The following is a 56,968-nucleotide window of genomic DNA, read 5'->3' on the forward strand; positions in this document are numbered from 1 at the left end:
CCGCAGCTGGCGGTGACTGACATTCGCGCGATCGCAGATCTGGCCCACCAGGCCAACGCCTACCTGGCCTGCGACAACACGATCGCCTCCCCGGTGCTGCAAACCCCGCTGGCGCTGGGGGCCGACTTTGTTATTCATGCCACCACCAAGTACCTGGCGGGCCACGGCGATGTGATTGGCGGCGCGGTGGTCACCCGCGAGCTAAACCCACTGTTTGAGCAGCTGCGGCTGGTGCAGACCATTGGCGGCGTGGTGCCCTCGCCCTTCGATTGCTGGCTCACCCTGCGCGGTCTGCAAACTCTGCCGCTGCGGGTGCGTGCCCAGACCCAGGCCGCTCAGACCATCGCTACCTGGCTGGTTCAGCACCCCGCCGTCGAACAGGTGCTCTACCCTGGGCTGCCGGGTCACCCCGGCCACGCCATTGCCCAGCAGCAAATGCAGGGGTTTGGGGGGTTGCTGTCGTTTTTGGTCAAGGGCGACCAGGAAACCGCCATGGCCGTGGCCGCCAAAACTCACCTGATTGCCCGCGCCACCAGCTTTGGCAGCCCCCACAGCACCATAGAACACCGCGCCTCGATTGAAAAAGGCACTCAAACCGCCCCCAACCTGCTGCGCCTCTCCATCGGCCTAGAGCAGGTGGACAATCTGATCGCCGACCTCGACCAGGCTCTTCAGGGTTAAACCTATCCACCGGCAACCAGCATAATTTTTCCGTCAGCCGCAGGCCAGAACTGGAAACTGGACGACGGCCATTAGCCCTGGACTGAGCCGAGGCTACAGTCGGTAGCATCACGCTTTTGGAGCCAGGGATATGGTCAATCGAGTTCGGCGGCAGTTTCGTCGCTTTTTTAGGCAAGCTCGCACCGTCAACAATGAACCCGTTAACCGGGCCAGTTTGGCGGTGATCATTCTGATTGACCTGTTCATTCTCTTCAACGTGTTTAGCGGCCTCAGCGACATCAGCCGCTGGCCCCTCAGCCCCTACCAGGCCCACCCCTGCCACGAGCCCTGGGCGGGCTACCGCGCCCAAACCCAGGGGAACCGCAACTACGACATTCTGCGCAGCAGCATTCGGTTTGAAAGCGAGCCAGAGTTTAGCTGGGCCACCAACTACCGCAATTTGGCCGAGGGCCACCTGGGCGAGGTGTCTCCGGTTTGTCTCGACTATGCCGCCACCGCCGACGGCCTCGACACCACCGAAAATCGCCAGATTTTGGCCAGCCTCGCTCAGGTGCAAGAGTCTATCGCCGCCCTAGAGCAGGAAAACCAGACCATTCGCAGCCAGTACGACTCGACCCTGCTAGAGCAAATTGCTGGGCAGCCGCCCGAGCAGTCGATCAACCAGGTGGAAGCCAGGCAGGCCCGCGCCATTCTCGATCGCAACAACGCTAGCCTGGCGCAGTTGAAGCAGCAGCAGAGTGACCTGCAAACCCAGCTCACCCAGACCCAGGCCAGCCAGCAGTTTCTCACCCTGCTCAACAACGACGCGCAGTTTCAACCGCTCGATCGCCAGTATCAGCGGGCCTCGTTTTGGTACCCCACGGTGCAACTGCTGTTTCAGAGCTTGTTTTTGCTGCCCCTAGTGGGGTTGGCCTGGGCCGTCTACCGCTTTGCCGAGCGGCGCGGCTATGGGCTGGTGGCGTTGCAGAGCTGGCACCTGCTGGTGATCTTCTGCATTCCTTTGGTGATTAAGCTGTTTGAGGTGCTGCAGTTTGGGGCGCTGTTTAGCTGGCTGTCTCAGGTGGTGGTGGCGCTGCTGGGGGGTCTGCTGTTTCTAATTAACTACCTGTATATTTTGCTGGTGCCGCTAATCGGCTACGGCATTATCAAATTCTTTCAAAAGGTGGTGCTCAACCCCCGGCTGCAGGTGGCGGGGCGGGTGCAAAACCACAAGTGCATTCGCTGCGCCAAAAAGCTGCGCCGGGGCGACGCCCACTGCCCCCACTGCGGCTACCACCAGGATGTGGAGTGCCACCACTGCCACCAAGCCACCTACAAATATTTGCCCTACTGCCGCCACTGCGGCACGGCTCAAGAGCTGGAGGTTTGAGGGCGACCCACCCCTAGAACGCCGTACAGAAGCCCGGTTTCTGGCCCAAAAAGCTAGTCATGCCGTTAGAGCAGCGACGAAGAAACCGGGTTTTTAGCCACACTGTACCAATACTCTAGCCCGACTAATTTTAGGCCTCGGGCCGGTGGCAAACCGCCTCAATGTTGTGGCCATCTGGCCCAATTACAAAAGCACCGTAGTAGTGGGGGTGGTACTGCTCGCGAATACCGGGCGCACCGTTGTCTTGGCCACCAGCGGCGATCGCAGCGGCGTAAAACTGCCGCACCTGGTCGCGATTTTCGGCGGCAAAGGCGAGATGAATGGGGCCAGGACTTTGACCAAAGGAGCCAAACCAAAACTGGCCTTTGCCGTCTTTGCCAAGCATGGCCTAGCCTTCGCCTTCGGCAACAACGCCAATGCCCAGGGGCGCGAGGGCCTGTAGGTAGAATGCTTTGCTGGCCTCAAAGTCGCTGACATAGAAGCCCACGTGGTCAAAGATCATGACGCGCTTCCTGGCAATAGCGAGAGGATTATATCGTGAGAGCTAAGGGCGATCGCGGGTGGCATCTAGCAGAGGGAGACATCACCCGCGATCGCAAGTTAACTGAGCAGCCATACCATCTATCGCTTTTGAGTCAACGGATTTTAAGAGTGCTGTCGGGGCAACAGCGCTAACTCTAGGTAGCATCAATACTCAAAGCCGAATCAAGCTGAAACACCTGCCTATTAGCTATAGCAGGGCATATAGGTGCTGGCGCAAAGCTTCAATCTCAGCCTTCAAACGCTGCTGTATGGGATGTTCGTCCACGTACTTGCTTTGGTTGGCTGTGTATAGCAACTCAGTCTCAGCGAGTTTGGATTCTATAACACTAGCGGTAGCTGCATCGAGTAAGTCTTGATCGTTTGGATACAGTTCTGCAAAGCGAGCCTCAAGACCTTGTTGCCGCTGATTGAGTTGTTCAACTATAGGATGATCTTGGGTGAACCTCACTCCTAAAAGAACCCGCTCTACCGCCAATTGGGCGATTTCTTGAGCCAGATTATCTCTAGAAGTGGCTTGTACTGCAGAATCAACCCACTCGGCGCGGTCTACGGCAAGGGTAGGGTCTGTTGAAGCCGCTTGGGCATTGGCCACTGTACCTATCGATACCGTAGCAAGACCCAGCATCACGGACACCAGATGCTTCAGAGCCATGAATCATCCCCCGATAAAATGGCATTGAGAACTAAGCAAGCCAGACTTTGAACTAGAAAAGAAAGTTCCCCTTCTTTGTCGTTTTGGCAGTTACTCTATTATCTACTTGGAACTGCTGTTTTATTGAAATTATTACGCTTTTTGGATTGAGAGGACGAGAAGACGCCAGATGAGCCTTATTGAAGCACTGGTCTAATCGACAAACTGAGCGGCATAATGTTGCCATCACCCGCCGAGGTAGACTTTGTATCGCAGACGAAAGCTCTCGGTGGTGGGTTATACATGGACGTTATTAGACTGCCTGTTACCTGTAAGTAGTGATTGCTTAGTGCCGGGTAAAGCTATGGGCGTTGGGTTGTTGCCTGTTCGCTGCAACCTAGTAGTTAGACACGACTACCGTATCACTACTCCCTTGATTACTGCTGCAATCATTCTCCGGAGTGATGCAGAAACTATGAATTTAACCCAGCATGTTCTAGTAAAGCGAACCTGTGAGATGGCATGACAACAGCCTTGATTACCGGAGCCTCTGCTGGCATTGGTGCAGCATTTGCCCAACAATTAGCAGCGCGACGAACCGATCTTGTGCTAGTTGCTCGCTCAGAGGACAAGTTACAGGCCCTTGCCGATTCACTCCGTCATCAGTACCAAACTCAAGTAGACATTATTGCCCAAGATTTGACGGCAGCCGACGCTACAGAAACACTGTTTCAAACGGTGCAGCAGCTTGGGCGGGCGATTGACTTATTGGTAAACAATGTTGGTATTGGAGATTACGGTGATTTTGCCGAAAGCGATCGCGATCTTCAGCTTAAAATGGTGCAGCTCAACATCGCAACCACTGTAGATCTAACCCATCGCTTTTTACCCGGAATGCGGCAGCGCCGAACTGGAGGGGTAATTAATTTATCTTCGGTGGCAGCGTTTCAGTCTATGCCCTACTTCTCGATCTACGCGGCAACAAAGGCATTTACTCTTAGCTTTAGCGAAGCGTTGTGGGCAGAGAATCGCAGCTACGGAGTGCATGTGCTAGCCGTTTGCCCAGGACCAGCTGGCAATAAGTTTTTTGAGGATGCCGGTTTCCCGGCGTTTTTGGTTGATGTGGCTGCAAAAGTTGATACGCCGGTTGAGACAGTTGTACGAGATGCCCTAACAGCATTTGACAAACGAGAGTCAATAGTAATTCCTGGCGGCCTGATTAATCCCATTCTTGCTACGCTGCCTCGGCTTCTACCAAGAGAGGCGGTATCTAGCTTCTGGAAGCTGGTGCTAGGCCGTGACACTGGCAAACAATTTTGAGACTTTTGCGACTACTGATAGTGGTCGTTAGTGTTCGATTGCACCGCGCCCGACTCTTTTTCATCTCACTATCGATTAATCTTTTATGTCTATGAAAGCTGAGTTCTCTAGCAAATTTGTTCGATTAATGTGTTCTAGCCTGACCGTTGCGATGCTGGCCACACTGGTGGGACAACTTCCGGCGCAAGCGCAAGCTACTTTTTCAGATGTACCGCCAGACTATTGGGCAGCACAGTTCATTCAAGCACTTGCCGATCGCGGTGTGATTCGAGGCTTTGTCGACGGTAGCTTTCGTCCCAATGATCCAGTTACCCGCGCTCAGTTTGCGGTTCTAGTGGCTCAAGCATTCGATCGCCCGACCGTTCGCAGTGCCGTTCGTTTTGGTGATGTGCCCAGCAGCTATTGGGCCGCAGATGCCATCCAAGCTGCTTACACTGAAGGCTTTCTTAGGGGCTATCCTGGCGGTGTTTTTAACCCATCGCAACCCATGCCCCGCGCTCAGGTTTTAGTTGCTCTGGCAAGCGGTTTACAATTTGAGCCGAGTGGAACCAATGCCAGCGTGACGGGTGGCTTCCGCGACTACGATTCAATTCCTTTTTATGCCGATGATGGCGTGGCGGCGGCGACCTTCCGCAACCTCACCGTAAACTATCCCAACATTGATTTTCTCGATCCCAATCGCGCCGCGACCCGTGCTGAAGTCGCAGCCTCAATTTATCAGGGTTTGGTCGCGACCGACAGTGCTCCTGCAATCGAGTCTCCCTATATTTATTGAGCAGGGCAAGTTTAAGCAGTGGGGTGGAGCGAGCCAGAACATCCATGTCATCAATGTAGTATCGAGCAGTACTTCTGCCTTAAATGGCCTTTTTCCTATTTTTCACTGTGCGGTAGTACCAAAAACGAAACCTCAGCGAGGGTCCATCGGTAGGCACGTTACACCCTTTGTTTGTAACAGAAACTTCAGAGGTTTGTAACTCAACCATCGTCCGATCGTCACTTGAAAACAACATGGCAAGCTGATGCCGATCGATCTCAATTCCGTAAGGCAAGGTGTTGAGTTGATGTGTGACTGCCATTCCGTCTAATGTTGCAGCAACGCTGATTTGTGCGATCGCATTTTGATGTGCTGGGCCATAGCATTCGCTACCAAACAAACTCGATGGACAGAAGGAGCGATCACCACGACAGCGCTGCACACGGCCCTTGAAGCCATGAACCCAAAACCTACACCTGGCGGGGCCGTAAGTAGATTGGCATGCGATCTACCGGGTAGATCAGCAAATTCTGCTTTAAGTTCTCCAGCGACGATCGCCCGTTTACCAGCTCCCAGCTAAAGTGCCGCAGCATTTGGGCCAGCATCAGGGTCGATTCCAGCATGGCCAGGTGTTCGCCCAGGCAGCGGTGGGGGCCAGAGCCAAAATCAATCATCGGTGGGGCTGGCGACTGGCGATCGTCGCTCAGCCAACGATCGGGCCAAAAGCGATCGGGCTGGGGGTAGGCATCGGGGTCGCGGCCAGCTCCCAGCATGGACCAAAACAGGCGGGTTCCGGCGGGTACCGCCAGGCCATCGACCACGATGTCTCGGGTTGTCTGTAGCGATGTCGTGCCCGATGCCACCGAATAGAGCCGCAGGGTTTCTTTAATTACCCCTTGTAGGTAGCTCAGCTGCTTGAGGCTGGCCAGGGTTAGGGTGCCGTCGTGGTCAAATACGCGATCGACCGCGGCCTGCGCTTTCTCGAACACCTCGGGGTTGAGCGCCAGTTGGCCCACGGCAAAGGAGAGGGTGTGGGCGGTGGTATCGGTACCAGCGATCAGCATTTCAACAATTTCGGGCAGCAGAGTGGCGCGGGTATAGCGGGGTTCTTTGGCGGCAATTTTGACCAGCATCGACTGCTGAAACAGGGGGCTGGTTTGGGCCTGGGCGGCGGGGTTGTCGCGCAGCTGCAGGGCCAGGTCGATACGAGATTCTAGGGCGGTTTCAAAGTGGCGCCGGGCGGCCCAGTAGTCTTTGGCGGCTTGGGTGGGCAGATACTTTTGCCAGGGCTTTTCGCCGACGGCCACCCGCAAAAACCGATAGGTCAACACCGACATGGCGTTGTAGGTGGGCTCAATGTCGAGGGGTGGGCCTTCGGGGCTGGGCTGGTTGGGGTCGATGGGAATACCCAAGACCAGGCCCGCAATCACCCGCATGGTCAGCTCCACAAACAGCGGATCGACGGGGACGGGTTCCCCCGGTGGGGTGGTTTGAAGCTGGGCCAGCGTCTGGTGGCAGGCCTGGTTGACCAGAGCCAGATAGTGGTTGACGCCGCTGGAGCTAAACTCCGGGTTCCAGGCTTTGCGCCGCCACTGCCACTCGGCCCCATCCTGACCGATCATGATTGGCCCCATCAGATCGTTCCAGGCGCGCTGCGACTGGCCAGTGCGCACCAGGCTGCCGTCGCGGGTGCCCTGCACAATGGTGCTATCGATTAGCCTGGCCTGGCTGAGCACCACCACTGGGTAGCCCACCCAGTACACATACCGGGGGCCAAATTCTTGCGACCAGTCAAACAAAATTTGAAATAGCTGTCGATTTTTGACCGCCGCCAGCAGAGGCGGAATGTGCCCCAGCAGCCAGTGCCGGGGGGGAGAGGGGAGCGATCGCAGCGACTTGTAGCGCTGCTGCTTGGCCCACCGTTGCCAAATTCCAACTCCGACCGCGCCCCCAGCTACCAGCAGCCCCAGGCCAGCAGAAAACGGCATACCCAACACCTGAGCCATAGCATGTACCCGTCAGAAGGATGGGCCGATTATAGCGGGTTCGGTTGGCCCGCCTGCCCAGCCCTGGCGGTACACCCCCAGGGTTAAGGGTGGGCTTTGACCAGGGCGGCGATCGCCTCAATTAGCTGGTCTGGCTCGACGGGCTTGGTAATGTGCTTTTGAAACCCAGCGGCGATCGCCTGCTGGTGGTCGATCTCGCCAGCGTAGGCAGTCAGCGCGATCGCAGGGACTCGCCCGCCCTGCTCCATTGAGAGCGAGCGCACCTGGCGCATCAGCATGTAGCCATCCATTTCGGGCATACCAATATCGCTCAGCATAATGTCTGGCCTAAACCGGGTGAGCACCGCGATCGCCTCGCCAGCGCTGGCGGCGGCGATTACCTCGGCCCCCTGAAGCTCTAGAAAAAAGGCAATGAACTCGCGGGTAGTGTTGTCGTCATCGACCACCAAAATTCGGGTACCGTTGAGGTCGATCGAGGGCTGAGGGGCCTGGGGCGATCGCTCGACGGACTGATCTAGCGGCAGCAGGGGCAGTTTGACCGTAAAGGTGGCCCCCTGACCTTCACCCAGGCTGGCGGCCTGCACCTGGCCGCCGTGCAGCTCGACCAAGTAGCGCACCAGGGCTAGCCCCAGCCCCAGGCCGCCAAACTGGCGGGTGGTGGTGGCATCTTCTTGCCGAAAGCGATCGAACACGTGGGGCAAAAAGCTGGGGTGAATGCCCTTGCCCGTGTCGGCAATTGTGATCTGGGCATAGGGGTCGAGGTATTCGAGCCGCACCTCAACACGCCCCCCCTCTGGGGTGAACTTCACTGCGTTCGACAGCAGGTTCCACACCACCTGCTGAAGTCGGTCGGCATCGCCCGAAACCAGCCGAAAGGCTGGGTCAAGCTGGGTGACGATCTGAATTGCTTTGGCCTCTACGGCCAGCTGTACGGTTTCTAAGGCAGCTCGAACGGTCGCCCCCAAATCGACGCCGGTCTTGTCAAGGCTCAGCTTGCCGCGCAAAATGCGAGACACATCCAGCAGGTCGTTGATCAGCTGGGCCTGAATTTGAGCATTGCGCTCGATCACCTCCAGGGCGTACTCTCGCTTTTGCTGATTGAGCTGGCGAGTGCGCAGCAGCTTCGACCACCCCAAAATGGGGTTGAGGGGCGACCGGAGTTCGTGCGACACCACGGCCAAAAACTCGTCTTTGATGCGGTTGGCGGCTTCGGCCTGTTCGCGGGCGGTGCGCTCGCGGGCCAGCAGCTGTTCGCGCTCCTGCTCGGCCTGCTTGCGGCTGGTAATGTCGGTGGTCGAGCCCACCACCCGCACCACCTGCCCCTGCGGATTTTGAATTAGGTAGCCGCGATCCCAAACGTTGAGCCAGTGGCCGTCGGCGTGGCGCACGCGATACTCAAATTCGTAGCGATCGCTGCCGCCCTCCAGCACAGAGGCCATCTTCACCTCAAGGCCGACCACATCCTCAGGGTGAATGCGGGTCACCCACCAGTCTTTAGCCGACGAGACATCCTCAGGATGAATACCCATTAAGCGATAGAGCCCCTCCGAGCGGTAGGCCTCCCCCGTTTGCAGATTCCAGTCGTAGACCACGCCATCGACGGCGTAGGTGGAAAGCCGAAAGCGTTCTTCGCTTTCTTGCAGAGCCGCTTCCATACGCACCCGCTCTAGGCGTGGAAAGATTTGATTCGACAATTCCTGAATCAAATGAAGTTCGTCGGAGTGCCAGTGGCGAGGGTAGGAGTCATAGATGTTGAGCAAAAATCTCCACTCCCCATCTTTATGGAAAGGCACGCTCACAAACGCGTGAATGTTGAGGGCAGCATAATTCTCAGCCACCGTGCGCGGGTCGGCCTGCGTGTTGCTAACCACAACAGTTTCCTGATTTCGAACCGCCCGCAAAAATTCGTCGGTCACAAACTCCGAGAGGCGATAGACACCAACCACGTCGTGCGCCTCGGGCCGATGCCAGGCATAATCGATTACCGCGTTTTCCCCGGCGGCATCGATTTCGGCAAAGGCACAGACCGACAGATTTAGGTAGGCACCAATTTTGGCACCAACAGTCTGCATAATTTCATCCGCCGCCGACAGTCGGGCAAAATCTGCGGCAATATCGCTCAAAAAAGCGGCATTGGCTTCGCGGCGTTTGCGCCTGGTAATGTTTTGAAAAATGACCGCAACGCGGCGGCTGTCTGCATCGCCAACCTTAGACAGGTAAAAGTCGTACCACTTTTGATTGAGCTCGGCGTATTCCTCTAAACGCTCGCCCTTGCCCGTGCGCACCACCTGCCCAAAAATGTTGTACCAGCGGGGCTCGTGAATGAGGCTGATTTGGCTGAGCTGCCGCCCGGTAAAGTCTTCGCCAACAATTTCGATCGCCGCTGCATTGGTTTCTACGCAGACAATATCTACCGCCCGATCGTTTTCGTCGAAAATGACATCGACTAGAAAATAGCCCTGCTCAATTGAGGTAAACAGCGTGCGGTATTTTTCTTCCGATTCTCGCAGGGCCGCTTCGGCCAGCTTACGGCTGGTAATGTCGCGGGTCGAACCTGCGACAGATGTGACCACACCTGTAGGGCTCAGCAGCGGGGTAAAAATGTATTCGTAAATGCCGCTGACGCCCCTGGGGCTGACATAAACCGACTCATCTTTTACCGTTTCGCCCGTAACAAAAACGTGCTCGATCTCTCGCTGATGTTTGGCGGCCAGGGCGTTGGGATAGTTGAGTTCAAAGAAATTTTTGCCGACGGCCTCGGTTAGGGTTAGGCCCCAGAGGTCGAGCAGAGGCTGGTTGACAAACACAAAGCGGCCCTGGCGGTCGAAAAGATAGACAAAATCGGAGATGGTTGAGAGCACCGCGTCAAAGATCTGCGATCGCCAGTCGAGTTCATCGCGGCTGTCAGTCAGGGCCGCTTCGGCGGTCTGGAGCTGCTGCCGCAGGCCTGCACATTCCTGGTTCAGGGGCATGGCCGTCTCCAGGGCGATCGCGAGCGTCTCAGCCGTCACCTGCTCGCGCACTAGGTAATCGGTCGCCCCCGCCCGCAGCGCCCGTTTGGCCAGGTTGACATCATTGTCGCCAATCACAATGGTTGGCGGGCAGCGATCGAGCTGGCTTCGGAGGCGATCGATCAGCTCAACGTTGCCCCCGCCAACAGTCTGGGTTTCTAGAATGATGCCGTCTACCCCCTGGCTCTGGCACAGATCCACCACAGAGCGGTCAGAGCGCTCGGTTAAAATACGGTAGCTCCCAGCCGCCGACTGTAGCAGGTAGCCGTAGGCGCTGGCGCGGGCAGCATCGTGATCGACGATCAAAATGGTGCGAGTCTGGATGCGGGTCCGGGGCAGATCCTCCGCCTGGGTCGGTTCTGGAGCGCTATGGGAATCGGAGTTAGCCATAGAAGAGGTTAGCTGCCTAGGCATCCATACTTGGCTAAGAGCGCTTCGCTGCCGCCAGGCAGCTTGGCAGACTGGCTCAGGTCAGCAATTACACTTTCCACCTGGCGCAGCGCCAGGGGAGACGGCTGCATGTGCCCGTTTTCCCAGCGGTTGAGGGTACTAAAGCTCACCCCCAGAGCAACGGCAAACTGCTCCTGGGTAGACCCCACAGCCTGCCGCAGGTCGCGGATAAGCTGGCCAATCTCCGGCTGCTGCCGGGGCAGCGAGCGCGACGAAAACGACGGGGTTAGATCCGAAGACATAGGGCGATCGCCCATGACACCGACTCAAACTCTATAGCGTCTGCTATGCCGCGCCAATCTACCGGAAGATAGAAGGCAGAGAGCGGCGATCGCCTGTCGCCTATCGCCCTACCCCTGCAGCAGCGGCAGGCGCACCGTAAATGTAGCCCCCTGGCCCGCGCCGGAACTGTCGGCGGCGACGGTGCCACTGTGCAGCTCGACCAGGTTTTGCACGATCGCAAGCCCCAGCCCCAGGCCGCCAAACTTGCGGGTGGTGGTGCCGTCTTCCTGGCGAAAATAGTCAAACACGTGGGGCAGAAATGTAGGATGAATGCCCTTGCCGGTATCGCTCACCTGCACCTGGGCCTGAGCCCCCACCTGCGACACAGTCACCATCACCTGCCCGCCGCGATCGGTAAACTTAACCGCGTTGCTCAGCAGGTTCCAAATCACCTGCTGTAGGCGAGTAGAGTCGCCCAAAACTTGCCCCAGGTTGGGTTCATACACCGTTTGTATGTGGATAGATTTTGCCTCTGCGGTCAGCCGTACCGTCTCTAAGGCGGCGGCAACAATGCCCCTCAGATCAACCGGAACCAGGGTCAGCCTCACCTTGCCCTGCATAATGCGGGTCACGTCCAGCAGGTCTTCAATCAGCTGCGTCTGGAGTTTGGCGTTGCGCTCGATGGTTTCTAGGGCAAAGGCTGTCTTTTCAGCACTTAGGGTGCCGTTGCGCAACAGGCTGGCCCAGCCCAAAATAGGGTTTAGGGGAGTGCGCAGCTCGTGGGACAGCACGGCTAAAAATTCGTCCTTAAGTCGATTGGCGTGCTCGGCCTCCGCTTGGGCTACCTGGGCCTGGCGCAGGTGTTCTGCCCGCTCGCGATCGCGCTGCGACAGCAGATCGGCCGCTAGCTCCAGCGATCGCCCCAGCAGCACCAGTTCTTTAATTGACAGCAAACGCACGTGGGGGTGCTCATCGTTGGCCAAAGCCTCAGCCGCCCGGGCTGCCGAAGCAATGCTGCGGGAAAGCTGCCGCGACAGCAAAAAAGCCCCCGTGCCGCTCACCAACAGCAGCGCCAGCCCCGATCCCACCACCAGCCCCATAGCTCTGCGGGCCGGGCCTTGAATATCGTCTGCAGGCACGGTGACCGCCGCCGTCCAGGGGGTGTTGCCAATGCGGCTAAAGGCCACATAGACCTCCACGCCCTCCAGGGTTCGACCGGGATAGACGCCCTCGCTGGCTTCGCTAATTCGCTCTAGAAAAGACGGCGTGCCCCGCTGCCCCACAAACCGCTGGGGACTGAGCGTGCGCGTCACCACAACGCCTTGGCCATCAACAATGGTGCGCGCCCATTCACCTTCCACCGGCTGCTGGTTCTCAATCACAGTGGCCAGCGCCTCTGGGGTGATGACTGCAGTCAAGACATAGCGCAACCCCCCATCCCGAAGGACAGGAACCCGAATTGGAAAGGCCAGATTGTTGTCCAGCTTTCCCCGACGCAGATCGCCAACGACAGGCTGGCGCGTTGCCACCAGCTGTTGCAAACTACCGGGTTCGTTGACAGCAGGCAGTGGTACGCCCAGCGGGTGATTGCTGTTCAACAGCTGTTGCCCATCGGGCGACAGCAAAAGAACTGTTAGCCAGGTCAACTGGGTCTCGGCCATGCGCTGGGTATCGCTATAAAAGCTCTCCAGGTCGCCGTCATAGAGATGATCAGAGGCCGCCAGGGCCTGCAGAGTTCGGGTTGTAGTAGAAAATTCGCGGTCTACGGTTGAGGCTAAGTTACGGGCCTCTCGCAGCATGCGCCGCTCGGCTACTCCCTGCTGCTGCTGCGACAGCCCAATCACAACGGCCCCAGCAAACGCCCCGACCGGCAGTAGCGTTCCGACTACCAGCAGAATTAAATATGATTTCAGCGAAAGCGTATAGCGATCAGACCAGACCGAAGCAGGCTGCCTAAAAATTGAAGTCACTCGCTGAACTAGCACACTCGCAGTGTTAAGCCCTACAGGTTTCTCTGCCACCGTTCACGTCTCACTATGGCTCACACACTATGGCTCACGAACTATGGCTCACAGAGTGCAGTGTGAATGGTTTTGTACGGTGAAGAAGCAGATTGCCATAGTCCTACCACTAGAACATTTATGATGACTGGCTCATTGCCGGTTAGGTAACCATCCTAATCATTATTTACCGAGCTATCTACGCCCTAGGGGTCCGTCAAGCTTAAATTTTTGGGAATCCGCGTAGAGGCATTACGCTAGCCCCGCCAGCGCGAAGCACTGCACCGTGCCAAGCTCAGCCAAAAATGCGCCTGAGTGCAGGAATGCGACTGAGCACAGCGTAATCTAACAGCAGCACCACCACCAGCGAAAGACCCACCAAGGGAAACACCAGCCCCAGCACCGCAACAATGGCTAAGGGAATGCGCCAGTTCTGTACGTAGGGGGGCAGGTTGGGGGCTCCGATTAGCCCAGAGCCTTGGGGCCGACGCTGCCACCACATCACCACTCCAGTGATGGCCAGCAGCATTACAGTTAACGCCGCCACCAGCATGAGCAGCTGATTGGCGAAACCAAAATATCTCCCCATGTGAATGGCGGTGCCCATCTCCACGGCCTTGGGAACCAGACCATAATCTTGCCAGCGCACGTCGGCCAGCACGGCCCCGCTGTACTGATCAATATGCAGAGTCACTTCCTGGGTCGGATCGGGGGGGAAGGCCGAAACGGTAAACACTCCGGTCTCGCCTTCCGGTAGCGTTACGCTAAAGCCGGGAGGTGCGCCTTTGGCCTGGGCTAGGGCGATCGCAGCATCAAGGCTGATGGGGGGGCTGGGGGGCAGGCCGCTCTGAACCGATGTGGCGGCCTGGTGACCTGAATGATCATTATGGCCTGAGGGCGCAGACTGGGGCACGGGCAACTGTTCTACGGCCCAGGGCACCACCTGGCCCCGCTGGTTCAAGGAGCCGGTCAACATAGCAGACTGGGGAATGTCGTCCCACATTTGGGCGGGGAACTGGCCCCACACCTGGGCAAAGGTGTCGCCCCAAAAACCGGTCCAGGGCAAGCCGGTAAGAATCAAAAACCCGATCAAAAGAACGCCATAAAAGCCGGGTACGGCATGGAGGTCTCGCCAAAATATCCGTTTGTTCTGGCTCCAGAGCCGAGGGATTAACGTGCCCAGCACGGCAAACTTCTGGCGGGGCCACCACAGGTAAAGCCCGGTTGCCAGCAGCACTAACCCCCAGCAGGCGGCTAGCTCGACTAAGTAGTCGCCCAGCCGACCAATCAGTAGCTCACCGTGGATTTTGCGGGCGATCGCCTGGAGGTTATGGTCTTCATCGCGATCGCCCAAAACCTCTCCGCTGTAAGGATTGACGAACACCATCAGGTTCCGTTCATCCGCCGTGGTCAGCAGCACTTCACTACTTCGATCTGCGGCAGCAGGCGGCGTAACCTGAGTAATCACGGCGGCGGGATACGCATTTTCGACGGACTGGATCTGCTCTACGTAGGACAGCGTAGCTGAGTCGGGCTGCACAAACAGAAGGTTGCTGTACATAGCCGCATCGAGCTGGGGCTTGAAGAGATAGATAATGCCCGTCGCGGCCAGAACCACCATGAAGGGAATCACAAACAGCCCGGCGTAAAAGTGCCAGCGCCACACCGTGCGGTAAAACCGATTGCCAGACGATGCCGTTTGTAAAACCTGCTCTTCAGTCTGTTTCGAGGTATTCATACCAGCGCCTTTGCCCAGTGGCAGCAAACCTAGCTACCATGCCCGATGCGCAAAGACGTTGTCAAAAGACAGGTCGTCAACTCTTTACCCGTTCCCCTAGGGGGCACGGGAGCGGACGCACCATAGTCGCCAGCAGGTGTTCGATCACAGCCGGTAAATCTCTACACAGGCCGGTATGCACCCGTGAGGTCTGAATGATCGTGCTGCGAGGGGCCACCAGCCAGTCAAACCGTTCTCGCTGGGGCAGTTGACCAATGGGGCCGGCCTGGGTTTTGCCAGCGCAAATGATCGGAATGGTATCTAAATGACCTTTGACTGTTTCTAAATCTAGGGAGGGGTCAAGGGCAAGCAGCCGTTGCGGATTGAGTTCAATTCGCGCTTCGAGAAATTTGCGGGTGGCGCATGAGACGATCGCACCAACGTTGACAAATTCCTCTCGCTCAACCTTAGGCACCACACGAATGATGGCGTAATCATAGGTGACGTGATCGTGCACGAATGGCCTCCTCTAAAAAAGCGTGGGGTGGCTCTAGCCGCTTCAGCAGATACTCAATATAAGCCTCGCGATGGTGTTGGCTGTTTGTAAACGGAGAGCCCTCCAGCAGCCAGGACTCTGGAATTAGGTTGACGATGTGCGTGATGACGTCTGGCGTTAGCTGAGCCGTCATGGTGGCATCGACCTCTGGTAGTTGACTGGCAAACCGCAGCAAGACGTGATCTTTGATGCCGGGGAAGGGGGTGCGGCTGCGCTCTAAGTAGTTGCTCCAGTTGTGGTGAAAGTAGAGGGCAACGCCGTGATCAATTAACCAGAGGCGGCGGTGCCACATCAGCATATTGGTGTTGCGGGCGGTGCGATCGATATTGGTGACGTAGGCGTCGAGCCAGACAATGGCCGAGGCCAGGGCGGCATCGGGCTGTTGGGCAACGGGGTCAAAGGTGATGGAGCTGGGCAGGTAGTCGAGGGCCAGGTTGAGGCCCACACTGGCTCGAATCAAATCTTGAATTTCAGGATCGGGTTCGGTGCGGGCCAGTTCGGCATCGACTTCGATCAAGACAATTTCGGGCACCAGCAGGCCGACGGCCCGAGCAATTTCTCCAGCCACGAGTTCGGCGATCAGAGACTTGCCCCCCTGACCGGCACCCCGAAACTTCAGCACATACATGCCGTCATCGTCAGCTTCTACAATGGCCGGAAGAGAGCCTCCCTCCCGCAGGGGAGTGACGTAGCGGGTGGCAACAACGGTTCGCAACACAGTTCGCAAACGAATTCTCAGCGACAGAGCCTCAGCCCATTTTAGTGGAACTGACCGTCGCTATAGCCCCAGCCTCAGCCCAGGGGCAAAACAGTACTGAGCGATTTGCCCAGGCCTGAGGGTCACGAATGCAGGCGCTAGGGGCGATCGCCCGCTGGCTACAATACCCACCCAGACAGCCCAGTTGGGTAATGGCCGTAACCACCATCTGGGGCAAAATCAGTCATTATTAAAGAGGCGTAGTAGTGTCTTTGTACCGTTGACCTATGGGCGACTTCAACATTCAGGCTCCCTTTGAACCCACGGGAGACCAGCCGAAGGCGATCGCGGGCCTAACCAAGTTTCTGCAAGACAACACCAAGTACCAAACCCTGCTGGGGGCCACGGGCACAGGTAAAACTCACACCATCGCCCGTGTGGTCAACAACATTGGCAAGCCCACCCTGGTGCTGGCCCACAACAAAACCCTGGCGGCGCAGCTCTGCAACGAGCTGCGCGAGTTTTTCCCCGACAACGCCGTCGAGTACTTCATTAGCTATTACGACTACTACCAGCCCGAGGCCTACATTCCCACCACCGACACCTACATTGCCAAAACCGCCTCGATCAACGACGAGATCGACATGTTGCGCCACTCGGCGACGCGATCGCTGTTTGAGCGCCGCGACGTAATTGTGGTCGCCTCGATTAGCTGCATCTACGGCCTGGGCATTCCGTCGGAATACCTGAAGGCGTCGATTCCGCTGCACGTGGGTATGGAGGTGAACCAGCGCCAGGTGCTGCGCGATCTGGCCTCGATTCAGTATGAGCGCAATGACCTCGACCTGGGCCGGGGCAAGTTTCGGGTCAAGGGCGACGTGTTGGAGATCGGCCCCGCCTACGAAGACCGCATCATTCGGGTGGAATTTTTTGGCGACGAAATCGACGCCGTGCGCTACGTTGACCCAATCACTGGGGCCACGCTACAGAGCATGGAGGGGCTGAGCATTTACCCCGCCAAGCACTTTGTCACCCCCGACGATCGCATTGAGGAAGCCTGCCAGGCCATTAAAGACGAGCTGCTAGAGCGTTTAGCGGAGCTAGAGAAAGAGGGCAAACTGCTGGAGGCCCAGCGGCTAGAGCAGCGCACCCGCTACGACCTGGAGATGATCCGCGAAGTGGGCTACTGCAACGGCGTGGAAAACTACGCCCGCCACCTGGCCGGTCGGAAAGCCGGGGCACCGCCAGAGTGTCTGCTCGACTACTTCCCTAAAGACTGGCTGCTGGTGATCGACGAATCCCACGTCACCATCCCGCAGATTCACGGCATGTACAACGGCGATCGCAGCCGCAAAATGGTGCTGATCGACCACGGCTTTCGCCTCCCCAGCGCCGCCGACAACCGCCCCCTAAAAGCCGAAGAATTTTGGGAAAAAGTGAACCAGTGCGTTTTTGTCTCGGCCACCCCCGGCAACTGGGAGATGGAGATCTCCGGCGGCAAAGTGGTCGAGCAGATCATTCGCCCCACTGGGGTGCTCGACCCCGAGATTTTTGTGCGTCCCACCGAGGGCCAGATCGACGACCTGCTGGGCGAAGTGCGCGAGCGGGCGGCCAAGCAGGAGCGGGTGCTGATCACCACCCTGACCAAGCGCATGGCCGAAGACTTGACCGAATACTTTGAGGAGCACGGCGTGCGGGTGCGCTACCTGCACTCCGAAATCCACTCAATCGAGCGGATTGAGATTATTCAAGACCTGCGCGAGGGCTTGTACGACGTGCTGGTGGGGGTCAACCTGCTGCGGGAGGGGCTGGACTTGCCGGAGGTTTCCCTGGTGGCGATTCTGGATGCCGATAAAGAAGGGTTTTTGCGGGCGGAACGATCGCTGATTCAGACTATTGGCCGCGCCGCCCGCCACGTGCAGGGCCAGGCCATTCTCTACGCCGACAACCTCACCGACAGCATGGCCAAAGCCATCAGCGAAACCGAGCGCCGCCGCGCTATTCAAACCGCCCACAACGAGGCCAACGGCATTACCCCCACCTCAATTATTCGCCGCAACAGCAACTCGATTCTGTCGTTCCTCGAAGTGTCGCGCCGCCTCAACGCCCACGAGCTGGAGGAGGTCTACGAGCACAAGGAAGAGCTGCCCCTGGAAGACATTCCTGAGCTGATCGGCCAGTTTGAAAAGCAGATGAAAGAGGCCGCCAAAAACCTCGACTTTGAGGAGGCGGCTAAGTTTCGCGATCGCATCAAATCGCTGCGCGACCAGCTGATCGGCAAGCGATCGTAGGGAAGTTTAGATTTAGGTTTTGGCGGATCTCTGACTACTTAGCACCATGGTTCAAACCAAGCCCTCCACCCTTACCTTTGCTGACTATCTGGCCTATGCCGATGGCACCGATACCCGCTACGAACTGGTCAGGGGACAGCTGGTTGCAATGACACCACCAACTTGGAAACATCTGCTGATTGCGCGCTACCTAGAACGTATATTTACCGCCGCTATTGAAGCAACCGGTGAGGATTGGATCGCGCTGCAGGGCGCTGGGCAGCGGGTCGATGAGGAGACTTCTCGTTTACCTGACGTTATGGTCGTTCCCGTGGCGGCTATCCAAGATGCGGGGGAGAGTACCGCCATTTTGCAGGTGGCGGCTATTTTAGCGGTTGAAATCGTCAGCCCTAGCTCCGTTGCCGATGACTACCTGCACAAACTGGCAGAGTACGAAGCCAAAGGTATTCTTGAATATTGGCTGGTTGACCCCCAGGCTCTCGGCGCAGCCCGCTACATAGGCAGCCCCAAACGACCTTTAGTCTCGATCTACCATCTGGTCGATGGCGAATACAGCTCTCCCCTGCGCTGTCGCAATCAGGAAACCGTTGAGTCAAGGGTTTTTCCTCAGCTGCGGGTAACTGCCCAGGAGATTCTTGAGGGGAAAACTCTTTAGGGTTGCGCAGAGTCTATAGCCAAACCTGATCGTCCTCGCTGTGCCAAGTTGCGATTAGAAACCGGGTGCCTGCTGCTTGTAGCTCAGTTTTGGGAGAAACAGCAGGCACCCGGTTTCTTGGCAAAAAGCTACTCAACCAGTATGGTTTTGGTCAGTATCGCCATCCACGTCTCGACTCCGCTCGACGACCGCGTCTCGACTCCGCTCGACGACCGGGGCATCCCCTCCGGGGAGACTTCGCCAACGACACCGCTCAGCGGAGCGGGCATAGGCTCTGACCAATCGTTGGGGTCGGCGTAGCCGTAGGTGTGGAGGATTTTGATGGTGCGATCGATGGCGGCTAGGCTGCCGTAGAGCATGTGGCGCACCCGTTCGGGGCGGGGCTGAGATTTGCCAGATGCAGACGGCGGAAGGTTAGACGCACCGCTGGCGTCAGACTCAAGATATTCAAACATCGGTTCTGTGTTCCTTTTTGGGTTTGAGGAAAACAGAACGCGAAAACCCTAGCCACCCGCGCTTGCCGTGCAAACTGAGGGGGCTAGGGTACCATGAACCTAGCCTCGCAATCTGCTGTCGAGATTTGCGGGGTTAGCTGTCTGTTGGTGGTGCAAACACCTTCAGGCAGCGCTAAAGTTTTCGAGTTCTGTAGGTCAACCGCTCGGGTCGAACGGCTTAACGTAAAACAGTACTGGTACAGACGCTCAGTGTCAACCGTAGTGGAAATGCGCGAGGAGAATCGCTCTCCTAATTGATTAAGTGGGGATTGAGGTACTGGTATTGATAAACGCGAATAAGCCCTGGATCTAGGGTGTTATCCAGCACTTTTTATGGACAATACGCCTACCACCCATACCTAACCCTTAAATCAGCTGGATAACACCCCGAAACACCGAACTTGTCCGGCAGATTTGATGTTTAATTCCTTGAGAATCTAGTGTTACCCGGCAGGCCTAACGGATAATACCGAGCATAGAAATTCTTGTCTAGCGGATCTGACAGTTAATACATAGTTATGCAGCTCGGTCTGCTCGTAAGGATAGTACGTTGAAAGTTGTCGGTGGAACGATAAAAGTTGAGTAGAATCGGTTAGAGATTTCAGAGTCACGGAGAAATCAATCTATGACCGTTGATGTTAGCTCAATAGTGCCAAGTCGCCCACGGTTTCCGCTCAAAATCCTTGGGCTTTTGCTATTTATTTCGGTCTTTGCGTCGTTCTCAACAATACTTTATGGCACAACTGTCACTCATCAAGCGGTTTCCTTGCTCGAAATTTTGCTAATTGCAGGTCTTTTAAGCGCGATCATCACTGCGCCCCTAGCAGGCTTAGGTTTGTGGTCACGCAGCAAACAGGATATTGAAGACTCCAGTTTTACAAGGCTATTGGTTAAAGATGAATTGATTTTTTCGCTACTTTTAGCGATCGCGTTGGGCATCCTTTGTGGAATTTTCGTCGTTCTATCAGACAAGGCATTTTATTCATTTCTTCCAACCGCAATTCGAGATATGGAATTACCTGGCTCTTTATCAGGGTTATTGGCTGCGTTTGGGGCAGGTGTTAACGAAGAGATTTGGTTCCGGTTAGGTGTATTGACTGGACTAATTGGACTTGGACGTTGGTTACTAAAGCAAACTCAGACGAGCGCAGTTTTATTTTGGGTTGCAAATATTGTTTCGACTCTATTGTTTGGGGCAGCGCATCTACCTCAATTTGCACTTATGGCGAATGGATTATCATCAATAGTGATTGGTGTAGTACTTTTTCAAAACGGCATTGTCGGTCTAATTTTCGGGTGGCTCTACTGGCAGCGCGGGCTTTTGGTAGCTATGCTGGCTCACATTACTGCTGATATTGTTATCCATGTCGTCATTCCAACATTTTTTAGGTAAAAGCACCACATAACAATCGCAATGCACCGGTATATTTCAGTTTGGTTGTTTAGTCGCAGAAGTTATTGGTGTCCGGTGATTGCGACCGTTAGGTAGTTCAGACAGCAGTAAGCGCAGGGTGCGTTTTTGGCTCTCAGGTTTGAACATATTTCAAAGCCGTCCCTCTAAGGAGTAGCACTCAACAGATTTTGCATCCAAACCTGATCCTCCTTCGAGAACGGCGGCGACTGGCTGTAGTCAATGCAGAGGTCGTAGCTGACGCGATCGTAGACACCACTGACAAGGGTTGATAAATCTACCACAACCGGCTCATCCGCAACTTGGAGCGGCAGCGGAAAACAGGGCAACGGTTCCCTAAACCGTGATCGCATAGAGATCAGCAGAGGGGCGAAGTTCTGCTTGACTGACCAAAATTCGATAGTGAGCCAGTTGCACGTTTCCCTCCATCGGCAGGGTAGGGTCGCCCCGCAACAATCAATTTTCACCAGATGAGAGGCGCTGCCTAGAACGGATCCATACCAGGAAACGGGGAAGGTATGGGGATGGGGCACCCGCTGAGACAAGAGGATGTTATCCATTGTGGCAAACTGGCTCAAAAATAGGTTTGCCGAGATGGCCCAGTCTCGCTCTGTGGCCTAACCCAAATCCTTGGCCTGGCTCAGCATTCTGCGAATTTCGTCGTTCAGCTCGCGAAACACGTAGCGGGGGCTGACCTCGTCGAGCATATCCACAATCCGCTGGGCCTGAACCTCGCTCAGATCGCGGTTGCCCGTCAGCTGCTCCAGCTTCACCTTCACCACGTGGTTGCGAATCTCGTCTTCCGTGGCGCGGTCAGCCACCATATCGCCAACGATCTTGCTCGATCGCGCAAACTGAATAAAGTCTTTGTTGATCAAATCGTAGGACAGCTCACCCTTCTTGTTGGTGTAGGCCTCTACGACGGCGGCGTACTCGGCGCTGTCCACCGTAGCTTCATCCTCGAGGGCATCGTCTTCGTCTACTCCGGCTTCGGCCTTAGGCGGGTTGCCGCTCAGCTTCGCTCTGCCCCGCTTCGAATAGGGCATTCCGGCGGTCAGCTCCAGCGCCTCCTTAAATGCCTCCAGGGGAAACAGATCCAGATTGACGTTGGCGTTGGGAATGGGGTCGCCCGTATTACGGCTAAAGGACGCTAAACCGGGCTGATCAGTGTCGTAGCGCATCACCACTACCCCAGACTTACCGCCCCTCAGCTTTTGGCGGTAGGCAGCAGCGGCGATGGTCGATAGCTCGACAATTTTTGTTCTAATCATGATCCAGGTAAGAACTCAACAGTCTTCCAACCACCTGCATCATAATCCCCCAGCATCCATTCACCCACCCACTCTATATACCGCCATCCCCTAGGCCCGTTGCCCGCACATCAGCCGCTGCTCTGCTGTCACTTCGCTGTAGAGCCGCTCTAGGGCAGAAATATTGCCCTCCAGGGTGTAGCGCTGCAGCGCCCGCTCGCGGGCCTTGTGGCCCAAAAGCTGGGTGATCTCGGGGTGGTCGCGCAAAATGGGCAAAATGGTTTGCAGCTGCGACGACACCCGCTGCGTGTCGATCACAATGCCCGCCCCTTCGGCCAGCACTTCGCCGTCGGCCCCGGCATCGGTGGCGATACAGGCGGTGCCGCAGGCCATCGCCTCCAGCAGCGACAGCGACAGCCCTTCGACTAAAGACGGCAAAATAAACCCGTCCGCTGCCCGCAAAATGTCGATGCGGCGCTGCTCGTTAGCCAGGTAACCCAGCCAGATAATGTCATTTTCGTCGCCATAGAACCGCTTTAAGGAGGCTTCTAGGGGTCCGCTGCCGACGATCGCCAGCTTGCAGTTTGGCCCCATGTCGGCCTGCCGCCAGCCCCGCAGCAGCGCTTCCACATTTTTTTCCAGCGAAATGCGCCCCTGGTAGACAAACAGCTGCCGGGCATAGAGGTCGGCCTTAACCGCCGATGGCCCTGGCGAGTAGCGATGGGTATCCACCCCATTGGGAATTACCACCAGGGTAGAGGCAGGCACGCCCAGCTTGCTCAGCAGGTCGCGCTGGAGGTCAGAAAAGACAATGACGCGATCGTAGTGGGCCAGGCAGGGGGCATAGAGCTGGTAGGTGAGGTGCTGGGTACCTGAAGTCAGGCTACGAACCCGGCGATCGAAGGCGGGGTGAAAGGTAGCCACCAGGGGAATGTTCAGCTCGGCACAAATTTCGGGCAGCCGAAAGTCTAGGGGCGACAGGGTCAACGACGCATGGACCAGGTCAGGCTGCAGACGTTCTAGAGCTTCAGCCAGCAACTTGCCCGACTTCAGCGAGGGAATAGTCAGGATTTGAGACTTGAACAGGAAGGGTAGCGGAACCTCTTCCGAGCGCGGCAGGTGGTCAGCAGCATGCCCCTCCTGGGGTTGGGCAAAGTGCATGAAAGTAACGCGGTAGCCTCGCTCAAGCAGGGCGTTAGTAACCTCTCGGCCATAGGTAACGTTGCCACAAAAGGGTGATTTTTTGCCTAGCCACGCGATGTGCATGCCGTGTAGCGATATCCATTAAACAACCGAAACAAGCGCCAGCGGAACACTGACGCAAATCGCGCAGCGTTCTGGAACCGACTCAGGATGAGCATCCGTTACCGAATCGCCTCAATGGGCCGTTTTCTAGCTATCGCCCGGGCCGTAGCACCAGTTTGCTAGCCGTTCTAAGGTAAAAAAACGGTGCCTAGCGTGGAACCTAGACCTTTCTCATAGCCGTATCGGCAATATACCAGGTTACAACTCCCCCTAAGCCCACTAAAGCACCCATACCGATAAAAACATTCGCCAAACCGAGGCGAGCTTCTACGGCACTGGCCAGGGCCAAGGGCAGGCTAAGGGCAATGTTTACCAGGTTATTTTGTAGACCAAATACTTTGCCCCGCATAGCTTCTGGCGTTTTTTCTTGAATCAGGGTCTGCATGGGAATACCCACGAAGGCACCACAGAGGCCGAGGGCAGCAATAATGGCCATGGAGGCCCACAGCTGCTTAGTTGTCCAGGCCAGGGAGATTAGGCACACCGCAATGCCGATCGCACCCCACAGGCTCAGGAAGCGCCGGGGAAAGCGAGGGCCAAACTTGCCCACGAGCACCGCCCCCAACCCTAGCCCCAGCCCGCCCGCCGCTAGCAGAAAGCCAAACTGCGAGGCCTTGATAGTCGGAATCATTTCTGCCAACCGCACCGCCAGCACGGCCAGCGCCGCAAACACCGACGACAGCAGCACCAGTTGAATAATTGCTACCCGTACCTGCACCTGTTGGCCTAGGTAACGCAAGCCGTCTTTGATATCGGCCCAGAATTGCGACAAATCTTCATGGGCGGCGGACAGGGTTTCTTGCCCAGGGGCCATCGTCGTCAGGCACAGGCCCGCCACCAGGTAGCTGAGCCCCACCAAAATAGCCGGGCCGTTGTTGGCAATGCCCAGGGCCAGCATGAGCCGATCGGCCAAAGCCAGCAGCGGCTCGCCCACCGCAAACCCGATAATTACCGAGGCCATCATGGTGGTGGTGTAGAGGGAGTTGGCTGACAGCAGGTCGCCCTCAGCCACAATTAGTGGAATAATCGACTGCTCCGCCGGAGCAAAGAACTGAGTCAGGGTAGAGATCAAAAACGTTACGATCAGCAGCAGCCAAAACGCCACCGGCAGCCCCAGCACGGTACCCCAGCCCAGCGTGAGCCAAATGCCCAGAGGCAGGGCCATCACCAGGCCACCTCGCAGCAGATTTGACCAAATTAGCACCGGGCGCTTGGGCCAGCGATCGACAAATACCCCTGCCAGAGCCCCAAACAGCACGGCTGGTACCGTAAAAGCAATCATTATCGCCGCCACCCAGCCGCTAATGGTTTGGCCAGGGGTTTCAAACCGAGCCGCGATGATCGCAATCATCAAGACCAAATAGACCTTGTCGGCCAGCTGAGAAAAGAGCTGACCCGTCCACAAAATTAAAAAATCTCGGTTTTGAAATATCGCCCTAAACCCATTTTTTGAGTTTGGAGGCAAGTCTTCATCGCCCAGCGCCGCCCCCTGTTGGCCGGGGGCAGTGTCTATGTCTGGAGTAGACTGGCCAGACTCACTCTGAGGCAAATAGTTTGCCTCGGCAGTATCAGTATCAGCATCAAACTCGCGGAGCATGGGTTAACCAACGAACCAGGGCACTGGGCAGCTCACTACCCAGCAGTTTAAACGGTAGCAAAACAGACATCAACCAGAGCTGCCGACCGGATAGGGCGTTCAAAGTAGTCTTGAGTATAGTCTCGCAGAAGCCGCTCGACTCGCGACCACAGCTGCTGACTTTTTCCAGACCCAGCCGACTCAAGCCCCGTGGGCAGGGTAGAGACAATCTCAGGCTTGCTCAACTGCTGCAGTAGGGCGACATCGGTGGCCGTTAGCAGCGTCGGGCGCTTTTGGCCGTAGCTGTAGTGCCCCGACGCCTCCGCCAGCTGGGGGGGAGAAGCAAGCTGCACCAGCCCTCCCGCTTCGGCGCTAAACTCAACTCGCCAGCTGGGGTCGACCAAATTAGGCACAATATCAGCCCGGCTGAGGGTGCAGCGGTGCACCTCTGGGGCTACCCCATCGAGGGCGAGCAGGTGGTAGAGCCCGTGGCAAAGGGCTGCCAGCAGTGACCCAGGAGCAGCGGTTTCAAGGCGCTCCAGGTGCTCTACTAATACAGTATACAAATCGCTCTGGGTACAGTCGCTCAGGGCCATCAGCAGGGCCACCTCAGCCAGATACTGGCTGGCAGTCAGCCGCCCCAGGTGCTGGCTTAGACCCGGAAAGGTGCGCTGGGTTTCGGCCTGAATAAGTTTGTCGAGGCGCTTGCCTTTGACCACCAGGCATTCGTTAATGACAAACAGGCCGCTGCGCCCCCCCAGCCGCGACTGGTGCTTGCGGGCCCCCGGTGCCACCGCCCGCACCAAACCCAAATCGGGGGTGAGAATGGTGAGCAGGCGATCGCTCTCGCCCAGAGGCATGGCCTTGAGATTGATGCCGGTGGTTTTGTAGGTTTGACTCATGGAGGCAGCGACAGGGCTAGATCCTTAGCATAACGCTCTCTTTGAGAACGGTTTGGGTTGGGCTGGTTAAGCGCCAGATGGAGCTTTTATATTGTATAGAAAACTGAGCCAATTGGGCCTTCTAAAAGGCCAGGCATTTTGCTACTCTCTAACCAAAAAATCTCGACAAAATAGAAGGTTCCGTCATACCAAAAAACCTTCTCAAAAACTTATTCTGAAGAATTTATTGAATTTCAAAAAGCGGTAGAATCAAATTCAATCCCTATCTGTGAGCACCCTATGGACTCGACTCGATACACGCGTGGGCAAGACGCTCTAGCTCGAATTCATGGCCATATTGGTGAAGGCGTTATGAACGAGTTAGGGGATATCGCCCCTGACTTTGCCCGCCTGATTATTGAGTTTCCCTACGGCGATATTTACTCGCGGCAGGGGTTGTCGCCCAAAGAGCGGCAGATTGCCACGATCGCATCTCTGGTTACCCTCGGCAACGCCCCTGCCGAGTTAAAGGCGCATATTCAGGGCAGCCTCAATGTCGGTTGCACCTGCGAAGAAATTGTTGAAGTAATCATGCAAATGGCTGTATATGCTGGTTTTCCTGCGGCGGTCAATGCGCTCATGGTCGCCAAAGATGTTTTTGCAGAACTCGACAACATCTCCAAAACCTAATACAAAAAATGCGATTTCCTTTGTTCAAGAAGGTGGTACGAAGGAAGTCAAAGCTTTCGATTCAGGTCATCTACACCTGTCATCTTTCTTTTTAAGGAGAAGAAAAACTATTCTCAGGAATACTATTCGATCGGTTTTTTCAACTCCCTAACAACGAAACAAAAACCATGAAACAGGTCTTGATTGTGACGGGCGGTAGCCGAGGCATTGGAGCCGCGACTGCCAAACTGGCGGCGGAGCGAGGGTATGCGGTGTGCGTCAACTATCGGCACAACCAGGCGGCGGCCAATGCTGTTGTAGAGGCCATTGCCCAGGCCGGGGGGGCGGCGATGGTCGAAGACCGGCCTCGGGCCATCGCGGTGGCCGCCGATGTCGCTGTCGAGGGCGACGTGGTGCGTCTGTTTCAGACCGTAGATAAGCAGCTGGGTCGGGTGACGGCGCTGGTCAACAACGCCGGTATTTTGGAGCAGCAGCGGCGCGTAGAAGACATTGATGCGGCTCGACTCAGCCGCGTTTTTGCCGCCAATGTGACCGGCAGCTTTTTGTGCGCGCGCGAGGCAATTCGGCGAATGTCGACCCGACGGGGCGGGGCGGGGGGCGCGATCGTGAATGTTTCATCGGTGGCGGCTCGGCTGGGTTCGCCTGGGGAATACGTCGACTATGCCGCTGCCAAGGGCGCGATCGACACCTTAACAATTGGCTTGGCCAAGGAAGTAGCCGCTGAGGGCATTCGCGTCAATGCCGTGCGGCCAGGGTTTATCTACACCGATATTCACTCCAGCGGTGGCGAACCCGACCGGGTAGAGCGGGTCAAGGCTTCGGTACCGCTGCAGCGGGGCGGGCAGGCGATTGAGGTGGCCCAGGCCATTTTGTGGCTGCTGTCAGCCGAGTCGGCTTACACAACGGGTTCATTTATCGATGTGGCGGGGGGGAAGTAGACCCAGGTTGAGCTTTGTTGCGCCCCAGGAGAGAGCAAACCGAGGCTAACAATTACACCTACCGACCCCAAAAACTCTCCCCTCCCCCTGCGCAAATGGGAGACGGATGGGGTAAGTTTATGCCTGTGGTTTGGCCGAAAGGTGTTATGGGTTATCAGCGTTTTTTAATGGGGCTTTGCCTGGGCTTAGTGCTCAGCGTGAGCATAGCCTGCTCCCAACGGGTGCTGCTGTCTAAATCAGCGGTGCAAACGCCGCCCAATGCCGTCACCGAAGAAATATCTCCCGACCAGGCGCGCGAAGGCGCAGCGGCGACGGTAGAAGCATCAGCCCCTGTCGCCGCCGACCTATCTGCCACCGCTCAAGCATGGATCGCGAATGCCCCAGGTGGCATGATCAATCCAACCCGTAAGGACGTGCGGCTTGTGGCGATTAGCGATCTCAACAGCGCCTACGGTTCTACCGACTATGAGCCTGAAGTCGATAAGGCGATCGCCCTGCTGCCCTACTGGCAGCCCGATCTGGTGGTCTGTGGCGGCGATATGGTCGCTGGGCAAAAGGCATCCCTTACGCCCGAGCAAATTAGAGCTATGTGGCAGGCCTTTGACGACCACGTGGCGGCCCCGCTACGTGAGCAAAACATACCCTTTGGCTTCACCATCGGCAACCACGACGCCTCCGGAGCCAGGAGCCCCAACAACACATTCCTGTTTCAGCAGGAACGCGACCTAGCCACAGCCTACTGGACGGCACCCGAACACAGTTCTGGGGTCAACTTCATCGATCGCACCGATTTTCCGTTCTATTACACCTTTGAACAGCAGGGCATTTTCTTCATGGCCTGGGATGGCTCATCGAGCCAGATACCAACTGACAAACTGGCCTGGGTAGAGCAGGCGCTGGCCAGCGATGCCGCTCAGCAGGCCAAGGCCCGTATTCTGATTAGTCACCTACCTCTCTACGGCGTAGCGGTGGGGCGCGATCGCCCCGGCGAAGTGATGGCTAACGCCGATCAGCTGCAGGCTATGCTGGAGCGCCACAACGTACATACCTACATCAGCGGTCACCAACACGCTTACTACCCCGGCCACCGGGGTCAGCTACAGCTGCTGCACACAGGCATTTTGGGCGCTGGCCCCCGCCCCCTAATCGACAGCAGTCTGCCCCCGTGGAAGGTGCTGACGGTGATCGACGTTGACTTCAACGATCCCGAACTGACCACCTACACAACCTACGACATACAAACCCTGCGCACCATCGAATACGACGAGTTACCTCGTTTCTTGGCCGGACATAACGGCGTTGTGCTGCGCCGAGACATTAGCTACGACGATTTGGCCCCTGACGAAAAATCCTTTTGTGAGCAGCGCCTAGGCAAATCTCTTTGTACCGGAAGTCTGCCCTTTCCCAGGCCCAGAACCTATGCCGCTTAGGTGCTAGCACCAGGCTTTCTGGGTCTACCCGCTGGTGAGGACAGTGGCCCGACGGCCCTGAGGGGATGGCCAGGGCCAGGGCGACATCTTGTAACTGGTCTACGGTGCGGTCAGTCGGGCGTGGGCAGCAGGAATTTTGTGCTATGGTATGATCCAGAAGTGGGCAGTTATGCCCAAGCTTTGCTGTCTGTATACTCGTATGCTGGCAGTTTTTTAATAACTGTGCTGCTATGCAGCCTTAACGACTTTGCCTGGAACAATGGGAGGTGGCTCAAGCGTTCCAGGGCAACCCAACCCAATTTTTGCGGGCCTAGCGGTCTGCCAATTGCTTGGTTCACTAGTTCATACCCAAGGAGTAAAGAAGCAATTTCGTATGACTCAAGTCGTTGTAGGTGAAAACGAGGGCATTGAATCGGCCCTGCGCCGCTTTAAGCGGCAGGTCTCCAAAGCAGGGGTTTTTTCAGAAGTTAAGCGTCGTCGCCACTTCGAGACGCCCCAGGAAAAGCGCAAGCGCAAAGCCGTAGCACGCCGCAAGAAGCGCTTTCGTTAAGCTACCTTTGGGCGGTTTCTAGGCGCTGCCGCCACCGCGGTGATTGATCTTGTCTAGAGCCCCACAATAAAGCCACAAACAGGGGATGCCGTTCATTGGCATCCCTTTTGTTTTGGGGGGTTATAACAATCGTCCATGCCGCTAGCGCGGCACCCCCAACGACAAAAACAGCCATAGCCGGCCCCTGGGCGAAGCCGCCCCAAAGGGGCTAGGGACGACTATTTATAGAGCAACGGCCCATGACGCTGGCGCGACACTCCCATCGATAAAAAAGCTATAGCCGTTCCCTGAGCGGAGTCGAAGGGACGGCTATTTTCAGGGCAAATCCGACTTGGCTAATCCTCGGTTGGTTTGGGCAAACACCGTTTGCCCCTACGCAAGCCGCCTATCTGGACTTGGGGTTATACAATTTGGACTTGGGATTACTCCTCTACGTTGGCGTTGACCAGGGTAAGCAACGGGCCAATTTGCTCTTGGCCACTGACGGCCAAATCGCTGTGGCACAGCACCACCCGTTCGGTGACTCGACCGAGCAAATCGCGCAGAATCCGCTCCGGGCGATCGCGGTGCAGATCCTCTAGGTCTTCGGTGCGCCAGGGTCGCCCTGAGTAGGTGCTCAAAAAGATGGGATACCCAAACAGCAAATCCTCAGTGCCGCCCAGCCAGCGGGGCGAGCCGGCATCAATCCAGAAATGCCAGCGGTGGCGCAGGCGCTGCAGCCGGTACTGATACACGGTGGCGATCGTTATCACCCGCTGGCTGGGGTCGGCCGACTCAACCGGGTAGGGGTCGGCGGTGACGGTGCCCTGGCGCAGCAGCAAAATAAACCGCTCCAGGGCAGGTTTGAGCAGGTGGGCCGGGGTAGTACCCAAACTGGGTGGAATTTGGCGCAGCCGATCTTCGATCGCCCAGTACTGCTGGGCAGTTTCCATCAGCTCCCGCAGGGCGGAGAGCTGGTCGGGGGGTAAGTGACTACCGCCCCAGTAGAAGGTCTGAATAGCCCGATCGAGCACGCTGACCACCCCCAGCGTCAGGCGGCGCTGACGCTGCTGTCGCTGCTGCTCAATCCACTGGCGCAGGCGGGTGTAGGCTTCGGTAGCTTTGTAACCCAGCCGATCCCAGCGATCGAAGCGCTCGACGGGCAGCAGCTCGGGCTGCTCTAGGCTAGGTTCAAAGCAGTGGTCGACCAGCAGTTCGGCCCGTACCGGGTCAATTTGAACCGACTCAAACCAGGGGCCCGCCTCCGGTGCCTGGGGAATTTGGCTGAGCACCAGCAGCATTTCAGCTACGGTTTCGGCATCGGCCAGCCGCCCCAGCCCAGGGTACACAAAGCTTAGCAGCGTGAGTAAGGCCCGCACCAGCGGCGAGTGAATGACCGGGCGCTGGTCGTTGAGCGAGGCCACGGGCAGCCCGCGACTGGTCAAAATTTCGGCCAGGGTGTAGCGGGCGATCGCATCTAGCCCCGGCCCAATAATCGCTACCTCATGGGGAGCCGCCTGCCCGGTACTGACCACCTCGACCACCCGCTCCGCCGTCTGCCGCAGCAGCTCTCCCCGCGACACCGTTTGCAGGGTTTGAAAACAGGCCAGGGGTTCCGGCAGCGTCATCGGGTCCATCACCCACTGCACCACCTGGTCGCCCCAGCGATAGCCCAAAGAGTCGGCGGCGGGGTCGGGCCGCTCGATCAGCTGACACTGCGGCTTGAGCTGCTGCTCTAGGGTATCGGGGTTGGCCCCCATACCCAGCCGTCCTTTGCCGTAGTGATTCCAGGTAATCGCCACCGGGCGGGCCTGGTCGATAAATACCTGTAGCCACTGGGCGGCGATTCCGGGGTACTCGTCTAAGTCATCGACAAAGACACCGCCGTAGCGGGCCAGCAGCTTCTCCTGGTAGAGCGGGTGGGGCAACAGATGTCGCCAGTACAGTTCAGTCATCACGCCGTAGGTGAGCAGGCTGCGTGCCAGGCACCAGTCGCGCCAGTTGACGACGGCCTCGCCGATCGCCCGCCATACGGTCTCCGGGGCATAGCCGGAGGGAACGCCCTCCGGCAGCAACACCAGCAAATCTTCGGCGCGAATGCCTGCCGCCGCCGCCATCTGCAAAAAGTCGAGCGATCGCCGCACCGTTTGGGCCTCGCGCCAGCCCTCGACGGTCATGGTGCCATCGAGCAATTTCTCCTGCCACAGCCCGGTGGTCAGCTCCTGCTCGTTTTCGGGGCGCAGCCGCAGCGGAAACTGCGGCAGCAGCCCCAGACTGTTGACCAGCAGCGGCCAAAACAGCGTTACCTCGTCTTGAATAAATCCGTTGGGGGTTGTGGTGACCACGGCGACCTCGGGAGCCACATCGGCCAGCCGGGCCGCCAGCCGCAGGCGATTGTCGCCATTGGCCGCAAATATCAAAAAGCTCTGCCCCAGCTCCAGGGGCGGCCTCAGGTCGCTGCCAGCTACGGATGCCGCAGCAACTTGGTTGAGCAGCCAGGCGGTCTTGCCGCTGCCTGTTGCACCCTCAAGCCACTGGGGCCAGTCTGCCATACCACCTACAAAGACTTTACTCTGCCTACTTTACCCCGGGTCAACCGGGGTCGGTTTAGATAAAGCACAGCAAAATGACCTGAATCAGCTTAAACCGGTTCAGGTCACCCGCTTTAACCCTGGACAACGCCCAGTTTTTTTAAGCCCAATTAGGACACCGACACCGCTACTACCATCAGCCCAGCTACCAGCGCCAGCCCTAGACCACCCAAAATAACGTAGTTACGCTTTTGAGACGCGGTTGGTGGCTCGGCCTCGTACATCTTTGGCTCGTTGGCAAAGTTGTTGAGGCGACCGCCCTCTTCGGTGGTGTAAGGCATTGCTAAAAGTCCTTCTTAAAAATTGACTAACCTTAAAAGAAGGTTACCTGATGAGGGCGCTAACTGGGTACCCCTAGCGATCTCCAATCGATCTAAGGGGATAGATCTAGGGAGCTAAACCGAGCGAGATAGGCGGGGTTTAGGCCACGGCTGGCTGACGAGGAGCCAGATTGAGGGCGATCGGTTGCCCTACTTCTGGACTCAGCACCTGGGCAGTTAGGCCTTTTTGGGCGATCGCATCCTGTAGCGACTGGGGGTTGCCAATTGCTTTGAGCCAGTTGACCAGTACGCCGCTGTAGGTCACGGCACCGGCATCGGCGGTGGGCAGCACCACCTGAGGCTGCAGCCACTCCACCAGTTCCAGCGCCCCCTTTTGTCCCCGAATAATGGGGCCAACCAGCGGCAGCGCCAGATCGACCACGGGGGTAATTAGAACGTCGATGGGGCCTTCCTGCCTGAGTTCGGCCTGATGAAAGCCGTGGGGCTCATAGAATACCGAGGTGCCGGTGCTCCGATCGCGCAAAATATAGCCGTTTTCGACCAGCAGAGGTCCCATGGGGGTACCGGGTACGGCCTTGATCGTTACCTCGGCCAGGGTAAACGTTTCACCGTGGTTTAGGGCTGTAACCTGGCTGTAGCCCAGCTTTTCAGCCACCTTGGCCGCGCTGGGAGAGCCAACCACTGGAATAGAGCGATCGAGCGCCGCTAGGGTAGGCGGATGGGCGTGATCTTCGATCCCCTGGCTGAGCAGAATTAAATCGATGGTTTCGGGTAGAGGGCGAGTCTGGGGGTGCTCGCCTTTAAACAGCCAACTCTGCTGCCCAAACACCAGTTCACCGACTAACCAAGGGTCCACTAAAATTCGCTGCCCTCCCAGGGTTAGCAGCCAAGAATTGCTGTCGAGCCAGATCACATCCATGGGCAGGGTCTCTGTTAAAGCGGCTTTTGATATTGTAACGGATTCTTTACACAGGCAGAATTGACCAACTCTCTGGGCCTATTGCCGCGCTGCCCATGACCAAGATTGCACTGCGGTTCGGCCTTCGCTCTGTGGTACAAACAACCGCGAAATTGTGCAAACGCGCTGATCCCCGTATAATCCGTTTTGGTCTGAGGGTTAGCGTTGACTGCCGTTTCTCCATCAACAAATTCTGCATATGGCCCGTTTTTCCATCAAGCCTTATACCGTGCTAATTACGGCAACCGGCAGGGCTCCGATTGTGCTAAAACTGCGCCCGGTGCCGCTACTGGTGGGTTTGGGAGTGCTGATGGGGCTGCCGATCGCCTGGATTGGCCTCCTGCTCTACCAAAATGTGCAGCTGGCTCAGCGCAACCAAAATCTTTCAGAAACCGCCAGTGAAGTGCTCACCGAGCTAAACGCGATTGGCCACGAAATTGAGGTACTCAAAACCCGAGCCGGGCTGCCCGATCGCGAAGCTGAAAACACTCGCCTCCCCAGCGACGAGAAAATTCCTCCCCGGGGGGGCGTCGCTGAGGTAGCTCTGGCCGAAACCATGTTCGACGAAGCGCGTCGGCAGCTGCCGGGGATAGAGCAAATGCTGGCGATCGCAGTTAAGCCTGCCCTGGAGCAAACCCTGGAGTCTGAGGCAGAGCAGGCCGCCGCCTTCCCCAGCGGCAAACCCATCGCGGGCAAGGCCGATGTCTCATCTGAGTTTGGCCTGCGCCCCAACCCCTTTGGCGCTCGCCGCTACGAAATGCACGAGGGGCTCGATTTTTCTGGCCCGGTGGGCAAACCCATTTTGGCCACCGCCGAGGGGGTTATAGTCAGAGCCGACTACAACGGCGGCTACGGCAACCACGTCAAAATTGACCACGGCTACAACTACGAAACTCTGTACGCCCACATGTCAAAGATCGAGGTCAAAATTGGCGATCGCGTCCAGCGAGGCGACGTGCTGGGCTACCTGGGCAGCACCGGGCGCTCCTCAGGCCCGCACCTGCACTACAGCATTTACCGCAACGGTCGGGCGGTGAATCCCCGCTATTATTTGAAGCTTGAGGAAACTCAATAAACCAGATTCAGGTCCAGAAGTGGGGTTTTGTCGGTGGGCAAGCTCCAGCACCTGAGCTGGACCTGGCATAGTAGGATCGGTAGAACAACCTGCACCAGCGCTGGCATTACCGAATCTATGGGCAACACCTTTGGGCATTTATTTCGCATTACCACCTTTGGCGAATCCCACGGCGGTGGGGTAGGGGTGGTGATAGACGGCTGCCCGCCGCGCCTGGCCATCTCCGCCGAAGAGATTCAGGCCGAGCTAGACCGCCGCCGCCCCGGCCAGAGCAAAATTACCACCCCGCGCAAAGAGAGCGATCGCTGCGAAATTCTCTCCGGGGTGTTTGAGGGCCAAACCCTAGGCACGCCCATCTCCATTCTGGTGCGCAACGAGAACACTCGCCCGCAAGACTACAGCGAGATGGTGACCACCTATCGGCCCTCCCACGCCGATGCCACCTACGACGCCAAGTACGGCCTGCGCAACTACCAGGGCGGCGGGCGATCGTCGGCGCGAGAAACCATTGGTCGGGTGGCGGCGGGCGCGATCGCCAAAAAGATTCTCCAGCAGGTCACAGGCACCGAGATCATCGGCTACGTCAAGCGCATTCAGGACCTAGAAGGCACCGTCGACCCAGCCACCGTCACTCTGGAGCAGGTCGAGAGCAATATTGTGCGCTGCCCCGACCCAGTCGCCGCCGAGCGCATGATCGACCGTATCGAAGCCATCCGCGACCAGGGCGACTCCATCGGCGGCGTGGTGGAATGTGTGGCCCGTGGCGTTCGCGTTGGCCTGGGCTCTCCCGTATTCGACAAGCTGGAGGCCGACCTGGCCAAGGGCGTCATGTCGCTACCTGCCAGCAAGGGCTTCGAGATTGGCTCCGGCTTTGCGGGCACCCTGCTCACCGGCAGCCAGCACAACGACGAATTTTACACCGACGAAACCGGCACCCTGCGCACTCGCACCAACCGCTCTGGCGGCACCCAGGGCGGCATCTCCAACGGTGAAAATATTATTATTCGCGTCGCCTTTAAGCCCACCGCTACCATTCGCAAAGCCCAGAACACCGTCACTAATACGGGCGAAGCCACGGTGCTAGAGGCCCGAGGCCGCCACGACCCCTGCGTGCTGCCCCGCGCCGTGCCCATGGTCGAAGCGATGGTGGCCCTGGTACTGTGCGACCACCTGCTGCGCCACCACGGCCAGTGCGAGCTGTTTTAGCGATACCGACATGAAAATTACTGGTTTAGAGCAGGTGCCCGAAGAAGCCGTGTCCCACAACCCGGCGATTAAAAAGCGGGTGCTGCTGCGATCGCACGATCTGCCCCACCTGACCAACTTCTCCCAGGCCTGCTTTGCTCCTGGGCAGATCGCCAACGGCCACAGCCATGCCGATATGGCCGAGGTCTTTTTCGTGGAATCGGGCCACGGCACCATCACCGTTGATGGCCAGCCCTACCCCCTCACCCCCGGCACCTGCATTGCAGTAGAACCCGACGAACACCACGAAGTCGCCAATACCGGCAGCGAAGCTCTCGTCCTCACCTACTTCGGTCTCCGAGTTGAACCACAAGCCTAGTTTTAGACTCTTGCTTGTGAATCGGCACTCCAGCTCAAATCCCGAATAAATACTCCCATGCATGCTACGCCCCTACGGGGTTCCTGGTTATGAATAGAAGTTCCCTCACCGTCCTCATCCCTCACCTTCCTTATCCCCTCACCCACCTACCCGGTCACCACCCCCGCTGCAAACACTCGCCCAATCACTTCCTCTACAGGCGGGTCACTGACGGTCAAATCCTGCACGTCAAGATCGCTTAACAGCTGGCTCACAGTTTGGGTCAGCGCTTCGCGGCGCACAATCAATCGGGCGGTGCAGCCCTCCAGCGACTCTAACTCTCCATAACAGCTCAGGGTGGCGGCATCGCAGTGGGCGGCCAGATCCACAGTGACTTCCCGGTAGGGGGCAAAGCGATCGAGCAGCCCCTCCAGGCTGCCGTCATAGATCAGCCGCCCCTGATAGATCAGCAGCACCCGCTGACACAGGGCGGTAATATCGGCCATGTAGTGGCTGGTCAGCAGAATGGTGGCCTGGTAGCGGCGGTTGTAGTCGCGCAAAAACTCACGCACCGCCACCTGGGCATTGACATCTAAGCCCAGGGTAGGCTCATCGAGAAAGAGCACCCGGGGGCGGTGCAGTAGAGCCGCCATCATTTCAGCCTTCATGCGTTCGCCCAGAGACAGCTTGCGCACCGGCTGATTGAGCTTGTCCTGAAGGGAGAGCATCTCGGTCAGCTCATCCACCCGATAGCGAAATTCCTTGTCGGAGAGGCCATAGATGGCGGCATTGATGCGTAGCGAGTCGAGGGCTGGTAAATCCCACAGCAGCTGCTGCTTTTGCCCCATCACCAGAGTAATATCCTGTAAAAATTCGGCCCGGCGCTGAAAGGGCACCTGATCGCCAACCCGCACTGTACCAGCGGAGGGGTGAATTAGCCCCGTCAGCATTTTGAGCGTAGTGGTCTTACCGGCTCCATTTGGCCCCAAAAACCCTACGATTTCCCCTGGCTCAATGTGAAACGAGATCGCTTGCACCGCTTCTACCATGCGGTACTGACGACGCAAAAAATGCCGCAGGGTGCCCCCAAGCCCCGATTCTTTAACCGCTACGGGGTAGCGCTTGCTAAGCTGATCGACATCGATGCTGGGCATATAGACGCTGGCCATGGAGACTGGGCGTAGGTTGACGGCAGAGCGGAAATAGTCCTGCAAAAGCCTATGAATTTCACTTTACCGCCAACCCCTGCTTCCGACATGTCTTACTCAGCCCTCCACCAGCCCGCTGCCAAACCATTGTTGGACTGAGGTAGACAAACACCTACCCAAGCCACCACCCAATAGGGCTAGCCAGGGGATGGTTAGCCCCTGGCTTTAAGCACCTGGTTTTAATCGTCTAACTCGGGCCTAGCTGACAACTCGGCGCAGGAAGTGAAGGTGCTCATTTAACCCCATGGTGTTGAGACGGGCCAGCAGCGCCTGAGTTTTAGCGGGGCCATCTTGGCAGGTAGCCAGAGGCAGACGATTGGCTGGCATCAGGTGAAACAGCCGATGCCAAAAGGCCAGCTTCATGTTGATATTGAGCGCGTGGTAGGCGACCGTGAAGCGAGTCTCGGCCCCAGAGAGAATATCGCGCAAAATGGCCGCTTGGTCGTCGCGGTCGACCTGCTGAATTTGGCTGAGCAGCTGCTGTACGGCTTGGGAAAACAGCGCCACTGGGGCAATAGCCGCAAAGGCCTGACCCAGGGTATCGTAGGTGTGCCAGAGCACAGCAATTTTGCAGTCTACATCAACTGACTCAAACGCCTGAACGGTTTGCTCAAACTGAAGGCGGACATCAGTAGCGGTCATGGTAGGTTTCCTCTGGGGTTGCTATGGGGGTGGAGATGGAAATGTGACAGCACAGGCTCAGGTGCGCTGTCGAACTGGGTGCGATCGCGAGGGGTAAAACCTCCTGCGCTCATTTACTGGAGCTAAAACAATGTCTTTAAGGGATTGAAGTAAAAAAACAAACGGGAAGGGGGATCAATTTCAATCGAGTTTATCGTCTGTTTATATTGATCCCTGTCCTCTTTGAATAAGGAGCGTTTCTTCCAAGTTTCTTTTGATTTAAAGCTTAGCTAGGGCGAACCGTAGTGCGTATCCTCCCCAGGATGAGGAAATTTCGTTTATTTGGTGGATTGTTGGCCAGGCAGCCGTTGTCTTTTAAGATTTAGTTACATATAAGATTTAGTTACACAGCTAAACCGTCAGGCTGGCGGCGGCTTCTGTAGGGTCAATCTCGCTTAGGCCATTGCTGGGAGTGCTGTTCTCTAGAGTTATGGGGCAATTTCTAATGTTCAAACGCAAGTCGGCTCCGCTGTTGACCTATCTGAGTCAAAAAACCGAGTTTGAGGGGGTGCTCCACGCCGAGGGAATGCTGCGGGTAGACGGCGTTATCCATGGCACCGTGGATATAAAAGGCGATCTTGAGATCTCCTCTACGGGATTGATCGAAGGGCCGGAGGTGAGGGCCCAGAATATTGTGGTGCAGGGGGTGCTGAAGGCGCGAGTGCACGCTGAAGGCAAGCTCACCCTCAGCCGCACGGCCCGCCTAGAGGGCGACGTAGTAGCTGGTGCCCTAGAGATAGAGCCGGGAGCCTACTATACGGGCTACATTGAGACCCGCGATGCCAAATCATTGCCCCCAGCCCGAGAGGTGCCTGAGCTCTACGGCACTACCGAGATCTAGAAACTGTCATCAATGAGTCGCTGATGCTCCATGAATCAGAGGTTATAGCCCCCGGCCTATCTTTCTGGGTCGGGCGTGGCAAGCTGAGGACATCAGGGCTTTAGCCAGAATTGATGACACGCCTTAGGATCTAAATTTGAACGTCGCCCCAGGGCCGCTAGTCGCGCATCAGCCAGGTGACTATCACCAGGGCAACACCGCCCAGCAGCCAGGGCGACGGCACCAGCAGTTGACCCAGATGAGTTAGGTTGTCAATTGTGTGGGCGATCGCCCAGGTGCTCACGATGCAGATCAGCAACAGGATCAGTTCCATCGCTGGTGCCTCCTTTGGCCGCCATGGGCCATTTATCTAGATAAGCTTCAGCAGACCGATTGGTGCAGCTAGAGACAGTTTCAACTTCTGTCTATTATGGCGGCCGATCGCAACCCTGACCCGGCACCATAGAAGAGAACTGTAGAAGACCGGGGCATGGCGATGAAGACTCAACGACGGGGGGCCTTGGCCCTAGTAGCAGGCTTAGCAGTAGGTGCCATGGCCGCCCTTCCAGCCCTGGCTCAAGAGGCAAATTTTGAATCGTTCACGCTTTCTGGGGCCAACTCCACCGCCAGCGTTAGCGGCTTCACCAATGGCCTTTCGGCGCTGTCTAATATCGCTGGGCGCGATCGCAACGGCATTATCTGCGCCGGGTTTGCCGACACCAACCCCGACCACACCATGGTCCTACAGCAAGACCTCGCCTCGCTCACCCTCCAGGTCAACAGCGGCGGCAACGACACCAGTTTGCTGGTGCAGGGGCCCGACGGCACCGTTCGCTGTGGCGAAGACAGCGATCGCCGCAATCCCGACGCCCTCCTTCAGGACCAAAGCTGGTCAGCCGGTACCTATCGCATTTGGGTAGGGTCCCACAACCAGGGTCAGCGCTACAGCTATTCCCTCAGCGTCGGCCCATAGTTCGGCAAAAAAGTCTGGTGAATTTTCTGGCGAAATAAAGTTTGACAGAAAAATATCAGCCCTAGAATCTTGCCCGCGAGTAGGTGTTAGTCGAGGGCAAGCCCACGCTAGGATGAGGAAGCTGCCATTAACTCCATTGCCCGTGCTCAAGACTCTGCTTGCCGACTTTCACATCGTTTTCGAGCGTGACCCAGCGGCCCGCAATTGGCTAGAGGTATTGACCTGCTACCCCGGCTTCCACGCCCTGGCGCTGCACCGATTCAGCCACTGGCTGTGGCACCTGGGCCTGCCGTTAGTACCTCGGCTAATCTCCCACCTGGCCCGATTCTTGACCGGTATAGAAATTCACCCCGGTGCCACCATTGGCAAGGCGGTCTTCATTGACCACGGTATGGGGGTTGTCATTGGCGAGACCGCCATTGTCGGCGACTACGCTCTCATCTATCAAGGCGTCACCCTAGGCGGCACTGGCAAGGAAATTGGCAAGCGCCACCCCACCCTGGGTGACAACGTTGTAGTTGGGGCTGGGGCAAAAGTGCTTGGCAACATCTACATAGGCCACAACGTGCGGATTGGGGCAGGCTCTGTAGTGCTGCGGGAAGTGCCCTCCGACTGCACGGTAGTCGGCGTACCCGGACGGGTTGTGTACCGCGCTGGCGAACGGGTCGACCCATTGGAGCACGGCAGCCTGCCTGACTCTGAGGCCCAAGTCATTCGGGCACTCCTCGATCGCATCGAATTGTTAGAAAAAGAGGTGCAGGCAATCGGCCAAACCCGTTTCCAGCCGGTGCTGGTTGGAGCTGTACAGGCGAAAGATAGCACCTACTGCCGCCTGCAAGATCGAGCTATCGAAGAATTTTTAGATGGCAGCGGCATTTAGCGAATTACACATCCGCTACTGCTTCAAAGATCTAAAGCTCAAATTATTTACCCAAAAAGCGGATCCTTTTTCTCTTAAATGAGAAATCTGGATCCGTTTTTTTATTAGACTCAGGGCCAATTAACTCAGGCATGCGAAGCTTTACGGAATTCTGTTCGCCGCCGCCCTAAAAATGTAAGGGTTCTATCATAGGAGAGACAGCCTTACTCAAGTAGTTTTGCTCCTTATCTGTGGCCAAAGACGTTTCACTTGAATGGCCGCTGCCGACCGCAAAGTGCACCTTGCCCATAGCCAATTTGGTGAATAGGGCCACGAAAAAGTAGTGTATTTGTTCTACAAACTCGGTTTTTCAACTGCGCACAGCATTCATTTTGATCAGGGCTTTACGCCCTAAAGTTAAGCCTTTCAGCCGATTCAATCGCTCTTCTCAAAAGTTGGGGTGGTACATCGCCTGATATTGCAGTTAAAATTGAAAAGCCTCGGCTCCGCTAATGTATTCCTCCTGGTAGAGGCGACAGCGAGCTAGGCCATCAGCTCGGGATCAGTGCTGTAGCTAGCCTACTTATTTGGGCCTATACCACCCGATCGCCAGAAAATAGATCCGCACTTTTTCGGAACTGTGGGCATCTACCGAAGAGAGCTGTTAATCTGATCACAGTCTTTGTCTTTCAACCTTAAGGAGCACGAGGATCGCGGCATGACCCAAGCAAATCATCTGCTCGGCACCATCGACCCTGATACTGAGCTCGATCTACTGATCGACGGTAACGATAGCGATGGCGACGAGAATTTTGTTGCTCAAGATGACGAGGCCGGCGCCGATGACAAAGCGCCTAAGGGGAAAGTAACCCGCCGCCGAACTCAAACCAAGAAGCGCCACTACACCGAAGACTCCATTCGTCTCTACCTGCAAGAGATTGGCCGCATTCGACTACTGCGGGCCGAAGAAGAAATTGAGCTCGCCCGAAAAATTGCCGACCTGCTCAAGCTAGAGCGAATCTACGACGATTTGGCCGACGCCCTTGAGCGCGATCCCTACGATGCTGAATGGGCTGAAGCCGTCAGCAAAGACGAAGGTCAAACCTACAGTCTGGCCAGCTTCCGCCACCGCCTGCACATCGGTCGCCGCGCTAAAGACAAGATGGTGCAGTCTAACCTGCGTCTGGTGGTTTCAATTGCCAAAAAGTACATGAACCGTGGCCTCTCCTTCCAGGATCTAATTCAGGAAGGCAGCCTGGGCCTAATTCGGGCCGCCGAGAAGTTTGACCACGAAAAGGGCTACAAGTTCTCGACCTATGCAACCTGGTGGATTCGTCAGGCCATCACCCGAGCGATCGCCGATCAGTCGCGCACCATTCGCCTGCCGGTGCACCTTTACGAGACAATTTCTCGCATCAAAAAAACCACCAAGCTGCTCTCCCAGGAGCTAGGCCGCAAACCCACCGAAGAGGAAATCGCTACTCGTATGGAGATGACCATCGAGAAGCTGCGGTTTATCGCTAAGTCGGCTCAGCTGCCCATCTCCCTCGAAACACCTATCGGTAAAGAAGAAGATTCTCGCCTGGGCGACTTCATCGAGTCCGATGGCGAAACCCCTGAAGACCAGGTTTCTAAGAGCCTGCTCCGAGAAGACCTCGAGAGTGTGCTGGGCACCCTTAGCCCCCGCGAACGCGACGTACTGCGCCTGCGCTATGGCCTTGACGACGGTCGCATGAAGACCCTCGAGGAAATCGGTCAGATTTTCAATGTCACCCGCGAGCGCATTCGCCAAATTGAGGCCAAGGCTCTTCGCAAGCTGCGCCACCCCAACCGCAACAGCATCCTAAAAGAGTACATTCGCTAAAGCGGTGTTTGAGCCTCAGTCATCTATGGCAGAAAGGCAATAACCCTACCAACAAAAAAGGCTGCCGTCGGGCAGCCTTTTTTGTTGTGCAGCTGTGCGCCTAGGGAAAGTAAGGGTAGATCAATCAACTTTTTCCTGCTACAGTGGACAGATTGCCGCCTAGCTGGTACACTTGTTCCATGAAACGACGTTGATGCTGTGGCTAAACCCTATGGAACCCTTAACAACTGCCCAACAGGAACTCTATGACTGGCTAATCGATTACATCCGAGCCAATCAGCACTCTCCGTCTATTCGCCAAATGATGCGAGCCATGAATTTGCGCTCCCCCGCTCCTATTCAAAGCCGCCTAGAGCACCTCAAAAACAAAGGCTACATTGAGTGGAGCGAAGGCAAAGCCCGCACTATTCGCGTTCGAGATGACGTTCGGGGAGTGCCCATTTTAGGCACCATTGCCGCTGGTTTTGTCAACGAAGCCTTCACCGATGCCGTTGAGCGCTTAGATCTCAACGGCCTGCCCATTCAGTCTGGCGATTACGCCCTCAAAGTGACTGGCGACAGCATGATCGAGGCCATGATTCAGGACGGAGACGTGGTCATCATGCGCCCGGTCAAAGACCCCCACGGCATTCGAGAGGGCACCATTGTCGCTGCTCGGGTTGAGAGCGGCACTACCCTCAAGTCCTTCTATCGCCAGGGCAACCAGGTGCAGCTCAAACCCGCCAATCCCAACTACCCAGTCATGGAGTTTCCGGCCGACCTAGTCGATGTACAGGGGCGGCTTGTCGCCGTATGGCGCGGTATTGATCCCGATTTCGCGATCTAGGGTTTGTATCGACAATTCACATAGTTCTTTTTACCGCTGTTGCGTTTGGCAACAGCGGTTTTTTAGAAGTGTGCTGTTCTTTACCAAGCGGTTGGTAGCCCATTACAACTAAGTGCCCATTCAGAAACGTCCTCAAAAGCCTCTATCCCTCGCGAAGAAGTTGGGGTATTCGAATCGGTTCTAAATTAAATTGATCAACCATTTATTCTAGGCTTCACCCTCTGGGCCATCCTCCCCAATGGGCACTTGAGGGGGATGTTTGAGCACGTATAGACAGTTCTTTAAGGTTTCTCTGACTGACTCGTGGGTGTACTCATCGTCGGGGTGAGGCGGTTGGCCTGGCTGCTGAAAGTAGGGACGACAGTCGTAGATTTGCCCCCAGGTAACATCGGCCTGGCGCACGAGTTCGTAAAAGGTTTCGGGCGATCGCAGTACCGTCTCCAGCAAATCTTTCACGGCTTCGACAGGGTTCTGCGAGTGCTGGCTAAGGCGAGTTTCATCATTACAGAGCCACTGCTCTAGCACTCGATGCAGCGCACCAGGACCGTCGAGCAACGCTTCTTTCAGCGCCTGCTGTGCCCCGTGCTTAGCCTGAACCAGGCGAGGAATGGGCGATTCTCCCTTCATAAAGCTGCCGGCCTCATGCCCGATCGCATCGGCCAGGGTAAACGGACGACTAAGTCGCAGCTCTTGCTGAATATCGGGCGTACCGTTGGCAGAATCGTTGGGCATTGGCTTCTAAACGCGGATTTAGGGCAGTCGCTTTTGCAGCTGCTGAAAGGTTTTGTATATATCTGGCAGGCGGCGGTACACCGCTGAGGCCTTGAGAAATACCTTGTAGGGCAGAGCTGGCGAACCGGCAACCGTTTCACCGGGGGCAACATCGCTGTGGATGCCGGTTTTAGCAGTAGCGATCGCCCCGTCGCCAATCTTAGCCTGATTGGCAATACCCACCTGGCCCGCTAGGATTACTCGATTGCCAACGATCACGCCCCCAGCCATGCCTACCTGAGCGGCCATCACCACCCCTTCGCCCACCTGACAGCCGTGGGCGATGTGTATCAGGTTATCGAGCTTGGTGCCCCGACCCACGCGAGTGGTGCCGACCGCAGGGCGATCAATGGTGGTGTTGCTGCCGATCCGCACGCCATCTTCAATCACCACAATGCCCGACTGCTCCATTTTTTCCCAGCCCTGAGCGGTAGGCACAAAGCCAAAGCCCTCAGCCCCAATCACCGCGCCGCTGTGGATAGCGCAGTCGGCCCCAATCTGGGTTCGCTCGTGGACGGTGCAGTTAGCGTGCAGCACAGTGCGATCGCCCACCTGCACCTCAGGGTAAATCACCACGTTAGGGTGCACACAGACGCCGTCCCCCAGCCTAACCCCAGCCTGAATTACGGCATTGGCTCCGATCGAGACCCGTTCGCCACAGACGGCGGTCGGGTCAATAACGGCGCTGGGATGAATGCCAGCGCCAGGCTGATAGGGCGTGTAGAACAGGGCAATGGCGCGGGCAAAGGCGAGGCGCGGATCAGGGGTGCTAAGCCAAGCCAAGCCGCGATCGGTTGCCTGGGCCTGCATGGTGGGGTTCTGAGGCAAAATCAGGGCGCTGGCCTGGGTCTTGGCCACAAAGGCGGCAAACTTGTCTCCCTCAATGTAGCTCAGCGTCCCTATTGAAGCCTGGTCAACGGCGGCAACCCCAGCGATATCTGGGTCGTGGCTGGGGTCGGTGGTCAAACTGGAGGCCGCAGTAATCTGAATTTTGTCGGCAATGGTGCTGAACTTCATAGGCGCTGAGGATAGGAGCTGGGGACGGGCGCAAAAACCAATCTGGCTTTTACGCTACCAGAAATGCGACGCATTCTACGTGGGGAGTCTGGGGAAAGAAGTCAGCGGGCTGGGCCTTAGTCAGGGTGTAACCGCCCTCCTCCCGCAGCACCTTGAGGTCACGGGCCAGGGTAGCCGGGTCACAGCTCATGTAGACAATACGGGGCGGGTGTAGTTCGAGCAGGGCGTCGAGCACGGGGCGATCGCAGCCCTTACGCGGCGGGTCAAGCACCACCACATCCAGTGGATCGCTGAGGTTGGCAGCCGCCAACGACAGCTGTTCTGACACATCGCCAGCCCGAAATTCTACGTTATCGATGGTGTTCAGTCCGGCATTGATCAGGGCCTGGGCCACGGCCTCAGGCTGCACTTCTATGCCCACAACGCGTTTGGCTTTCTGGGCCAGCGGCAGGGTTAGGGAACCAACGCCGCAGTAGGCATCAATTAGGGTTTCGCTACCGGTGAGCTGCAGCTCGTTTGAGATTACCTGCAAAACCTGCTCGGCCTGCTCAGTATTGACCTGAAAGAAGGTCGTGGCATGGATGCGGAACCGCAGACCTGCAAACATTTCTTCGATGTAAGGCACACCGTCAATAACTAAGGTCTCGGCCCCAAAGATAGCGTTGGTTTTGTCGGGGTTGAGGTTGACGCAGACACCGACAAGAGCGGGGTAGCGATCGCGCCATTCCTGGGCCTGCAGCTCAATATCTTTCAGGTTTGGCGCGGTGGAAACCAGGGTGAGCAGCTGCTGCCCAGTGCGACGGCCCACCCGCAGGGCCAGGTGCCGCAGTCGCCCCTGATGCTTAGTCTCGTTATAGATAGACCAGCCCCGATCCTGAATGTCGCGCTTGACCTCCGCCAGCAGGGGGTTCAGGCGCTCGTCCTGCACAGGGCACTGGTTGAGGTTGACCAGCTTGTGGCTACCCTGGCGAAAGTAGCCCGCCTTGACCTGGCCTTCGGGCGATCGCCCTAGGGGGTAGGTGGCCTTGTTGCGGTAGCCCAAAGGCGCTTCTGCCGCCAAAATTGGCAGCACCTCAAGATCCTCAAACCCACCGATGCGGGTTAGAGCATCGAGCACCTGCTGCTGCTTAGCCGCCAGCTGGGCCGGGTAGTCAATCGACTGCCACTGGCAGCCACCACATTTATCGGCCACAATACAGGCCGCACGCACGCGATCGGGCGAGGGGGTGAGCAGCTGCCGCACTTTGGCTCGGCCAAAGGTGGGCTTGGCCTGCACCAAACGGGCACGTACAGTGTCGCCAGGCACGGTGTCGGGCACAAACACGACCCGCTCCTGCCAACGCCCCAGACCGTCACCACTGCTGCTGAGGTCAGTAATCGCCACGTCAATTGTTTCCCCCTGCTGCCACTGGTCCATGGCTGTGCTCCTGCAATGCTTTTCCAATCCGCTTATCGACTGTAGCAAGGGAAACGACCGATGGGGGAACCCGTGACCTAATGAAACCCTAAGCTCCTAGTCTTCCTCGCTGCGTAGGGCATCAATGGCCTCGGCACTAAGAAGAGGCCTGAGCTGATCCTGAACGGTTTCGGGCTGATTACCCCAAAGCATTTTACAAAAGGCACTTTTGCCCTGCTGGCTAGCTCGGTTAAGCACAACCGCCAATTTTTCGCAGTTGGTGGTGTCGCCCATGGTGAAACCTCTCAAATGGTGTTGCCAGCATAGCGGCTCTGGGTCGCCAGCGCATGACCCATGGGGGTAAAAAGTAAAATGCCGCCCCCAAACGGGAGCGGCAATCTTCACAAGACATAACATAATTCTCGTTACGGGCTGGATAGAGCGGTTGAGCAACTTCAGCCGCTCTTGCACTCTATCCAGCCTGCAGCGCAGTAGCTAGCTCTCGGCGGAGATTAGCTCGCGGCGCTGTTCCGCTTGGATCGTCACCTTGCCGGTGTCGTCGACATCGACGGTAGCGGTATCGCCATCGCCTAGACGACCCGAGAGAATCTCTTCGGCCAGGGTGTCTTCGAGCAGACGCATGATCGCCCGACGCAGCGGCCGTGCCCCATAGCTGGGGTTGTAGCCCTCTTCCACCAGGCGCTCCTTGAAGCGCTCAGTGACCTGCAGGTGAATGTTTTTCTCGGTAAGTCGAGCAAACACCTCCTTGAGCAGGATGTCGGAGATCTCCTTGACCTCGTCTTTGGTGAGCTGACGGAAGACAATGATTTCGTCGAGGCGGTTGAGGAACTCAGGCCGGAAGTACTGCTTGAGTTCTTCGTTGACCAGGGAGCGAATGCGGTTGTACTGCGACTCGGCCTGATCTTGCTCAAACTCGAAGCCGAGACCGCCGCCACCCTTCTCGATCACCTTGGAGCCGATGTTGGAGGTCATGATCAGCAGGGTGTTCTTGAAGTCAACCGTCCGACCCTTGGCATCGGTCAGGCGACCGTCTTCTAGAATTTGCAGCAGCATGTTGAAGACGTCGGGGTGAGCCTTCTCAATTTCGTCGAACAGCACTACGGTGTAGGGCCGACGACGCACCGCCTCGGTGAGCTGACCGCCCTCGTTGTAGCCGACGTAGCCCGGAGGCGAACCGATCAGCTTGGAGACCGTGTGGCGCTCCATAAACTCGGACATATCTAGGCGGATCATGGAGTCTTCGGAGCCGAAGAAGTAAGCCGCCAGAGACTTGGCCAGCTCGGTTTTACCAACCCCGGTGGGGCCGGAGAACACAAAGCTGGCGATCGGTCGGTTGGGGTTTTTGAGGCCGACTCGAGCCCGGCGAATGGCGCGCGAGATGGCTTTCACCGCTTCGTCTTGACCAATTAGACGCTGGTGCAGGGTGTCTTCCATGTGCATCAGCTTCTCGGACTCGGACTCGGTGAGCTTGCTCACCGGTACCCCAGTCCAGGAGGCGACGATGTGGGCGATGTCTTCTTCGCCCACTACAGGCATGTCTTCGCCCTCGGCGTCTTCGGTGACCTTGTTCTGGGCGATCGCCCGAATTTCGGCCTTGATTTCCATCTCGCGATCGCGCAATTCCCCGGCTTTGTCAAAGTCCTGGGAACGCACGGCGTTGTCCTTATCTTTGAGCACCTGGCGCAGCTCGCGATCGAGCTCCTTGGCCGCCGGAGGCAGCTGGGAGTTGATCAGGCGCACGCGGGAACCCGCTTCATCGATCAGGTCGATGGCCTTGTCGGGCAGGAAGCGATCGGCGATGTAGCGATCGGAGAGCTTAGCAGCGGCCTCTAGGGCTTCGTCGGCAATCTTGAGCTTGTGGTGCTGCTCGTAGCGATCGCGCAGACCGTGGAGGATTTCAATGGTTTCATCCACGCTGGGCTCGCCCACCATCACCGGCTGGAAGCGTCGCTCGAGGGCAGCGTCGCGCTCGATGTGCTTGCGGTACTCATCGAGGGTGGTCGCCCCGATGCACTGCAGCTCACCCCGGGCCAGGGCAGGCTTGAGGATGTTGGCGGCGTCGATCGCACCTTCGGCAGCTCCCGCCCCAATTAGGGTGTGAACCTCGTCGATCACCAGGATGACGTTGCCCGCGGTGCGGATCTCATCCATGATTTTCTTCAGGCGCTCTTCAAACTCGCCCCGGTACTTGGTACCGGCCACCAGCAGGCCGATGTCGAGGGTAACCACTCGGCGGTCTTCGAGAATGTCGGGCACGTCGCCGTTGCCGATGCGCTGGGCCAGACCTTCTGCGATCGCGGTTTTACCCACGCCGGGTTCGCCAATTAACACCGGGTTATTTTTGGTGCGCCGACCCAGAATTTGGATAACGCGCTCAATTTCTTTCTGGCGACCCACCACCGGATCGAGCTTACCATCGGCAGCCATTTGAGTCAGATTAGAGCCAAACTCGTCGAGGGTGGGGGTTTTAGTGCGGCCTTGACCGCCCCCGGCAGAGACCTCAGCGGTTTCACCCAGCATGCGAATCACCTGAGTGCGCACCTTGGAGAGATCAACGCCCAGATTTTCAAGAACGCGGGCCGCGACCCCCTCGCCTTCGCGGATCAGTCCCAGGAGTAGGTGCTCGGTGCCAATGTAATTGTGGCCGAGCTGACGGGCCTCTTCCAGGGAGAGTTCAAGCACACGCTTGGCTCGGGGGGTAAAGGGAATTTCAACGGCGACAAAACCAGAGCCACGACCAATAATCTTTTCAACTTCGATACGTGCGTCTTTGAGGTTGACGCCCATCGACTTCAAGACCTTGGCGGCTACGCCTGTGCCTTCCCCAATTAACCCCAGGAGAATCTGCTCGGTGCCCACAAAGTTGTGGCCTAACCGACGAGCTTCCTCCTGCGCCAGCATGATGACCTTGATTGCTTTTTCTGTGAAGCGTTCAAACATGATGGTATTAATCACCTGGTGCGTGCCGGATAGGCAAATTCTAGCACAGTGATTTTTGTCGGTTGTGCCCTACTAAACAGCCGGTTTACCGCGCCTAGTTAGCGTGCTCGTAAAACTGCAAAAACAGCTTGGGATCGCCAATGGTCAATAGGTTGAGATTTGAAAAAATGTAAATTTTCTCAACTTTAAAGGTTCGGTTTCAGGTTCGGTTGCCCGCTATTTTTTCATTTTCAATCTGCCAACCCTGTCGTTTAAGCCGGTGACGCGCCGCGCGGTATCGCTGCCCCAGGCGATCGCGAAATTCAGGCATTTTGAGGGAATTTTGCCAAAGAATCAGGGCATCTTCGCCGTCAGCATAGTAGCGGCGGCGGCGGCCCAAGGTCTCAAAGCCAAAGTTTTCGTAGAGAGCCAGGGCGCGACTGTTAGAGGGACGCACCTCCAGGGTGGCGCGGGTCAGGACAATGTGGTCGTCCGGGGCCGCTCTTTGATAGTTGCAGGCATCGAAGAGCAGATTTACCAGTAGCCATTGACCCAGGCCCCGCCGCTGGTAGCGGGGATCGACCGCCAGTATAGTAATGTGGGCCTCATCCAAAATGGCCCAGTAGCAGCCCAGCCCCAGCAGGGTGGGGGCCGCCTCAGGCTCATTGACCGCATCTGCCTCACGTTCATCTGACTCAGTGACGCTAGCGGTTTTCTTAAGCTCGCCTGGTTCTGAGCCCTTATCCCGGTCAGCTTGCGGGTCAGCCATCGAAGCAATCGATAGATCGGTGGCGTCTCCCCCAGTAGCATTGGGCCTGTGGACCAACATCAGCAACCGGCTGTTGGGGCTATTGATCTCACGGCTGTAGGCCCCTGCTGACCACAACCCCCCTAGGGCGCTTTGGTCGAGTGCCACTAGGGCAGGGATGTCAGCGTGGCTTGGAGTCTGGCAGGAAAGATAGCCCACAGTGTGATTGGCCAAATACAAATAACTTAATTGGCTCAAAACTGGCACAGCCCTTAATTGTACACTGAGGGTTGGGGCGCGGCGCGATCGCCTAAAGCGCTGCCTCGTGGACAACCGCCGGTTTGGAGTCGCAGCTGTCTCCTCAAGTTCTTAAACCCTGCCCATCTCTTTCGTTTCTGTGAGCGCAACGTCTATGGTTTCGACTTCCCCTATACCGGCCTCGACCGCCGATAGCCGCCAGTACCTGCCCCCCGACAGCTCAACCGGAGCGCTGTCCCCGAACCAGCAGCTTTTGCCCCTGACTACCACCGTTACCCCCGACGACCACTTGAGCGTCGGCGGCTGTGACGTCGTCGATCTAGTCGAGCGGTTTGGTACCCCCCTCTATATTTTGGATCACCACACCTTGCGCACCGCCTGTCGCCAGTACCGCCAGGGCTTTAAGCGCTACTATCCGGGCGAGGCGCTGGTGCTCTATGCCTCTAAGGCCTGGAGCTGTATGGCAATCTGCGCGATCGTGACCGACGAGGGGCTGGGCATTGATGTCGTCTCAGCCGGGGAACTGTTGACCGCCACCGAAGCCGGAGCCGCCCCAGCCAATCTTTATTTCCACGGCAACAATAAGTCTTTAGAAGAGCTAACTCTGGCCGTCGAGGTGGGCTGCCGCATTGTCGTCGACAACTGGCTAGAGCTTAAAACCCTGGGCGAAATTGCCACCCAGACAGGCAAAACCGTACCCGTTCTGCTGCGGGTCACCCCCGGCATCGAGTGCCACACCCATGAATACATTCGCACCGGCCACCTCGACAGCAAGTTTGGCTTTGACCCCGACCAAATCGAAGCGGTGTTTGAATTTCTGTCTGGGCAGCCGCAGCTCAACTGTCTGGGGGTACATGCCCACATTGGTTCACAAATTTTTGAGCTCAACCCCCACACCGACCTGGGCGGTGTTATGGCCCAGTGGATGGTGACAGCTCAGCGCTATGGTCTCACCCTGACAGAACTCGACGTGGGCGGGGGCCTGGGCATTCGCTACACCGAGAGCGACGACCCGCCGAGCATCGACACCTGGGTAAAGACCGTGTGCGATAGCGTGGTAGCCGCCTGCGAGGCCAAGGGCATTCCCCTGCCCCGGCTGCTGTGCGAACCAGGGCGATCGCTGATTGGCCCCGCCTGCGTCACCGCCTATCGCGTCGGCAGTCAAAAGGTGATCCCTGGGCTGCGCACCTACGCCTCGGTGGACGGCGGCATGTCAGACAACCCCCGCCCCATTACCTATCAGTCGGTCTATCGGGCCCTGGTGGCCAATCGCATGACTGCGCCCCTGGCCGAAACTATTACCCTGGCCGGTAAACACTGTGAGTCAGGCGATATTTTAATTAAAGATGCGGCTCTGCCTGAGTTGAAGAGTGGCGATGTAGTTACTATTGCGGGCACGGGTGCCTACAATTACAGCATGGCTTCGAACTACAACCGGGTGCCTCGGCCGGCGGCAGTGCTGGTGACCGAAGGTGACGCCACCTTGATTATTCGGCGGGAAACCGTAGCCGATTTGCTTCGTCAGGACTGCTTACCCGAAGCCCTGCGACCCAAAGCCAAATCACCCTAAGCCAGCGCCGGTTGCTAGCCTTGGACAGGGTTTTGCCGGGGGCTGATCGGGCCACCCTATCGCACAGCCGCTCAGGCACCATCCTCTAACGCTGCATGAACTACCTCTGGGAGCAATGGCTAGCAAACCTTGACCAGGTTAGGTTCGTGCTTCAGGCGCTCGACATTGTGCTGGTGCTGCTGCTGAGCTACGTGGTGCTGGTGATCATCGGCGAGCGCCGCACCCTCTGGATGGTGCGGGGGCTGATTTTCTTGATGCTGGCGGCAGCGCTGGGCAAATTTTTGGGCCTGGCGCTGCTGGGCTTTGTGCTCGACAAGCTGGTAATTGGCTCGGCGGTAGCGATGGCCTTCATGCTGCAGGGGGAGTTTCGGCGGCTGCTAGAGCTACTTGGCCAGGGCCGGGTGTGGGAACTGCTCAGCCCCTCCCGCGAAACCATGCCCCAGCCCGACAACGTAATCGACGAAATTGTCGATGCCGTTAAGGAGCTGTCTCAAAACCGCACCGGGGCTTTGCTCATTCTCGAAATCGACAAGCTGATCGACGAGCGAGACTTTACGGTGCCGGGGGTGCGCATCAATGCGGAAGTGTCTAAGGAGCTGATTCAAACCATTTTTCAAACCAGCACCCTGCTCCACGATGGGGCCATGCTGGTACGAGGTTCGCGAATTGCGGCGGCGGGGGTAATTTTGCCCATTTCGGAGCGGGTGGCCTCACGGCAGTTGGGCACCCGTCACCGGGCGGCGATGGGCATTACCGAGCGAGTGGAGCACTGTCTTTGTGTTGTGGTATCCGAAGAAACAGGGTCTATTTCTTTGGCGGAAGGCGGTATTCTAGATCGGCCTCTGACCAGCAGCCGCCTGCGCAGTATTCTGCGGTCTAAGTTTTCAAAGTCGGTAGATCGCGAGGCGGTGGCCCCTCAACTCAGAAGCCTTGGTCGGCGGTTGGGTAGCCTTGGGGTTGCCTACGTGCTGCGCTTGTTTCGTCTCCCTTCATCGTCTCCCCGAGAGAAAAAATGACCACCAAGCCTGTTGTTCGCTACGCCCTGCCCGCCGACCTCCAGCCCGATCGCCTGCCTCAGCACGTAGCGGTAATTATGGATGGCAACGGACGCTGGGCAAAACAGCGGGGGCTACCGCGCATTATGGGCCACCGCCGGGGGGTTGAGACCCTCAAAACACTGCTGCGCTGCTGCCGCGACTGGAACATTGGGGCCCTGACGGCCTATGCTTTTTCGACCGAGAACTGGGGCCGTCCGGTCGAGGAGGTAGATTTTTTGATGGCGCTGTTTGAGCGGGTGCTGCGCCAGGAACTGTTGGAAATGATGGAAGAAAACGTTCGCATTCGCTTTGTGGGCAATCTGGCGGCACTGCCGCGATCGCTCCAGGGTGAGATTCACCAGGCCGTAACCCAAACCCAGGGCAACCACGGCATCGAGTTTACGGTAGCCACCAACTACGGCGGTCGGCAGGAGATTGTGCAGGCCTGCCGCTCGATCGCTGAACAGGTACAGCAGGGCAAGCTCAGCCCCGAAGATATCAGTGAGGAGCTGTTTGGTCGCCACCTGTATACCGCTGGCATTAGCGACCCCGACCTGCTGATTCGAACCAGCGGCGAAATGCGGATCAGCAATTTTTTGCTGTGGCAGCTGGCCTACGCCGAAATCTATGTGACCGAAACCCTGTGGCCCGACTTCGATGTTTCAGAGTTTCACCGGGCGATTTACGCTTACCAGCAGCGCGATCGCAGGTTTGGCAAGATTAAAGGATAACCCCCTGCCCAGCTAGCCCTGCCAGTACTCGCCCAGAATAAGGATGTAAAAGCGGCTGGGCTCGGTATACCCTAGAGCCATGAATTTACCAACTTGGATTACGGTGTCGCGGCTGCTGGGTGTGCCGCTGCTGCTGGTGTTGCTCCAGGCCCCAACGGAGACCCAGCGGTGGTGGGCAGCGGGCCTCTTTGTGGTAGCAGCGGGCACCGACTGGCTCGATGGCTACCTGGCCCGGCGGCTCAACCAGGTTACCGACCTGGGCAAATTTTTAGACCCGCTGGTGGACAAGCTGCTGGTGTTTGCGCCGCTGCTGATGCTGATCGAACTGAATCAGGTGCCCGCCTGGGGCGTGTTTTTAATTGTGGCGCGGGAGGTTACGATCGCAGGCTGGCGCGTCAACCCGGTGCTGCAGTCTGGGGGGGCGGTACCAGGGGCCAACCTGTGGGGCAAGGCCAAAACTGTGGTGCAAATCGCGGCGATCGCGCTGCTCATTGCCCCTCACCCACCCGCCTGGGATCTGCCCGCCCTGGGTCTGTTTTGGCTGGCGGTGGCGCTCACCCTGATTTCAGGGCTGGTCTATCTTTGGCCGCAGCTGCAACCAAGCCGAGCTGCATAGGTTTCTGACAAAAAAAGTTGCCCGGTTCGATCAAGTCTTTGCCAAGTGTCTGCTAAACTAGCGAAGAACTTATGGTTCACTTCTTGTTCTTGGAAGCGTGGCTGAGTGGTCGAAAGCGCCTCCCTGCTAAGGAGGTAGGGGAGTAAACCTTCCCTCGTGGGTTCAAATCCCACCGCTTCCGTATTTTGAACCGACAAAAGCGGCTGAGATGAGCATTCATCTCAGCCGCTTTTGCATAGAGCCAGCCGTTTTTCCAAAATACAGGTGTACTCAGGGTTCGCTTGTACTGTAGGCTTAGGGCAGTGGTGCTAACGTACCCATGATTCCTAAGCACATTGCCCTCAAAAATTTTCTCAGCTATCGCGATGCCAGCCTCGACTTTAGCGGGCTGCACGTGGTCTGCGTGGCCGGGCCGAATGGGGCTGGAAAATCGTCGCTCCTAGAGGCGATCGCCTGGTCGCTGTGGGGCCAAAGCCGGGTTGCCGCCGATGACGACGTCATTCACCAGGGCGCGATGGAGGCCAGCGTTAGCTTTCAGTTTCAGCAGGGCGATCACACCTATCGAGTTATCCGCAGCCGCCACCGCAGCCAGGGCACCAGCCTGGAGTTCCAGGTCTATACCGAAGCGGGCTGGCGGGTGCTGACTCAGCGCGGGGTACGGGCTACCCAAGCACTGATTTGCCGCCACCTCCGGCTTGACTACGACACGTTTGTCAATTCGGCCTACCTGCGCCAGGGGGGTGCCGACGACTTTATGCTGAAGCGACCCGGCGATCGCAAGCAAATTTTGGCCGATCTACTCAAGCTGCAGCACTACGATCAGCTGGCCGAACGGGCCAAAGATCAGGTCCGGCAGGCGAAGGTCGAAGCCGCCCTGCGCCAAACCCAGCTCGACGAGCTGATCGCCACGCTGGCTGACTACGAGCCGACGCTGCGGCGTCAGGCCCAGCTGCAGCAGACCCTGCACCAGCTAGATCAGCAGCAGTCGAGCGATCGCACTCGCCAGCAGCAGCTGCGCGCCCTGGAGCAAAGCCACCGCAGCGTCGAGCAGCGGCTTCAGATGCAGTGCCAGCAGCAGCAACACCTCACCGCCCTGCTGCATCAAACCGAGACGGCCCTGACCGCCCGAACCGAGGAGCAGCGTCAGCGGGAAACCCTACTGGCCCAGGCCGCTGCGATCGAAGCTGGTGTCGTTGAGCTGGCGGCCCTGGAGGCCGAAGATGCCCAGCTTAACCAGCAGTTTCAGCAGTACCAAGCCCTGCAGGCCCAGCGTCAGACCCTGGAGGCAGCCTGGCAGGCTCACTCGCAGCACACTCGCACCCGCTTTAACCAGACTCAGATGCAGCTGGCTGCTGTGCAGGCTCAGCTTGCCGACCTCAACGAACTCCTGAGCCAGAGTGATGCGATCGCCGCCAGCCGCAAGCAGTTCTTGGCGGCTAAGGCCCAGCTCAAGCATCTCGACGCCCTCCAGCTTCAGGCCGAGCCGCTGCAGCAGCGCCGTCGGCAGCTGGAGGCAGAGCTACAGCAGGCCCAGACCCGCCTCCAGACCCGCCTTGAAGAACTCACCGCCAGCGCCCAGCAGCTGCAGCAGCATCAGGGCGATCGCCCCCAGTTGGTAGCTACAGCCCAGGAGGTCTCTGACACCCTCGGCTACCTGGAGCAGCGGCGGGCCTACCAGGAGCAGGTGCGCGAAAAGGGGTTGGAGCGGCGTAGCTTTATGGAAGTATTGCAGGCCAACCAGCGCCGCTGCGAGACCCAGATCGCTCAGATTGGTCAAAAGCTGGGGCTGCTGGGGCTGCCCGAAGCGGCCTGCCCTCTCTGCGATCGCCCCCTGACGGCTCACCACCGCACCGTCGTCGAGCAGCGCCACCGCCAGCAGCAGCAAGAGCTACAGGAAGAAATTTGGGTCATCCGAGAACAGCTAGCCGTCTCCGAGCGAGAGATTCAGGTGCTGCGGCAGGAGTATCGAGCCGTAGAGGCCGAGCTTGAGGCCTACGCCCCGGTGCTGCAAAAGCAGGGGCAGCTAAGCGCCCAAATGGCATCCCAGGCGACGGTGCAGGAGCAGCTGCAGGCCCTGGAAGCCGAGCAGAAACGGCTGGGGCAGTGCCTGAGCACCAACCAGTACGCCCTCGATCGCCGCGCTGAGCTGCACCACATTGATCAAACCCTGGCCCAGCTAGCCTACGACGATCGCGACCACGCCCTGGTGCGGGGCCAGGTCGATCGCCTGCGCTGGGCCGAGATTAAACACCGCGACCTGGTGCAGGGGCAGCGGCGGCGGCAGCAGCTCACCCAGCGGCAGCAGCGCCTTGAGACCGAGCTTGCTCAGCTCGAAGCCGACTTGGACCAGCTCCGGCAGAGTGAGCCGGGGCTGGCTCTGGCCGCCGCCCAGGCCGCCCTCGATCAGCTCCACTACCACATCGATCGCCACCAGCAGGTGCGCCAGGCGCTGTCGCTGGCCCAGGTCTGGCGACAGCGACAGCGCGACCTAGAGCAGGCCCGCCAGCAGCACGCAAGCCAGAGGGCTGAGCTGGCCACGTTGAAGTCCCAGTACCGGCAACAGCAGCAAGACTTGGACCAGCTGAACGCCGCCATTGTGGCCCTAGAAGCCGAGGGCCAGGCCTTGGCCTACGACCCCGCCGCTCTAGAAAAGCTAGAAGACGCGATCGCCGACCGTCAGCACCAGCGCGATGCCCTGCTGGCCCAGCTTGGTGCCCTAGACCAGGCCCGCCAGCACCTCGAAGCCCTACAGCAGGGGTTAGCCCAGCGGCAGCAAGACCTGGCCGCCGTGCGCCAGC

Annotated in this window: 50 protein-coding genes, 1 tRNA gene and 3 pseudogenes (2 of these 54 running past the window's edge); 25 read left to right on the forward strand and 29 right to left on the reverse strand. The window is 57.6% G+C overall.

Going from position 1 to position 56,968, the window contains the following annotated elements:
* Positions 1-681: the 3' portion of an aminotransferase class V-fold PLP-dependent enzyme gene (locus IQ265_RS07520; protein WP_228037695.1), read on the forward strand. The gene continues 444 nt to the left of window position 1, outside the view; the window shows 681 of its 1,125 coding nt (coding positions 445-1,125); the start codon falls outside the window, past its left edge; its stop codon occupies positions 679-681.
* Between the two features lie 130 nt (positions 682-811).
* Positions 812-2,050, forward strand: coding sequence for a hypothetical protein (locus IQ265_RS07525; RefSeq protein ID WP_194052102.1), 1,239 nt, complete (start codon positions 812-814; stop codon positions 2,048-2,050).
* 130 nt (positions 2,051-2,180) lie between these two features.
* Here the strand turns inward: IQ265_RS07525 and IQ265_RS07530 are convergent.
* Together IQ265_RS07530 and IQ265_RS07535 are read right to left on the reverse strand one after the other, a co-directional pair.
* Positions 2,181-2,549: pseudogene (locus tag IQ265_RS07530) on the reverse strand (VOC family protein).
* Between the two features lie 231 nt (positions 2,550-2,780).
* Positions 2,781-3,245, reverse strand: a complete 465-nt coding sequence (locus IQ265_RS07535) for a hypothetical protein (RefSeq protein ID WP_194052104.1) — start codon at positions 3,243-3,245, stop codon at positions 2,781-2,783.
* A 501-nt stretch (positions 3,246-3,746) separates the two neighbouring features.
* Between IQ265_RS07535 and IQ265_RS07540 the strand changes: the two genes are divergently transcribed.
* Both IQ265_RS07540 and IQ265_RS07545 read left to right on the forward strand, forming a co-directional pair.
* Positions 3,747-4,544 (forward strand): SDR family oxidoreductase, encoded by a 798-nt coding sequence (locus IQ265_RS07540; RefSeq protein WP_194052106.1) that lies wholly within the window; start codon positions 3,747-3,749, stop codon positions 4,542-4,544.
* A gap of 91 nt (positions 4,545-4,635) precedes the next feature.
* Positions 4,636-5,319, forward strand: coding sequence for an S-layer homology domain-containing protein (locus tag IQ265_RS07545; protein WP_194052108.1), 684 nt, complete (start codon positions 4,636-4,638; stop codon positions 5,317-5,319).
* Between the two features lie 449 nt (positions 5,320-5,768).
* Here IQ265_RS07545 and IQ265_RS07550 read toward each other — a convergent pair whose 3' ends face one another.
* The 9 genes and pseudogenes from IQ265_RS07550 to IQ265_RS07585 all read right to left on the reverse strand — a co-directional run bounded on the left by IQ265_RS07550 (position 5,769) and on the right by IQ265_RS07585 (position 16,183).
* A complete protein-coding gene (locus tag IQ265_RS07550) occupies positions 5,769-7,304 on the reverse strand; it encodes a cytochrome P450 (RefSeq protein WP_194052110.1) in 1,536 nt (511 codons plus the stop codon).
* An 83-nt stretch (positions 7,305-7,387) separates the two neighbouring features.
* A complete protein-coding gene (locus IQ265_RS07555) occupies positions 7,388-10,705 on the reverse strand; it encodes a response regulator (protein ID WP_194052112.1) in 3,318 nt (1,105 codons plus the stop codon).
* A gap of 8 nt (positions 10,706-10,713) precedes the next feature.
* Positions 10,714-11,007, reverse strand: coding sequence for a helix-turn-helix transcriptional regulator (locus IQ265_RS07560; protein WP_194052114.1), 294 nt, complete (start codon positions 11,005-11,007; stop codon positions 10,714-10,716).
* A gap of 117 nt (positions 11,008-11,124) precedes the next feature.
* Positions 11,125-11,877 (reverse strand): annotated as a pseudogene (locus IQ265_RS29865) (HAMP domain-containing sensor histidine kinase); the annotation flags it as partial.
* Positions 11,878-12,141: 264 nt separating this feature from the next.
* A pseudogene (locus tag IQ265_RS29870) lies at positions 12,142-13,008 on the reverse strand (cache domain-containing protein); the annotation flags it as partial.
* Between the two features lie 274 nt (positions 13,009-13,282).
* Positions 13,283-14,725, reverse strand: coding sequence for a PepSY domain-containing protein (locus tag IQ265_RS07570; RefSeq protein WP_194052116.1), 1,443 nt, complete (start codon positions 14,723-14,725; stop codon positions 13,283-13,285).
* Positions 14,726-14,801: 76 nt separating this feature from the next.
* Positions 14,802-15,221 (reverse strand): DUF3037 domain-containing protein, encoded by a 420-nt coding sequence (locus tag IQ265_RS07575; protein WP_194052118.1) that lies wholly within the window; start codon positions 15,219-15,221, stop codon positions 14,802-14,804.
* Complete coding sequence (locus IQ265_RS07580) at positions 15,199-15,975, reverse strand: HipA family kinase (protein ID WP_194052623.1); 777 nt, start codon at positions 15,973-15,975, stop codon at positions 15,199-15,201. The genes IQ265_RS07575 and IQ265_RS07580 overlap by 23 nt, the downstream gene beginning before the upstream one ends.
* A gap of 34 nt (positions 15,976-16,009) precedes the next feature.
* Positions 16,010-16,183 carry a hypothetical protein gene (locus IQ265_RS07585; protein ID WP_194052120.1) on the reverse strand — a complete coding sequence of 58 codons (174 nt, stop codon included), beginning with the start codon at positions 16,181-16,183 and terminating at the stop codon, positions 16,010-16,012.
* Positions 16,184-16,244: 61 nt separating this feature from the next.
* Between IQ265_RS07585 and uvrB the strand changes: the two genes are divergently transcribed.
* Positions 16,245-18,248 carry an excinuclease ABC subunit UvrB gene (uvrB, locus tag IQ265_RS07590; protein WP_194052122.1) on the forward strand — a complete coding sequence of 668 codons (2,004 nt, stop codon included), beginning with the start codon at positions 16,245-16,247 and terminating at the stop codon, positions 18,246-18,248.
* Between the two features lie 46 nt (positions 18,249-18,294).
* Positions 18,295-18,903, forward strand: coding sequence for a Uma2 family endonuclease (locus tag IQ265_RS07595; RefSeq protein WP_194052124.1), 609 nt, complete (start codon positions 18,295-18,297; stop codon positions 18,901-18,903).
* A 128-nt stretch (positions 18,904-19,031) separates the two neighbouring features.
* Here the strand turns inward: IQ265_RS07595 and IQ265_RS07600 are convergent, their stop codons facing one another.
* Entirely contained in the window at positions 19,032-19,358 is a 327-nt protein-coding gene (locus IQ265_RS07600) for a hypothetical protein (RefSeq protein ID WP_194052126.1), read from the reverse strand.
* Positions 19,359-20,022: 664 nt separating this feature from the next.
* Here IQ265_RS07600 and IQ265_RS07605 point away from each other — a divergent pair.
* Complete coding sequence (locus IQ265_RS07605) at positions 20,023-20,790, forward strand: CPBP family intramembrane glutamic endopeptidase (RefSeq protein ID WP_194052128.1); 768 nt, start codon at positions 20,023-20,025, stop codon at positions 20,788-20,790.
* A 164-nt stretch (positions 20,791-20,954) separates the two neighbouring features.
* Here IQ265_RS07605 and IQ265_RS07610 read toward each other — a convergent pair whose 3' ends face one another.
* The 5 genes from IQ265_RS07610 to recO form a co-directional block, all read right to left on the reverse strand.
* Positions 20,955-21,368 (reverse strand): DUF4058 family protein, encoded by a 414-nt coding sequence (locus IQ265_RS07610; RefSeq protein WP_194052129.1) that lies wholly within the window; start codon positions 21,366-21,368, stop codon positions 20,955-20,957.
* A gap of 57 nt (positions 21,369-21,425) precedes the next feature.
* Complete coding sequence (locus IQ265_RS07615) at positions 21,426-22,079, reverse strand: hypothetical protein (protein ID WP_194052130.1); 654 nt, start codon at positions 22,077-22,079, stop codon at positions 21,426-21,428.
* 90 nt (positions 22,080-22,169) lie between these two features.
* Positions 22,170-23,324, reverse strand: coding sequence for a glycosyltransferase family 4 protein (locus IQ265_RS07620; RefSeq protein ID WP_194052131.1), 1,155 nt, complete (start codon positions 23,322-23,324; stop codon positions 22,170-22,172).
* A gap of 199 nt (positions 23,325-23,523) precedes the next feature.
* On the reverse strand, positions 23,524-24,960 hold the full coding sequence (locus IQ265_RS07625) for an MFS transporter (RefSeq protein WP_194052132.1): 1,437 nt from the start codon (positions 24,958-24,960) through the stop codon (positions 23,524-23,526).
* A gap of 47 nt (positions 24,961-25,007) precedes the next feature.
* Complete coding sequence (gene recO, locus IQ265_RS07630) at positions 25,008-25,841, reverse strand: DNA repair protein RecO (protein ID WP_194052133.1); 834 nt, start codon at positions 25,839-25,841, stop codon at positions 25,008-25,010.
* A 279-nt stretch (positions 25,842-26,120) separates the two neighbouring features.
* Here recO and IQ265_RS07635 point away from each other — a divergent pair, with 279 nt between their 5' ends.
* The 4 genes from IQ265_RS07635 (at position 26,121) to rpsU (ending at position 29,428) form a co-directional block, all read left to right on the forward strand.
* Positions 26,121-26,510 (forward strand): carboxymuconolactone decarboxylase family protein, encoded by a 390-nt coding sequence (locus IQ265_RS07635; protein ID WP_194052134.1) that lies wholly within the window; start codon positions 26,121-26,123, stop codon positions 26,508-26,510.
* Between the two features lie 167 nt (positions 26,511-26,677).
* On the forward strand, positions 26,678-27,448 hold the full coding sequence (locus IQ265_RS07640; RefSeq protein ID WP_194052135.1) for an SDR family oxidoreductase: 771 nt from the start codon (positions 26,678-26,680) through the stop codon (positions 27,446-27,448).
* A 146-nt stretch (positions 27,449-27,594) separates the two neighbouring features.
* Entirely contained in the window at positions 27,595-28,878 is a 1,284-nt protein-coding gene (locus IQ265_RS07645) for a metallophosphoesterase (protein ID WP_194052137.1), read from the forward strand.
* A gap of 373 nt (positions 28,879-29,251) precedes the next feature.
* Positions 29,252-29,428 carry a 30S ribosomal protein S21 gene (rpsU, locus tag IQ265_RS07650; protein WP_194052138.1) on the forward strand — a complete coding sequence of 59 codons (177 nt, stop codon included), beginning with the start codon at positions 29,252-29,254 and terminating at the stop codon, positions 29,426-29,428.
* 422 nt (positions 29,429-29,850) lie between these two features.
* Here the strand turns inward: rpsU and IQ265_RS07655 are convergent, their stop codons facing one another.
* From IQ265_RS07655 to IQ265_RS07665, 3 genes are all read right to left on the reverse strand, one after another.
* The gene (locus tag IQ265_RS07655; protein WP_194052139.1) at positions 29,851-31,959 is read right to left on the reverse strand and encodes a hypothetical protein; all 2,109 of its coding nucleotides are present in this window, start codon (positions 31,957-31,959) and stop codon (positions 29,851-29,853) included.
* A gap of 149 nt (positions 31,960-32,108) precedes the next feature.
* On the reverse strand, positions 32,109-32,279 hold the full coding sequence (locus IQ265_RS07660; protein WP_194052140.1) for a ssl1498 family light-harvesting-like protein: 171 nt from the start codon (positions 32,277-32,279) through the stop codon (positions 32,109-32,111).
* A gap of 139 nt (positions 32,280-32,418) precedes the next feature.
* On the reverse strand, positions 32,419-33,198 hold the full coding sequence (locus tag IQ265_RS07665) for an MBL fold metallo-hydrolase (RefSeq protein WP_194052141.1): 780 nt from the start codon (positions 33,196-33,198) through the stop codon (positions 32,419-32,421).
* A gap of 238 nt (positions 33,199-33,436) precedes the next feature.
* Here IQ265_RS07665 and IQ265_RS07670 point away from each other — a divergent pair, with 238 nt between their 5' ends.
* The 3 genes from IQ265_RS07670 to IQ265_RS07680 all read left to right on the forward strand — a co-directional run bounded on the left by IQ265_RS07670 (position 33,437) and on the right by IQ265_RS07680 (position 35,876).
* Positions 33,437-34,312 (forward strand): M23 family metallopeptidase, encoded by an 876-nt coding sequence (locus IQ265_RS07670; protein ID WP_194052142.1) that lies wholly within the window; start codon positions 33,437-33,439, stop codon positions 34,310-34,312.
* 117 nt (positions 34,313-34,429) lie between these two features.
* On the forward strand, positions 34,430-35,518 hold the full coding sequence (aroC, locus tag IQ265_RS07675) for a chorismate synthase (protein WP_194052143.1): 1,089 nt from the start codon (positions 34,430-34,432) through the stop codon (positions 35,516-35,518).
* Between the two features lie 10 nt (positions 35,519-35,528).
* Positions 35,529-35,876 carry a cupin domain-containing protein gene (locus IQ265_RS07680; RefSeq protein WP_194052145.1) on the forward strand — a complete coding sequence of 116 codons (348 nt, stop codon included), beginning with the start codon at positions 35,529-35,531 and terminating at the stop codon, positions 35,874-35,876.
* Between the two features lie 146 nt (positions 35,877-36,022).
* On the opposite strand, the gene IQ265_RS07685 is transcribed toward IQ265_RS07680, so the two are convergent.
* Positions 36,023-37,009, reverse strand: coding sequence for an ATP-binding cassette domain-containing protein (locus IQ265_RS07685; protein WP_194052625.1), 987 nt, complete (start codon positions 37,007-37,009; stop codon positions 36,023-36,025).
* A 252-nt stretch (positions 37,010-37,261) separates the two neighbouring features.
* A complete protein-coding gene (locus IQ265_RS07690) occupies positions 37,262-37,705 on the reverse strand; it encodes an orange carotenoid protein N-terminal domain-containing protein (protein WP_194052146.1) in 444 nt (147 codons plus the stop codon).
* 484 nt (positions 37,706-38,189) lie between these two features.
* Here IQ265_RS07690 and IQ265_RS07695 point away from each other — a divergent pair, with 484 nt between their 5' ends.
* Positions 38,190-38,585: a polymer-forming cytoskeletal protein gene (locus tag IQ265_RS07695; RefSeq protein ID WP_194052147.1), complete on the forward strand. Its 396-nt coding sequence runs from the start codon at positions 38,190-38,192 to the stop codon at positions 38,583-38,585.
* 157 nt (positions 38,586-38,742) lie between these two features.
* On the opposite strand, the gene IQ265_RS07700 is transcribed toward IQ265_RS07695, so the two are convergent.
* Positions 38,743-38,898 carry a hypothetical protein gene (locus IQ265_RS07700; RefSeq protein ID WP_194052148.1) on the reverse strand — a complete coding sequence of 52 codons (156 nt, stop codon included), beginning with the start codon at positions 38,896-38,898 and terminating at the stop codon, positions 38,743-38,745.
* A 219-nt stretch (positions 38,899-39,117) separates the two neighbouring features.
* On the opposite strand from IQ265_RS07700, the gene IQ265_RS07705 reads away from it, so the two are divergent.
* The 4 genes from IQ265_RS07705 to lexA all read left to right on the forward strand — a co-directional run bounded on the left by IQ265_RS07705 (position 39,118) and on the right by lexA (position 43,086).
* Positions 39,118-39,537 carry a hypothetical protein gene (locus IQ265_RS07705; protein ID WP_228037697.1) on the forward strand — a complete coding sequence of 140 codons (420 nt, stop codon included), beginning with the start codon at positions 39,118-39,120 and terminating at the stop codon, positions 39,535-39,537.
* Between the two features lie 142 nt (positions 39,538-39,679).
* Entirely contained in the window at positions 39,680-40,417 is a 738-nt protein-coding gene (gene cysE, locus IQ265_RS07710; protein ID WP_194052150.1) for a serine O-acetyltransferase, read from the forward strand.
* A 697-nt stretch (positions 40,418-41,114) separates the two neighbouring features.
* Complete coding sequence (rpoD, locus tag IQ265_RS07715; protein ID WP_194052151.1) at positions 41,115-42,260, forward strand: RNA polymerase sigma factor RpoD; 1,146 nt, start codon at positions 41,115-41,117, stop codon at positions 42,258-42,260.
* A gap of 211 nt (positions 42,261-42,471) precedes the next feature.
* Entirely contained in the window at positions 42,472-43,086 is a 615-nt protein-coding gene (gene lexA, locus IQ265_RS07720; protein ID WP_194052152.1) for a transcriptional repressor LexA, read from the forward strand.
* Between the two features lie 207 nt (positions 43,087-43,293).
* On the opposite strand, the gene IQ265_RS07725 is transcribed toward lexA, so the two are convergent.
* The 6 genes from IQ265_RS07725 to IQ265_RS07750 form a co-directional block, all read right to left on the reverse strand.
* On the reverse strand, positions 43,294-43,818 hold the full coding sequence (locus IQ265_RS07725; RefSeq protein WP_194052153.1) for a hypothetical protein: 525 nt from the start codon (positions 43,816-43,818) through the stop codon (positions 43,294-43,296).
* Positions 43,819-43,836: 18 nt separating this feature from the next.
* On the reverse strand, positions 43,837-44,874 hold the full coding sequence (lpxD, locus tag IQ265_RS07730; RefSeq protein WP_194052155.1) for a UDP-3-O-(3-hydroxymyristoyl)glucosamine N-acyltransferase: 1,038 nt from the start codon (positions 44,872-44,874) through the stop codon (positions 43,837-43,839).
* 49 nt (positions 44,875-44,923) lie between these two features.
* Entirely contained in the window at positions 44,924-46,291 is a 1,368-nt protein-coding gene (gene rlmD, locus IQ265_RS07735; RefSeq protein WP_194052157.1) for a 23S rRNA (uracil(1939)-C(5))-methyltransferase RlmD, read from the reverse strand.
* A 96-nt stretch (positions 46,292-46,387) separates the two neighbouring features.
* Positions 46,388-46,564, reverse strand: coding sequence for a hypothetical protein (locus tag IQ265_RS07740; RefSeq protein ID WP_194052159.1), 177 nt, complete (start codon positions 46,562-46,564; stop codon positions 46,388-46,390).
* A 201-nt stretch (positions 46,565-46,765) separates the two neighbouring features.
* Complete coding sequence (locus IQ265_RS07745; RefSeq protein WP_194052161.1) at positions 46,766-49,231, reverse strand: ATP-dependent Clp protease ATP-binding subunit; 2,466 nt, start codon at positions 49,229-49,231, stop codon at positions 46,766-46,768.
* A gap of 199 nt (positions 49,232-49,430) precedes the next feature.
* Positions 49,431-50,126 (reverse strand): GNAT family N-acetyltransferase, encoded by a 696-nt coding sequence (locus IQ265_RS07750; RefSeq protein WP_347404928.1) that lies wholly within the window; start codon positions 50,124-50,126, stop codon positions 49,431-49,433.
* Positions 50,127-50,370: 244 nt separating this feature from the next.
* On the opposite strand from IQ265_RS07750, the gene lysA reads away from it, so the two are divergent.
* From lysA to IQ265_RS07780, 6 genes are all read left to right on the forward strand, one after another.
* Positions 50,371-51,786: a diaminopimelate decarboxylase gene (gene lysA / locus IQ265_RS07755; RefSeq protein WP_194052163.1), complete on the forward strand. Its 1,416-nt coding sequence runs from the start codon at positions 50,371-50,373 to the stop codon at positions 51,784-51,786.
* Positions 51,787-51,881: 95 nt separating this feature from the next.
* Positions 51,882-52,802 carry a diadenylate cyclase CdaA gene (cdaA, locus tag IQ265_RS07760; protein WP_194052165.1) on the forward strand — a complete coding sequence of 307 codons (921 nt, stop codon included), beginning with the start codon at positions 51,882-51,884 and terminating at the stop codon, positions 52,800-52,802.
* The gene (locus IQ265_RS07765; protein ID WP_194052167.1) at positions 52,799-53,554 is read left to right on the forward strand and encodes an isoprenyl transferase; all 756 of its coding nucleotides are present in this window, start codon (positions 52,799-52,801) and stop codon (positions 53,552-53,554) included. Before cdaA ends, IQ265_RS07765 begins: the two co-directional genes overlap by 4 nt.
* A gap of 79 nt (positions 53,555-53,633) precedes the next feature.
* On the forward strand, positions 53,634-54,170 hold the full coding sequence (gene pgsA, locus IQ265_RS07770; RefSeq protein WP_194052169.1) for a CDP-diacylglycerol--glycerol-3-phosphate 3-phosphatidyltransferase: 537 nt from the start codon (positions 53,634-53,636) through the stop codon (positions 54,168-54,170).
* A gap of 91 nt (positions 54,171-54,261) precedes the next feature.
* A tRNA-Ser gene (locus tag IQ265_RS07775) sits at positions 54,262-54,351 on the forward strand.
* A 138-nt stretch (positions 54,352-54,489) separates the two neighbouring features.
* Positions 54,490-56,968: the 5' portion of an SMC family ATPase gene (locus IQ265_RS07780; RefSeq protein WP_194052171.1), read on the forward strand. Its footprint extends 527 nt past the window's final position; the window shows 2,479 of its 3,006 coding nt (coding positions 1-2,479); the start codon lies at positions 54,490-54,492; its stop codon lies off the right edge, out of view.

This window comes from Nodosilinea sp. LEGE 06152, assembly GCF_015207525.1.
Lineage (GTDB): Bacteria > Cyanobacteriota > Cyanobacteriia > Phormidesmidales > Phormidesmidaceae > Nodosilinea.

Excerpts from the sequence above, each read along its gene's own strand:
- IQ265_RS07525 (WP_194052102.1), top strand. The coding sequence starts at position 812 with ATGGTCAATCGAGTTCGGCGGCAGTTTCGTCGCTTTTTTAGGCAAGCT.
- IQ265_RS07535 (WP_194052104.1), bottom strand. The coding sequence starts at position 3,245 with ATGGCTCTGAAGCATCTGGTGTCCGTGATGCTGGGTCTTGCTACGGTA.
- IQ265_RS07540 (WP_194052106.1), top strand. The coding sequence starts at position 3,747 with ATGACAACAGCCTTGATTACCGGAGCCTCTGCTGGCATTGGTGCAGCA.
- IQ265_RS07545 (WP_194052108.1), top strand. The coding sequence starts at position 4,636 with ATGAAAGCTGAGTTCTCTAGCAAATTTGTTCGATTAATGTGTTCTAGC.
- IQ265_RS07550 (WP_194052110.1), bottom strand. The coding sequence starts at position 7,304 with ATGGCTCAGGTGTTGGGTATGCCGTTTTCTGCTGGCCTGGGGCTGCTG.
- IQ265_RS07555 (WP_194052112.1), bottom strand. The coding sequence starts at position 10,705 with ATGGCTAACTCCGATTCCCATAGCGCTCCAGAACCGACCCAGGCGGAG.
- IQ265_RS07560 (WP_194052114.1), bottom strand. The coding sequence starts at position 11,007 with ATGTCTTCGGATCTAACCCCGTCGTTTTCGTCGCGCTCGCTGCCCCGG.
- IQ265_RS07570 (WP_194052116.1), bottom strand. The coding sequence starts at position 14,725 with ATGAATACCTCGAAACAGACTGAAGAGCAGGTTTTACAAACGGCATCG.
- uvrB (WP_194052122.1), top strand. The coding sequence starts at position 16,245 with ATGGGCGACTTCAACATTCAGGCTCCCTTTGAACCCACGGGAGACCAG.
- IQ265_RS07595 (WP_194052124.1), top strand. The coding sequence starts at position 18,295 with ATGGTTCAAACCAAGCCCTCCACCCTTACCTTTGCTGACTATCTGGCC.
- IQ265_RS07600 (WP_194052126.1), bottom strand. The coding sequence starts at position 19,358 with ATGTTTGAATATCTTGAGTCTGACGCCAGCGGTGCGTCTAACCTTCCG.
- IQ265_RS07605 (WP_194052128.1), top strand. The coding sequence starts at position 20,023 with ATGACCGTTGATGTTAGCTCAATAGTGCCAAGTCGCCCACGGTTTCCG.
- IQ265_RS07610 (WP_194052129.1), bottom strand. The coding sequence starts at position 21,368 with ATGGATAACATCCTCTTGTCTCAGCGGGTGCCCCATCCCCATACCTTC.
- IQ265_RS07615 (WP_194052130.1), bottom strand. The coding sequence starts at position 22,079 with ATGATTAGAACAAAAATTGTCGAGCTATCGACCATCGCCGCTGCTGCC.
- IQ265_RS07620 (WP_194052131.1), bottom strand. The coding sequence starts at position 23,324 with ATGCACATCGCGTGGCTAGGCAAAAAATCACCCTTTTGTGGCAACGTT.
- IQ265_RS07625 (WP_194052132.1), bottom strand. The coding sequence starts at position 24,960 with ATGCTCCGCGAGTTTGATGCTGATACTGATACTGCCGAGGCAAACTAT.
- recO (WP_194052133.1), bottom strand. The coding sequence starts at position 25,841 with ATGAGTCAAACCTACAAAACCACCGGCATCAATCTCAAGGCCATGCCT.
- IQ265_RS07635 (WP_194052134.1), top strand. The coding sequence starts at position 26,121 with ATGGACTCGACTCGATACACGCGTGGGCAAGACGCTCTAGCTCGAATT.
- IQ265_RS07640 (WP_194052135.1), top strand. The coding sequence starts at position 26,678 with ATGAAACAGGTCTTGATTGTGACGGGCGGTAGCCGAGGCATTGGAGCC.
- IQ265_RS07645 (WP_194052137.1), top strand. The coding sequence starts at position 27,595 with ATGGGTTATCAGCGTTTTTTAATGGGGCTTTGCCTGGGCTTAGTGCTC.
- rpsU (WP_194052138.1), top strand. The coding sequence starts at position 29,252 with ATGACTCAAGTCGTTGTAGGTGAAAACGAGGGCATTGAATCGGCCCTG.
- IQ265_RS07655 (WP_194052139.1), bottom strand. The coding sequence starts at position 31,959 with ATGGCAGACTGGCCCCAGTGGCTTGAGGGTGCAACAGGCAGCGGCAAG.
- IQ265_RS07660 (WP_194052140.1), bottom strand. The coding sequence starts at position 32,279 with ATGCCTTACACCACCGAAGAGGGCGGTCGCCTCAACAACTTTGCCAAC.
- IQ265_RS07665 (WP_194052141.1), bottom strand. The coding sequence starts at position 33,198 with ATGGATGTGATCTGGCTCGACAGCAATTCTTGGCTGCTAACCCTGGGA.
- IQ265_RS07670 (WP_194052142.1), top strand. The coding sequence starts at position 33,437 with ATGGCCCGTTTTTCCATCAAGCCTTATACCGTGCTAATTACGGCAACC.
- aroC (WP_194052143.1), top strand. The coding sequence starts at position 34,430 with ATGGGCAACACCTTTGGGCATTTATTTCGCATTACCACCTTTGGCGAA.
- IQ265_RS07680 (WP_194052145.1), top strand. The coding sequence starts at position 35,529 with ATGAAAATTACTGGTTTAGAGCAGGTGCCCGAAGAAGCCGTGTCCCAC.
- IQ265_RS07685 (WP_194052625.1), bottom strand. The coding sequence starts at position 37,009 with ATGCCCAGCATCGATGTCGATCAGCTTAGCAAGCGCTACCCCGTAGCG.
- IQ265_RS07690 (WP_194052146.1), bottom strand. The coding sequence starts at position 37,705 with ATGACCGCTACTGATGTCCGCCTTCAGTTTGAGCAAACCGTTCAGGCG.
- IQ265_RS07695 (WP_194052147.1), top strand. The coding sequence starts at position 38,190 with ATGTTCAAACGCAAGTCGGCTCCGCTGTTGACCTATCTGAGTCAAAAA.
- IQ265_RS07700 (WP_194052148.1), bottom strand. The coding sequence starts at position 38,898 with ATGGAACTGATCCTGTTGCTGATCTGCATCGTGAGCACCTGGGCGATC.
- IQ265_RS07705 (WP_228037697.1), top strand. The coding sequence starts at position 39,118 with ATGGCCGCCCTTCCAGCCCTGGCTCAAGAGGCAAATTTTGAATCGTTC.
- rpoD (WP_194052151.1), top strand. The coding sequence starts at position 41,115 with ATGACCCAAGCAAATCATCTGCTCGGCACCATCGACCCTGATACTGAG.
- lexA (WP_194052152.1), top strand. The coding sequence starts at position 42,472 with ATGGAACCCTTAACAACTGCCCAACAGGAACTCTATGACTGGCTAATC.
- IQ265_RS07725 (WP_194052153.1), bottom strand. The coding sequence starts at position 43,818 with ATGCCCAACGATTCTGCCAACGGTACGCCCGATATTCAGCAAGAGCTG.
- lpxD (WP_194052155.1), bottom strand. The coding sequence starts at position 44,874 with ATGAAGTTCAGCACCATTGCCGACAAAATTCAGATTACTGCGGCCTCC.
- rlmD (WP_194052157.1), bottom strand. The coding sequence starts at position 46,291 with ATGGACCAGTGGCAGCAGGGGGAAACAATTGACGTGGCGATTACTGAC.
- IQ265_RS07740 (WP_194052159.1), bottom strand. The coding sequence starts at position 46,564 with ATGGGCGACACCACCAACTGCGAAAAATTGGCGGTTGTGCTTAACCGA.
- IQ265_RS07745 (WP_194052161.1), bottom strand. The coding sequence starts at position 49,231 with ATGTTTGAACGCTTCACAGAAAAAGCAATCAAGGTCATCATGCTGGCG.
- lysA (WP_194052163.1), top strand. The coding sequence starts at position 50,371 with ATGGTTTCGACTTCCCCTATACCGGCCTCGACCGCCGATAGCCGCCAG.
- cdaA (WP_194052165.1), top strand. The coding sequence starts at position 51,882 with ATGAACTACCTCTGGGAGCAATGGCTAGCAAACCTTGACCAGGTTAGG.
- IQ265_RS07765 (WP_194052167.1), top strand. The coding sequence starts at position 52,799 with ATGACCACCAAGCCTGTTGTTCGCTACGCCCTGCCCGCCGACCTCCAG.
- pgsA (WP_194052169.1), top strand. The coding sequence starts at position 53,634 with ATGAATTTACCAACTTGGATTACGGTGTCGCGGCTGCTGGGTGTGCCG.